Here is a 57,671-nt window from a genome sequence, read left to right on the forward strand (position 1 = left end):
TGGAGGAAGCAATCAGCGGAATCGCCTCAACAGTGCTGGTGACATCACGCAGGGCATAGAGCTTCTTATCGGCAGGAGCAAGACCATCACCAGCAGCGCAAATAACCGCACCGGTAGTCCCCAAAATTTCAATGACACGCTCGTTGCTGAGCTTCGCCTGCCACCCCGGTATAGCTTCCAGCTTATCCAGGGTGCCACCGGTATGACCCAGTCCGCGCCCTGAGAGCTGAGGTACGGCAACCCCAAAAGCTGCCACCAGAGGAGCCAAAGGCAGGGTAATCTTATCGCCTACACCACCGGTGGAGTGCTTATCAGAGGTCGCGATCTTCTTACCCTCACCGACAATTGATTCAAAGTTGAGACGTTCGCCCGAATCAATCATCGCCTGAGTCCAACGAACAATTTCACGGCGTTCCATACCGTTCAGGAAAATCGCCATCGCCAGGGCACTCATCTGTTCGTCCGCGACAGCCCCACGGGTATATGCGTCAATGACCCAGTCGATCTGGGCGTCGCTGAGGGCTCCCCGGTCGCGTTTGGTACGAATAACATCAACAGCATCAAAAAGTTCGCTCATCATTTCTTCCTTGAATTGATTGGTCAATCTACAGATTCTTACAAACGCTCCGGACCAAAAGCGTCCGGCAGCATTTGTTCAATAGTCATCACGCCGCCGGCAGATTTCAGGAGCATCCCCGGAGCTGCATGCTCATAGAGCAACTGGCGGCAGCGACCACACGGCATCAGCGCCTTACCCTCTTTATCGACGCAGGCGAAAGCCACCAGTTTGCCGCCACCGGTGCGGAAAAGATCAGAAACCAGAGAACACTCGGCGCACAGGGTAATACCAAAAGAGGCATTCTCAATATTGCAGCCAGTAACTACACGCCCATCATCAGTCAGTGCAGCAACCCCCACCGGATAGTGGGAGTAGGGCGAATAAGAAGTTCTCATTGCCTCAGTAGCTTTTTCGGTCAGCATCGACCAGTCAATATCTGTGCTCTGGGCGCTTGTATGCTTCATGAGATCTCCTTCGCTCTGGAACATCCAGTTTACTCTTTTGAAGCACAGCGCGCAGGTTAGTGCATCAAAACCACCAGCGAACGCATAAAGCTCTCACGCATTCCTCTCGATAGCAAAAACTCCCCGTCTAGTAATGTTCACAGAACACCGCTGAACGGGGAGTCCGAAACCCTCCACAAGGTTTATAGGCTTATCCCTTGATGTAGGGCTTGCCCGCAGCCGCCGGACCGCGTGAGGCACCCACCAAACCTGCAACCGCGAAGATTGTCACCAGGTAGGGCAGCATTGCCAGCAACTCGGTCGGCACTGAGGTTCCCAGCAGAGATAGCACAAAGTTAAGCTGCAAAGTAAAGCCAAAGAGCAAGGAGGCAAAGAGAGCGCCAAAGGGCTTCCAACGTCCGAAAATAAGCGCCGCAAGAGCGATATAACCCTGGCCCGCGGTCATGTTCGCATTGAAGGACGAAACCGACACCAAAGTGAAGAAAGCACCACCCATACCTGCAACAACGCCAGCAAGCAGGACGTTCGTAAAACGCAGACGATTCACATTCACACCCAAGGTATCAGCTGCTTTGGGGTGTTCACCCACTGCACGGGTACGCAGACCCCACTTGGTTTTGTTCAGCGCAAACCAAATCAGACCCACCGTCAGATACATGAGATACACCAGCACAGACTGGTTGAACAGCACCGGTCCCACCACGGGAATCTGTGAAAGCACGGGAATCTCAAAAGTGGGTAGCTTCGGTGCTGAGTTGAGGTTCGCCTGATCAGCTTGTAGGACGCGCGAGTAGAGAAAACCGGTAAGACCCGATACCAGCACGTTTACCACGACGCCAACAATGGTCTGATCTACCAGATACTTGATAGAGAACACCGCAAGAATCAAAGAAACCAGCACACCGCCAACCATCGCAGCAACCAGACCAACCCAGGGGTTACCAGTGATCGAAGCTGCTAGCACAGCGGTGAAAGCACCCAGCAGCAGCTGAGCTTCAATCGCGATGTTAATAATGCCGGAGCGCTCGCACAAAAGACCGCCGAGCGAACCGAAAATCATGGGGATTGACAGGGTGAGCGCACCGGTCAGCAAGGTAACGAGCGAAAGATCTGAGGAACGTGCCGAACCGATAATCCACACCAGCATTCCGGTAATGAAGAAGAACCAGAAAGCAATTTGCAAGGCACGGTGAATTTCGTGACCTTTATTCATCTGCACGAACGCGAAAGCAGCAATAGCTGCCATCGTGATGGAGGCGATCCAGCCGTAAACGGTGGGGTCAATCGCTAGGTCGGGAACAGTATAGCTTTTAAGCCCGTCGGAGAGACGGAAATTAACTGTATTGCTCGGTGCCTTGAGACCCACCAGTAGAAGCGAGGTCAGGGCAAGCACCGCGTAAATGATGGGGTTGCGCCAGTGCCGGACGATATTTTTTTCTTCTCGTGCTAAGGCGGGGGTAGCTGCTATAGACATTACTTAGCCTCCTGAAGTGAGATCTTCGATGAAGCCTTCTTAGGGTTTTCGGGGTCAGGAAGGCGGAAGATGGTGCGTACCAGCGGAGGTGCCGCAATAAAGAGAACAATCAGCGCCTGAACGACCAGCACGATATCAATGTTGGTGCCGGTTTCAACCTGCATTGTAACGCCACCGGCACGGAATGCACCGTAGAGCAGGGCTGCGAAGAAGGTTCCCCAGGGCTTGGCACGTCCGAGCAGTGCCACGGTGATAGCGTCAAAACCAAAGGTCGCTGCGATGCCCGTGGTCAAGACCTTTTCTGTACCTGCAACCTGGGCAGCGCCAGCGAGACCAGCCAGGGCACCAGCAATAGCCATGACCACGATGTAGCCGTTTGAAACATTGATACCGGCGGTGCGGGCGGCGTGGGGGTTAGCACCCACTGCGCGCAGACGGAAGCCCACGGTGGAGCGGTTAATCAACCAGGCAGCAAAGATAACTGCGACAATAGCCAGTATAAAGCCCCAGTGCAGGCGGAATCCCTTGCCCAGAAGAAGAGGGAAGAGCGCCCCCTCGGGCAGAATCGGCGAAATAGGGTTCGAGCTGCCTTCGCGCTGAAAGCCGGGGGTTTTGAGAAGCAAGAGAATAAGGTTTGCCGCAATGTAGTTGAGCATGATCGAAAGAATCACCTCGTGGGCACCAGTCTTAGCCTTGAGCAGACCGACCAGACCACCCCAGAGCGCACCACCGACCATACCACCAAGAACAACCATCAGAATCAGGACGGGGGCGGGCAGGTCATAGGTGAAACCCACGTAACCTGACACCAGAGCGCCCAAAATAATCTGCCCCTGTGCACCAATGTTGAACATACCCGCGCGGAAGGGCAGAGCTACAGCAAGACCTGCAAAGATCAGGGGTGTTGCCACGGTGAGGGTTTCCGTCAGCGGACGAATGCTGGCGGTGAAGCTCTTCGCGTTGGGGTTGTAAATTGAGCCGTGGAACATGGCGATGTAAGCATTGGTCGCTGATTTCCAAGCGGCGGCAAGGGTGTCGAGCGGACGCGCGAAGAAGTAACTTGATGCCTTTTGAGTTGCCGGGTCAGTGAGGGCAATAAGCACACCGCCCAGGAACAGGGCGGCAATAAGCGCGCCGAGTGAGAGACCGAAGCTGCCGCCGAGCAAGCGAGTTGCCAGTGAGGGCTTTTCGCTGGTGCTCATCTGCGGGTTAGCAGCCGCAGGTGCGGCTACTGCCGCGGGCTTATTTTCTGCGCTCATGCGCGCTCTCCTTCACTGGTCGATGGGGTGTTTTCTGCCCAGGGCACTTGCGTGGTTTGCTGTGCTACCGGAGGAACAGAATCAGTCTCGGGAAGGCTCCCGGTAGCCTCCTGCTGGCTAGCCTTTGCTTCTTCGTAGGAAGCTCCCGCCATCATTTGACCGAGCACAGAACGAGGGGTGTCTTTGGGTGCAATACCCATGAGTTCACCGTGGAAGAAAACAGCGATGCGATCAGCAAGTGCGTAGACTTCATCGAGTTCAGTGGAAACAATCATAACGGGTACGCCCTTGTCGCGCTCAGCAACAATGCGTTTGTGGATGAATTCGATGGAGCCAACGTCCACACCGCGGGTAGGTTGTGAAGCAACGAAGAGTTCAAGGTCGCGCGAGAGTTCACGCGCCACCACGATTTTCTGCTGGTTACCGCCTGAGAGAGTGGACGCCGCGTCCGCAGTTGACCCCATACGGATATCGAACTCGCTACCGGCGCGAGCTGCGTTCGATGAGACCGCTGAGCGCTTGAGGGTGCCCGCCGATGAGTAATCTGAGGTGTCAAAGAGATCGAGAATGAGGTTCTCAGCAATGGAGAATGAACCGACAAGCCCGTCTTTGCTACGGTCCTCGGGTACAAAGCCAACACCGGAATGCAGTACCTGCTTGGTGGTTTTGCCCAGCAGTTCTTGACCGTTGAGCTTCAGAGAGCCGGTAGCTTTGGAGTGTAGACCGATGATGGATTCAGCAAGCTCAGTCTGCCCGTTACCCTGCACGCCGGCAACTGCCAGAATCTCGCCGCCGCGCACCTCAAAGCTGACATTCTTAAGCAGGGGAACGCCGTTATCAGCGATTAAGGTCAGGTTGGAGACCTCAAAAATATTATTGTTGAGCTTCGGCTCATCTTTATCAACGGTGAGCTGAACGGCTTTACCCACCATCAAGGACGCCAGTTCATTGGTTGACGCGCTGGGATCAGCAGTGCCGACGACCTTGCCGCGTCGAATCACCGTGATATCGTCAGAAACCTGACGGACTTCACGCAGTTTATGGGAGATAAAGAGTAGAGATTTGCCGTCACGACGCAACTGGTCCATGATTTCCAGCAACTGGTCAGTCTCAGCGGGGGTAAGGACCGCGGTCGGCTCATCCAGAATCAGAATCTCAGCATCGCGTACCAATGCCTTAATGATTTCAACGCGCTGCTGAACGCCCACCGGCAGGTTCTCAACGATGGCATCGGGGTCAACGTTGAACCCGTAACGGTCTGAAATCTCACGAATCTTCACCCGTGTTTCTTCGAGGTTGAGAGTAACGCCGTTGGTGCTCTCAGCACCCAGAGCGATGTTCTCAGCAACGGTAAAGACCGGAACCAGCATAAAGTGCTGGTGAACCATGCCAATACCTGCCGCCATCGCGTCCCCGGGCCCCTTAAAAGTAACCGGCTGGTCGTCAATGAGAATCTGACCTGACGTTGGTCTGTACAGACCGTAAATCACGTTCATGAGGGTTGACTTACCCGCACCGTTTTCGCCCAAAAGGCAGTGAACAGTGCCTGGGCGAACCACCAGGTCAATGCTGTCATTAGCGGTAAAATCACCAAATTTTTTGGTCACTTCTCGCAGTTCGAGTTTCATCGATGCGCTTTCTGTGAACGATGTTCGAGTAGTCGTTGGTACTCGCCGCGATTCTTATACCCAGAAGAATAAAAAATCAGCGGCAAATAAAGTTATATTGCGCGTGCTATTTTACCGGTAGCGCAACACTTTTGGGTACTGCCAGTAGCCCCAAGAGCTAGCAGAACGATTAATACAGCATAAAACCCGCAGCTAAGGTGAGATTTCTTAGCTGCGGGCTCAAAAAGCTACCTGTTGGCAGCAACTGCCTTAGGCAGAGGGTGAACCTGCGGTCTCAACCTTGATGTCACCGCTGATGATCTTAGCCTTGATGTCATCGAGAGCTGCCTTGGTCTCAGCGCTGACTTCGTCTTCGAAGTTGTGGAAGGGAGCTAGTGCTACGCCACCGTTCTCCAGGGTACCGACGTAGGCTTCGCTGGTGAAGTTGCCTTCAACGTCCTGTTTAAAGGTCTCCAGCACAGCTTCCTTCATCAGCTTCTGCACTGAGGTCAGAATGATATCTCGGTATTCGGGGTTGGTTTCGAAACCGTCTGAGTCAACCCAAATCACGGACGCGGGTGAGTCAGCGTTGCTAGCGTTGTGCTCCTTGACAGCTTCGAGGGTGCCGCCACCTACGGGGCCTGCTACGGGCATGATTACGTCAGCGCCTTCTGAGAGGAAGTTCTGGGTGTTGGTTTTGCCCTTGCCCTGGTCGGTGAAGTCACCGGTGAAGGTACCGTTCTGCGCCTCGGTATCCCAGCCCAGAACCTCAACGTTCTTGTCGTTCTGCTCATTGTAGTACTTCACGCCCTGCGCAAAGCCGTCCATGAAGATGGTAACGGTCGGGAAGTTCAAGCCGCCGTAGGTTGCTACCTTGCCGGTCTTGGACTGAGCCGCTGCCAAGTAACCTGCCTGGAACGCTGCCTGAGCGGTGTCATAGACGAGAGGGCGAACGTTGTCGAGTTCGATAGAACCATCATCAACAATTGCAAAGTGCAGGTCAGGGTTAGCTTCTGCAACTTCCTTGGTCGCATCTGCCAAACCGAAACCAACGGTGACGGTCATGTTACAGCCTGACTGAACCATCTGGTTGAGGTTGGGACCGTACTCGGTTTCGCTGGTTGACTGAGCTTCGCCCTTTTCAATGCCCAACTCTTCAACAGCGGCGGTTAGACCCGCGTAAGTGTTTTCGTTGAAGGACTTATCATCGAAACCACCGAAGTCTGATACCATGCAGCCCCTGTAATCGGCGTTATCGCCTGATGCGGTTGATGATTCTTCGGGTGCTGCACCACAAGCTGAAAGCAAAAGTGCTGAAATGCCCAGGAGTGAACCTGCGCCTGCCATGTTCTTACGTGAGAGTGCCATGGGGATCCCTTCAATCAGGATCTGATGAGGTCAGAAAAAGTGTGGGTTTCTGGTCATCAGTTTTTGAGCAATACAGAACACATTCTAATGCTTTTAAAGCCCACAGCTAAATTATTTTTCACTTTAAATTCATCTTGTTATCAATCAGCAGCAAGACAAAGGCTATTACACCAGGATTCAGGCGGTCTCTAGGGCAATGCTACGTAAAGCAGCAGCAACCATAACGCGCACGCCGTTACCAATTGCTTCTTCCTGCGGGTTGTAATCTCCCTGGTGCAGGTCAAAGGTTTCTCCTCCCTGCGCTCGAGTTCCCAGACGAACCATCGTGCCAGGAACCTCCTGCAACATCCACGAGAAATCTTCACCGCCCATGGACTGCTCAACAAGAATCACGCTATCCTCGCCCAGCTCCGCGCGTGCGGCATTTTCAATGAGAGTGGTCTCCGCCTCAGTATTGACCACCGGTGGAACTCCGCGTTCGTGCTCAAGACTCACACTCAAACCGTAGGGGGCAGCAACCTGCTCTACGACCTCGTCCAGCATCTGCCCCGCCTTGTACCAGGCATCCGCGTCCAAGCAGCGCATAGTGCCCGCCATGAAGCCTGTCGCCGGAATAGCGTTGGGGGCAACACCCGCCTCAATCTGCCCCCACACCACCAACACACCGGAGCGTACATCAGTGCGGCGTGAAAGAACAGCGGGAACATTCACAGCAATCTGGCTCATCGCAAAAATCAGATCTTCGGTCAGGTGCGGACGCGATGTGTGCCCGCCGTGCCCATCAAGGCGAATGCGCACAGTGTCAGAGGCTGAAGTGATAGCGCCAATACGCGTACCAATCTTTCCTACATCCACCTTGGGATCACAGTGCAGGGCAAAAGCACGCGGAACATCTTTAAGCCAGCCCGCCCTAATCACCTCTAGTGCGCCCCCAGGCTGTTGCTCTTCCGAAGGCTGGAAGATCACGCGAATAGTGGCGCCCAGTGGCTTTGTTTTATTCATCGCGTCCAAAAGAAGCGCAACGCCCAGCATAACGGTCAGGTGAATATCGTGACCGCACGCATGCATAACCCCCGGGGTCTGCGATGAGTAAGCAAGACCGGTTTGCTCCTGCACCGGTAGGGCATCAATATCAGCCCTGAAAGCCGCTGCGATTGGACCTTCACCAATATCAACGCGCACACCGGTATAACCGGGCAAATAAACAGGTCTCAGCCCCGCATCGCGCAGACGGTGAGCAATTTTCTCTGTGGTCTGAAACTCCTGAAAAGAGAGCTCCGGGTTACGGTGAATATCCCGGCGAAACTCAATGAGCTCCTCCAAAAAATCATGCAGATACCCCCCCATCAGTGTGGAGGTCAAAGACGCCGAAGATTTCTGAGATGCAACCATAGTTTTTAGGATAGTAGCCACAAGCCCTACGGGGTAATTTTTACGGACGCGGTAACCCATCAGGCTTTTATGACGTTTTATGACGCACCCTAGCAGCCGGATTCACTCGCTACCTCTGACACAGCAAACGGCGCCCGTCTGTGCTGTACAAGACGGGCGCCGTTTGCTGCTATACCGGTGATTCTTTCACAAGAATCTTTACGCGGAGTTTAGAGGGAGCGGGCGATAATAGCCTGCTTGACCTCAGCAATAGCCTTAGTGATCTGAATGCCACGGGGGCATGCTTCGGTGCAGTTGAAGGTGGTACGGCAACGCCATACGCCCTCTTTGTCGTTGAGAATCTCCAAACGCATATCGCCAGCATCATCACGAGAATCGAAGATGAAACGGTGAGCATTGACAATTGCTGCCGGACCAAAGTACTGACCGTCTGTCCAGAAAACGGGACATGACGAGGTACACGCAGCACACAGGATGCACTTGGTGGTGTCATCAAAACGCGCACGATCAGCCTGAGACTGAATGCGCTCACGCTCGGGCTCATGCTCGTCATTCATCAAGAAGGGCATAATCTCACGGTATGCCTGGAAGAAAGGCTCCATATCAACGATAAGATCTTTCTCGCAGGGCAGACCTTTGATAGCCTCAACAGTAATCGGCTTGGAAAGGTCAAGATCCTTCAGCAGAGTCTTGCACGCCAGACGGTTGCGACCGTTGATACGCATCGCGTCCGAACCGCAAATACCGTGAGCGCAGGAGCGGCGGAAAGACAGCGAACCATCGATTTCCCACTTCGCCTTGTGCAAAGCATCCAGCACACGGTCAGTGCCATACATGGTCAGCTTAAACTCGTCCCAGTGTGATTCCTCTGAAATCTCAGGGTTGTAGCGACGCACCTGCAGGGTGATGTCGTAGGTAGGAATAGCGCCAGCGCCACCGGTCTCCGACTTCAGTTCTACCCGTGACTCGGGTTCTTTTGCTTCAAAATCAGCCATTTTAGTACTTACGCTCCATCGGCTCGTAACGGGTGAAGACTACGGGCTTGGTATCGAAACGCAAACCTGCAATGCCCTCAAACTCAGCGTTTTCATCTTTGTAAACCATTGAGTGCTTCATGAACTTCTCATCATTACGATTGGGGAAGTCCTCGCGGAAGTGACCGCCACGTGATTCCTCACGGTTCAGCGCAGCAACGGACATTACCTTTGCCAGTTCCAGCAAGAAGCCCAGCTCAACTGCCTCCAGCAAATCAAGGTTGAAGCGCTTGCCCTTATCCTGAACAGAAATGTTCTTGTAGCGCTCTTCAAGCTCATTGATCTTGTTGATGGCGTTGTGGATGGTGTCAGCAGTACGGAATACCTGCATGTCGGCGTCCATAACGTCCTGCAGTTCCTTGCGCAACACGCCCACCTTTTCGGTGCCGTTACCCTCGCGCAGGGTGTTCAGCAGCTCCAGGGTGTCGTTGGCTGCGTCCTCGGGAATCGGCAGGAAGTCAGCGGTAGCAGCGTACTCAGCAGCAGAGATGCCGGCGCGCTTACCAAAGACGTTGATATCCAGCAGTGAGTTAGTGCCCAAACGGTTTGAGCCGTGCACCGAAACGCAAGCAACCTCACCAGCTGCATAGAGACCGGGAATAGTCTCTTCTGAGTTTGCGTACACCTCAGCCTCAATGTTGGTGGGAATACCCCCCATTGCGTAGTGTGCGGTGGGGAACACTGGGACGGGCTCAGTGTAGGGCTCAACGCCCAGGTAGGTACGAGCGAACTCGGTAATATCGGGTAGCTTCTCATCAATGTGAGCGGGCTCAAGGTGGGTGAGATCCAGCAGAACGTAGTCCTTGTTGGGACCGCAACCGCGTCCTTCACGAACCTCATTCGCCATCGAGCGAGCAACAATATCGCGAGGAGCTAGATCCTTAATGGTCGGTGCGTAGCGCTCCATGAAACGCTCACCGTCAGAATTACGCAGGATACCGCCCTCACCGCGAGCAGCTTCAGACACCAGAATGCCCAACCCTGCAAGACCGGTCGGGTGGAACTGCACGAACTCCATGTCTTCCAAAGGAATGCCGTTGCGCAGGGCAATAGCCATACCGTCACCGGTAAGGGTGTGAGCGTTTGAGGTGGTCTTGAAGATTTTGCCACAGCCACCTGATGCAAACACGATTGACTTAGCCTGGAAAACGTGAACGTCGCCGGTTGCCAGATCGTAAGAAACGACGCCAGCAGGACGCTTGTTGCCGTTTTCGTCATCGACCATCACCAAATCAAGCACGTAGTACTCGTTGAAGAACTCAACGTTGTGCTTGACACAGTTCTGGTAGAGGGTCTGCAAAATCATGTGACCGGTACGGTCTGCTGCGTAGCATGCGCGGCGAACGGGTGCCTTACCGTGATCGCGGGTGTGACCGCCAAAACGACGCTGGTCAATACGCCCCTCGGGGGTGCGGTTGAAGGGTAGACCCATCTTTTCCAAATCGAGTACTGCGTCAATAGCTTCTTTCGCCATGACCTCAGCCGCGTCCTGGTCTACCAGGTAGTCGCCGCCCTTGACGGTATCAAAGGTATGCCATTCCCAGTTATCGTCTTCAACGTTCGCTAGAGCAGCACACATGCCGCCCTGCGCTGCGCCGGTGTGGGAACGAGTGGGGTAAAGCTTAGTCAGTACAGCAGTGCGTGAACGCTGACCTGCTTCAATAGCCGCACGCATACCGGCACCGCCGGCACCAATAATAACTACGTCGTACTTATGTACCTGCATGGTGAGAATGCTTCTTTCTCTGTTTCAAAAAATTATGGTGTTCTACGGTGCTGTGCAGAAGGAAGGCAACAGCTCAGCCGATGCACCAACGGGGCACGGATCAAAGGTGAAAATCACCAAAGTGCCCACCAGAATGACGAACGCGGATGCCAGGAAGAGGATGACCTTCAAGAAGGTACGAACGCCGTCTTTCTGAGCATAGTCATCAATGATGGTGCGAATACCGTTGGTGCCGTGCAACATTGCAAGCCACAGCAACAGCAGATCCCATACCTGCCAGAAGGGGTTAGCGAGCTTACCGCCCACGAAGCCGAAGTCGATGCGATGTACGCCTTCGCCCATCATGAGGTTCACAAAAAGGTGACCAAAAATCAGCACGACCAGCATGACGCCCGAAAGGCGCATGAAGAGCCAGGCGTACATCTCAAAGTTGTTGCGCTTTGAGGATGAGCGGTTGTACTTTACACCATTGACGGTGATATCACGGCTACGAGGTGCAGCTACCTTAGCTTTCAAAGGAGTAGGCATGTCTTAGTGACCTCCAAAGACGATGGGAAGGTGGCGGAAGAGGAAGCCAGCCATGAAGATTGCCCAGAGGATCAAAACGCCCCAGAGCAGAGCTTTGTGATTCTTGGTGCCGCCACTCCAAAAATCAACCAGAATAATGCGGATACCGTTGAAAGCGTGGTAGAGAATAGCCGCTACCAGACCGGCCTCGCCAAGACCCATGATAGGGTTCTTGTAGATATGCATGATTGCATTGTAGGTTTCAGGTGAAACGCGCACCATTGCGGTATCGAGCACGTGAACCAACAAGAAGAAAAAAATCGCAATACCTGAGATGCGATGAGCTACCCATGACCACATACCTTCGCGGCCGCGGTAGAGGGTGCCCTTGGATGTATTCGGCACTGAATAGCCTCCTGCACGTGAGAGTCGTAAAGCGCTGACCTCCACCGCAGTATTTCACAGCTGGCTCAACGCAATACATAATTTTAGACTTGTTCTGCTATCAAAGATTACCAGCACCACGCAGACTTAAGTGACAATATGTCATAAAAAAATCCCCCTCAATTAGCCTACATTTTCATAGTCTTAATCAGTACGAGGGCGTATTTACAGGGCAAACGAAAGACTAAGCAGAACCGAGCCGGTATATCTTTTGGTCAAAATTACTTCTCGGGAGCGTTCATTGTGACAAAAATGCAGGTATTCTTTAGACGATGAAAACTCCAATTGAACGTTTTTACCCGTTGATTCCCGCCGGTGGTGTCGGTTCACGCCTCTGGCCGCTATCACGTGCCACTGTGCCCAAGTTTCTGCTCAACCTCACCGGTGGTGAGTCTTCGCTGTTGCGCTCAACCTACGACCGTTTGGTTGATGTGAGCAATGGTTCTGTCATGGTCGTCACCGGTGTTGCCCATGCAAACCGTGTCACTCAACAAATTGATGAGCTACGCGCATCCGATCTAGTGCTAGAACCCTCACCGCGCGATTCCGCAGCGGCAATTGGGTTGGCGTGCGCTATTATCTACCAGCGTCAGCCCGACGCGATTATTGGTTCTTTCGCCGCTGACCACGTCATCGAACCGGTGGACGAGTTCCAGAAGGTCGTTACCGAAGCGGTGAATACTGCTGCTACCGGCAAAATTGTGACCATTGGTATTACCCCCACCGAGCCCTCCACCGCTTTTGGTTATATTCGTGCCACCCATTCTCTAGAGCTCGCTGAAGCACCACACGCTATGGCAGTAGCAGAGTTCGTGGAGAAGCCCGACGCGCCGACCGCCGCTGAGTACATCTCCACCGGGGATTACACCTGGAACGCTGGCATGTTCGTAGCGCCTGCCGAACTCATGCTCAAGCACCTAGAGCAAAATGAGCCGGAGCTGCACGCCGGGGTCACCCGTATTGCGCGCGCTTGGGATACCCCTGACCGCGATGATGTCATGAACGATGTGTGGGAAACCCTACCCAAGATTGCTATCGACTACGCGGTGGCAGAACCCGCTGCAGCTGCAGGCGATGTCGCGATGGTGCCCGGTTCTTTCAGCTGGGACGATATCGGTGACTTTGACGCTGTTGCCCGTCTCAACCTTGAAAAGACCGATAAAGAACTCTTCACCATTGGTGACGAAGTTCAGGTCTTCAACCAGAAATCAACCGGCATCATTGTTGCAGGTACCCACCGTAAGATCGCTGTCATCGGTATTGAAGATGTTGTCATCGTTGACACCCCTGATGCCCTGCTGGTAACCACCCGTAAGGACGCGCAGGATGTAAAGAATACTGTTAATGAGCTCAAGAGCCAGGGCTTAGAGCGTCACCTCTAAGCTACTGCTAACTACGCTAAAAGCTGCACCCCCGGAGTTTTTGTGAGGGTGCAGCTTTTATTTATACCCGGCGAAAAGATTTAGGCTGCCCGAAACTAGTTCGCTCATTCGGTGAAACGGTCTGAGAGTACAAAAAAGCGAACTCACCATTGTCGGCGGATCCGCTGTATGAGTTATCGTTCAATGAGAGTTGCAAACGATGCCCGGCGGGTTTCATCGCGCACCGTAGCGCGGCGGGTGAAGTCGGAGGCACCCCAAAGAGACGCCCCAAACATGACTGCGTCTTTAAGTACTAGTTCTCCGGCACCTGCAAAGGTAGGGAAACCCGTAGTTATCACCACCCAAATCAGGAACCCACGCATGGGGGGGGGTGATCAAAAATAACAGGGCCACAAAGCTCATGCCCGCAAGCAGCAAAGCACGGATACGCAGAAGCTGATGCACTGAATACAATCAAGATTTACCATCGCCATAAACCACAGTTCGATGACCTTAATGACCTTAAAAATATCAACTTCAACAACCCTAGCTGACCATGAAAAAAAATTGGTGAGCCCCTCTCCCAATGGGCGGAGTCTGATAACTTTTTCGAGGCCCTAGACACAGCAACTATCCTGCTTAGAGCTCTTGAAGGTGTTGCCCGCGCTGAAAGAATCTCGCGACTACCACCCGAGGACGCCCAGCTCTTGATGAAACTATCAACGGTCACACTCCCCCAGCATCAATGCCTAAGTAACCCCTGACATCAAAGACCGCCTTACCAGCGACATCCAAGAGCAAAGCATGAACACGCCTGAGGTTATCCGAGAAGCACTTGACACATTCCCATCCCAAGCAGCTTAGAAAGCCACAACCAGGGCGCTGATCTTAGGTGCGATGCAGAACATCTTATCTTTTGTGTTCAAAGCTCATCGGTTAGATAGAATCCCCTCCAACCTCGGGTAGAAAGCCCGAACGGGGTGAGAGGCCGCGAGCCGAAGATGCCATGACTACTTTGGGAAGATTAGCATGAAAATGTGTATATTTTCAGTCTAGAAAAGTACCCGGTGGCTCACGACTGTCAGCGTATCTGTGACGTTTAATAACTATTGACTCAAAGAGAAAGTGGCTTCGGTGGCTTGAGGTATGTTCTAACCTTATGCCGATGCCGTTACGCCTAGGTCAGCTCAATCGTGCCGACCCAGTGCCACTCTTCTTTCTCATAGCGGTACACGCAAAGCCGCTGAATCTCGAACCGCTTAAGCGCGTCAGGGAGGCACTTGAAGTCCCTGAGGGAACGGTCAATCACTTCGTGAGGTACATGCTGAGCAAGAGTCAGATGCGGGCGATACTCAAACGGCGAAGCGCTGCTTTCTACCGCGCGCTCAGCAACCCGATTGAGACCTATTAACTCGGCACCCCCCTCTATCAACGGCAAATAACTCACCGTGGTAACAGGCGCAAAACTGGCAGGCTCCCCCAGACCGACAAACACGCGTCTGCGCCCCATGAGAGCCTTTTGCAAAGCTGCGAGGGTCTGGCTGGCAGGCACCGTCTCAGGTGCCACCATCACCGTAATGTGGACGCTACCGGGATTAAGAATCTCAGGTTGGGCCACCCGCCAACGCTCAATACGCGCAGCTAGCTCATCGGGTACCCGTGCAACGAGACTCACATAACGCTCGTTGGCACGCAGAGTAGGCGAACCGCTTGAATCTGCACTACTCCTCCGGACCCACTGCTTCACCACTGCGTGTACTACTTCTGAGCGGGCAAAAACCCAATACGATCGTAGACGTTCTCAACGGTGACGGACGCGATTTCACGTGCCCTAGTAGCACCGATAGCCAGCAGACGGTCAAGTTCTGCGGGGTCATCCATCAGCTCTAAGGTGCGTTCGCGCATGGGGGCGAAAGTCTCAGCGGCAATTTCAGCCAAATCAACCTTCAGGTGCCCGTACATTTTGCCTTCGTACTCCGCGACAATGGTGTCGATGCTCTTACCGGTGAGTGCCGAGTAGATGCTCAAGAGGTTAGAAATGCCCGCCTTATTCTCGCGGTCAAAACTGATTTCACTACCGGCATCGGTCACCGCAGACTTAATTTTCTTGGCAGTTTTCTTAGGATCATCCATCAACCAGATAATGCCTTTATCAGTTTCCGCTGACTTCGACATCTTAGAGGTCGGGTTCTGCAAATCATAAATCTTAGCGGTCTCTTTAAGGATGCGTCCCTCAGGAACGATAAAGGTATCACCAAAACGTGAATTGAAACGCTCAGCGAGGTTACGGGTGAGCTCCAGGTGCTGGCGCTGATCTTCACCCACAGGAACCTCATCAGCCTGGTAAAGCAAAATATCTGCTGCCATCAGCACCGGGTAAGTAAACAACCCCACCGACGCTGAATCGGTACCCTGCTTTGCGGATTTGTCTTTGAACTGAGTCATGCGCGACGCTTCGCCAAAGCCCGTGATGCAATTGAGAACCCACGCCAGCTGAGCGTGCTCGGGCACCTGCGACTGCACAAAAAGAGGGGTACGCTCAGGATCAATACCGGCAGCAATGTACTGGGCAGCAGTCATGCGGGTACGCTGCGTCATGATGGCGGGGTCCTGAGGCACAGTAATAGCGTGCATATCAGGAATGAAGAACAGACATTCGGTGCCCGGTTCGTCCTGCAAAGCAACCCAATTACGTACCGCACCCACGTAGTTGCCCAAATGCAGGGAATCTGCAGAAGGCTGCGCCCCCGAGTAAATACGGGTGGCACTCTGCGCCGCATTAGGAATAACTGACTTGAGGTTCTTCTTTTCGCTCATAATCTGTCTCTAAAACTTTTCTCGTCCATCAGGTATACACCCGTTTTGTTTAAAAGCTGTGGGCTGAACCCGGTACGTGCTTACGCTTTTCCAGCGGCTTCTTTGACCATGCTCATGCCATTTTGAGCGGTCACATCAATGGTATCGAGCGCACGAGCAATCATTGCCGGTGACTCATCATCGTTCTTCTTAAGTTCATCTTTAATAACTTTGGACTGCACCAGCACAATCTGGAAGCTGTGCGCCAGTTTGTCATCAAGCATCGCGTCCTCTTCTTCTAAGAACTGACGCATACGTGCAGCGTTTTGATTCTGCTGGATGTTCAACGAGCGTGTAACAGTCACAGCGAGGTAAACAGCTACGCCCAGCCAGCCCGCAATGACGGCGGTGAGAATCCACCCGAGAACCGAGGCCTCGTTGGCGGACGTCATGATTGCCCAGATCAGCAGTACGACGAGAAGTGCCATACCGATGCCAGCACCGATTAGGGCTTTCTGGGTACCGGGATTATTTTCAGGAGCCTTGCGCTGAGGAATAGACATGGTTTCTATTATGTCAAAGAAGCACCCCAGCATAAAACGCCCCTCGTCTGATAAAAAGAGGCGGGCAGAAAAACCCCGGGTTCGCACCTAAAAAGTTAGAGTACGGACGCGGGGTCATTCAGTTGTTAGTTTTTATGAAGTGGCGGCGCGCTCCGCGGTTTCAACCACGTTAACCAGCAGCATAGCGCGGGTCATGGGACCAACGCCGCCGGGGTTAGGTGAAACCCAGGATGCTTTAGCTGCTGCCTCAGGGCTAATATCGCCGGTCAGTTTCTTCTTGCCGGTTTCGGGATCTTCGACGCGGGAGACTCCCACGTCGAGCAAGATTGCACCGTCCCTCACCATGTCGGCAGTAACAATATGTGGCTGACCAACTGCCGCCACGATAACGTCTGCTGCGCGCAGGGCATCAGCTACGTCCTGGGTGCCGGTGTGTACCAGGGTGGGGGTGGCGTTGACGTTCTTGCGGGTGAGTAGCAACCCCAGGGGGCGCCCCACGGTGACGCCGCGACCAAAGACAGCAACAGTTTTGCCGTTGAGGTCTAGCCCGTGACGTTCTATGAGTTCGATGACACCGTTAGGGGTGCAGGGCAGGGGCGAGTCAATCTCTCCCCCCGCGTTGAGCACCAGGCGCCCCAGGTTGGTGGGGTGCAAACCGTCGGCGTCCTTATCGGGGTCGATCAGCTCAAGAATATGGTTAGTGTCGATATGCTTGGGCAGTGGCAGCTGCACAATATACCCAGTACATGCAGGGTCATTGTTCAGCTTCTCAATCTCAGCTTCAAGCTCCTCCTGCGTAGTTGATTCGGGTAGGTCAACGCGAATCGAAGCGACGCCGATTTCTGCGCAGTCCTTGTGTTTGCCACCAACATAAGAGTGGGAGGCCGGGTCATCGCCCACGAGCACGGTGCCCAGACCGGGGGTGGTTCCCTTAGCTTTAAGAGCCTCAACGCGCTCTTTCAGCTCAGCTTTAATCGCTGCGGCGGTTGCCTTACCGTCAAGAATTTCAGCCATGTTTACCACTCCTCGATGCCTGAGTAGAGGGGGAACTTCTCGCACAAGGCAGTAACGCGAGCGCGCTGAGCGGTGACGTCTGCACCGGGCTTGAGGGTCTCAGCGATAATGTCTGCAACCTCAGCGAACGCTTCAGCGTCAAAGCCGCGGGTTGCCAGCGCGGGGGTACCGATACGCAGACCAGAGGTAACCATAGGCGGACGCGGGTCGTTGGGGATCGCGTTGCGGTTGACGGTAATGCCAGCTTCGTGCAGCAGATCTTCCGCTTCTTTGCCGTTCAGTTCAGCGTTTGCCAGTGATACCAGTACTAGGTGAACGTCGGTGCCACCGGAGATCAGTTCAACGCCGGCGTCCTTGAGATCCTGCTGTCCCAAACGCTCAGCCAAAATCTGTGCGCCTTCGAGGGTGCGTTTCTGGCGGTCCTTGAATTCTTCGGTACCAGCGATCTTGAAGGCGGTAGCCTTACCCGCGATAGCGTGCATGAGGGGACCGCCCTGTTGACCGGGGAATACCGCTGAGTCAATCTTCTTCTTCAGCTCTTCGGTGCAGAGAATGAAACCTGAGCGGGGGCCACCGATGGTCTTGTGGACGGTGGAGGAAACCACGTGAGCGTGGGGTACGGGGTTGAGGTGCAGACCTGCTGCCACCAGACCCGCGAAGTGTGCCATATCAACCCACAGGTAAGCACCGACCTCATCAGCGATTTCGCGGAAAGCCGCGAAATCGAGCTGGCGGGTGTAGGCTGACCAACCGGCGATAATGACCTTGGGCTTCTCGGCGCGAGCGAGTTCACGGACTTCGTCCATGTTCACGCGACCGGTTTCTTCGTCTACTCCGTAGGCAGCAACTTCATACAGCTTGCCTGAAACGTTGAGCTTCATGCCGTGAGTCAGGTGACCGCCGTGAGCCAAAGACAGACCCATGATTTTATCGCCGGGGGTCAGTAGCGCATGCATCACAGCGTTGTTCGCCTGAGCGCCTGCGTGGGGTTGCACATTCGCGTGCTCCGCACCGAAAAGCGCTTTTGCGCGTTCAATCGCTAGGGTTTCAACAACATCAACGTACTCGCAACCGCCGTAGTAGCGACGTCCTGGGTAACCTTCTGCGTACTTATTGGTCAGAACTGAGCCCTGAGCCTCCAACACCGCACGCGGTGCGAAGTTCTCAGAAGCAATCATCTCAAGGGTGTTCTGCTGGCGCTCCTGCTCAAGTTTAATGGCTTCAGCAACTTCAGGATCAACTTCTGCCAAGGGAAGATTTACAACAGAGGAGGTGGTCATGCAACGTCCTTTTTCTAGTGTCAAGGTTGCGAGCCTGCTCTTATATGAGGCTCACGACGTATTCGTACAGACCCTTCTCATTTTAGGTGAGTCCCCGGTCTTATGCGAAGAGGCGCACAGCGCTAACCCAGAGATAGAGTCTGAAGAAGCAAAGAGAAGCCCCTGCAACTTATCCCCCGCTCTCACCAGAAACCCTGTGGCGATTGGTAAAGTTAATACCAGAGCACACCACCGGTAGAAGAAAGAGCACCCTCACCATGTCAAAAACCCAGTCCCGCCGTGAAGCCCTAGAGCAGCGCCGCAAAAAAGATATCCGTAAGTGGGTTGCCGCAGGTGGAGCTGCTGTGGTGTTACTTGGCGGTGGTGCCCTTGCTTTTAATTTGCTGGACGATAGTTCTAGAAATTCTGCCCTCAAGGCGGCTACCGAGATTCCGGCAGAGTGCAGCACCACCCAGCGCATTAATGTAGCAGCGTCAGAGAAACTTGCAGCGATTATTGAGATGATTCCGGTAAGCGCCGAGGATTGTATCTCCCTTGAAGTTGATAGCAGCGCCTCCCCCACAGAAGTCGCGTCCAATATTATCGGCGGCGCTAACGTACCCCACATCTGGATTCCAGACTCATCGGTGCGTGCAATGCTAGAGCTACAGGGTAAGGCGGGGGTCACCACCATTACCGATTCGCTCGCTAGCACCCCAGCGGTTCTTATTTCTGACGAGAACATTAATTACAGTACTTGGTCTGACGCTGTGAAGGATGCTGATAATGTTTCGATGAGCGACCCCAAGGTGGACGGTGGCGCTTTTGCTTCTCTGATTTCTGTGGCGTCTGAGGTGGGCAACCAGAAAGCTTCGACAGAAGATCTTAAAGCCGGTTCGGGCTTGCGTGCGCAGACCATTGGTGTCGAAGCTCCGGTGAAGAGCGCTTCAGATCTACTCAGCGATGTCGATGCGGGCACCATTCCAGCTGCGGTTGTCACTGAAGCTGACTATGCCCAGTACGCCCTCGATGCTAAAAATCCCTCGATTTTGGTGTCGATTCCTTCTTCAGGCACCACTGTTTTGGATTACCCGCTGATGGTGCCCGATGTGAACGCTAGCAACTCAACGGTGACTACCGCCGCCCAGAAGATCGCCGATTTTGTTGCTTCCGAAGAGGGCAAGGATGCGTTGGCTGAGGCGGGTCTGCGTACTTCCTCCGGTGACATTTTGAGTGAAGAAACGTCGGTGGGTGAACCTACCCAGCTAGAAGTCGCTGACAAGGAGACCCTAACGAATCTGTGGACTGCCTACTCTTTGCAGTCAGCACCCTTGAACGGTTTGATTGTTATTGATTCCTCGGGTTCTATGGAAGAGCCTGTTGCTGGCACTGATAAGAACCGTATGCAGGTAACCACGGAGGCTGCTCTTGCCGGTTCGCAACTATTCCCGGCACGCGATTCATTGGGTGTTTGGGCTTTTGCGCGTGAAATCGGTGAGGACGCGCAGGGTGCCCCGACTGATTACAAGCAGCTCGCTCCGATTCGCGGTATTGAAGAGGAGGTTGAGGGTCGTACCCACCGCGAGGTCATTCAGCAGGTTGTCTCTGAGATGAGTTTCTACCCGAAGGCTCAGACCGGTCTGTACGATTCTTTGTTGGCTTCTTTCCGGGAGATGAAGGCTAATTACAAGCCCGGTGCCGCTAACGTGGTGGTGTTCATGACGGACGGCGCGAACTTCGATGAGGGTTCTATTAGCCGTGAAGATATGATTGCCGCTATTCAGGCGGAGCAAGATCCGAATAATCCGGTCTTGTTTGTGCTGATTGGTATTTCTGAGGACGCTGATCTGGAGGATCTCAAGACCATCGCACCGCAGATTGGTGGTCAGGTATTTGAGGCTGATAACGCTTCAGATATTCAGCGTGTGTTCCAGCAGGCGTTCTCTGCTGACGCGCCCGCAGCAACTGAGGAACAGCAGCAGGAGGCTGCGGCAGCTACCGAATAGATGTGTACTGCTAAGAATATTGGAACTGCCCCGGCTCTTTGGTGAGAGCCGGGGCAGTTTTGTGGTGTTGGCGAGGTGGAGATTTTCCGAACTCGTAAAGAAAGAAAAATCTTCGCCTAGATCCACGCGTTAGCGCGGAAGGTTATTTTTAGTGGAAGAAATGACGGCTTCCAGTGAAGTACATGGTCACTCCTGCTGCTTTAGCTGCTTCGATGACTTCTTCGTCGCGGATAGAGCCGCCGGGTTGCACGACGGCGCGGATACCTGCGTCCAGGAGTACCTGGAGACCATCTGCGAAGGGGAAGAAGGCGTCGGATGCTGCGACGGAGCCGCGGGCGCGTTCTGCGCCGTCTGCTAGGGTGTTGGCTCGTTCGACGGAGAGTTTGCAGGAATCGACGCGGTTGACTTGACCCATGCCGATGCCGACTGCTGCGCCGTCTTCTGCGAGCAGGATGGCGTTGGATTTCGCTGAGCGCAAGGCGCGCCAGGCGAAGGAGAGGTCGGCGAGGGTTTTGTCGTCTGCAGCCTCGCCTGCTACGAGTTGCCAGTTTTCAGGGTTGTCGCCTTCGGCGTGGAGGCGGTCGGCGTCCTGGATGAGTGCGCCGCCTGAGATGGGGCGGTGTTCGAGGGTGTCGCGGGCGAAGCCTTCGGGTAGCTGTAGGATGCGCAGGTTCTTCTTGAATTGCAAAATTTCAAGTGCTTCTGCGGTGTAGCCGGGGGCGATGATGACCTCGGTGAAGATGCCCTTGACGGTTTCTGCCATGGGGGCGGTGACTTCGCGGTTGGCAGCGATGACGCCACCGTAGGCTGAGAGGGGGTCGCAGGCGTGGGCTTTGGCGTGGGCGTCCGCAATAACGTCTACTGCATCTGCTGATCCGACGGCGATGCCGCAGGGGTTGTTGTGCTTGATGATGGCAACAGCGGGCTCGTCAAAGTCGTAGGCAGCGCGCAGGGCGGCATCACCGTCAACGTAGTTGTTGTAGCTCATTGCCTTGCCGCCGAGCAGGGTTGCCTGGGCGATGCCGGGGGCTGCTACGGCGTCGGTGTAGAGGGCACCTGCCTGGTGGGGGTTTTCACCGTAGCGCAGTGATTCAGCCAGCTCGTAGGAGTGACCAGCGAAGGGTGCCCAGGTGTGTTCGTCATCGGTTTCGAACTGGGTGGCAGTCCAGGTAGCAACCGCGGTGTCGTAGGCTGCGGTGTGGGCGAAAGCGGCGGATGCCAGGCGGCGGCGCTGCTTCAGATCAAAACCGCCGTTCTTGGCAGCTTCTACGACCTCGCCGTACTTGGCGGGATCTACGACGATTGCTACAGCGTCGTGGTTTTTAGCGGCTGCGCGTACCATGGAGGGACCACCGATGTCGATTTTTTCGATGATGGCGTCCTGGTCGGCACCCGATGCTACGGTGTCGACGAAGGGGTAAAGGTTTACAACGACCAGGTCGAAGGCTTCGATGTCCATCTCGGCGAGGGTGTCGATATGCTCCTGCTTGCGGCGGTCAGCCAGAATACCGGCGTGTACGCGCGGGTGCAGGGTTTTGACGCGACCTTCGAGGCATTCGGGAAAGCCGGTGATTTCTGAAACTTCAGTCACGGGGACGCCAGCACCTGCGATGGTGGAGGCAGTTGAGCCTGTTGAGACGATGGTGACGCCGGCTTCGTGCAGCCCCTGGGCTAGTTCTTCGAGACCGGTTTTGTCATAGACAGAGATAAGTGCGCGCTTTAGTGGTACGCGGTCTAGCTCAATGAGACTCACTGATACTCCAATGCTTATGCCCCTTTTTTCTTTGGGTTGGTGGGGCAGGTGGATGGGTTGTCGTGAGCCGGTTTTAGCCCCGGCCCGTGGCTGACCGTAACAGTCAAACTGTGGGGCATTTCAGGGGCTAGGCGGTAGCGAGCGTATTGATGGTCTCTACCAGTAGCTTGCGCTCTTGAACTTTGATGCGTTCGTGCAGGGTTTCTTCGGTGTCATCGTTATGCACAGCAACGGCGGCTTGGGCGAGAATCGACCCGGTATCAACACCAGAATCAACGAAGTGCACGGTGAGACCGGTAATTTTCACTCCGTGGGCTAGCGCATCACGCACGCCGTGTGCGCCAGGGAAGGAAGGTAGAAGCGCCGGGTGGGTGTTGATGATGCGCTGTTCAAAGTGCTGCACCAGTTGGGCATCTACGATGCGCATGAACCCTGCAAAGACGATGTAGTCGGGGGCGTAGGAGGCGATTTGCTCTTCGAGTGCGCGGTTCCATTGCTCACGGGTCTCGTACTGTGAAGGCTCCACGAGGAACGTTTCGATGCCGCTGTTAGCAGCACGATCAATGCCGGTACAGGGTTTATCTGCCCCCACCGCAACGATTTCAACGTTCAGTGTGCCTGCTTGTACTGCGTCCATCATGGACTGCAGGTTGGTGCCGGAGCCTGAAACCATAACAACTATGCGCATATATAGAAGAATACATGAGTGTTTTCACTCTGGCTGACTAACATTCTGGTGTGTGAGCGCCACAACGGGAGCCGGTTCTAGGCAACTAGGGCTTAGCGGTAAAGTAAGGGTATGTCTTACCCAACGCAGACTCCCCCGTTTGATGCCAAGCGGCAGGCTGAAAAGGTCACTGTGTGGCGTCGAGCCACGATTTTGCTGACTTTGCTTGCCCTGATGATTTTGCTGAATGCTGCGCAGTGGGCGTGGGTGAGCAGTGTGCTGTTTGTGCTGGCTATTGTGACTATTTCGATGACAATTGCCCGTTTGGCGCCGCTCAAGCCCCCGGTGTTTAGCTACATACTGTACTCGTGCATGATTTTATTCTGCGTGCTTTTGGCTTTTTCTTCAGCGGTCACCGCTCTCTTTTCGGGTGTTAGCGGCGAATATGCCCAGTGTACGCAGCAGGCAACCACTATTGCCCGCGCTCAGCAGTGCTCCACCGATATGGAAAACAGTCTGATGGACGCCCTGACCGGCAAATAGTTACTCTGCCGATTGACGGTATTTTTTAGCTTTAGGACGCCTGATAATCGGACGTTTTTTCTCGGCTGGTTCTGTTTCAGTTACCGGTTTTTGCGCTGCATTATCTTTTTGATCAGCGGCTGTTACTGATTCTGCGGGGCTCTCTACGACAGTCTCTACTGCTGCTACCTGCTGTTGGTCAGGATCCTCAGCATTATCTGCCGTCTTTTCTGAGCTCTCGTGTTCTTCTGCTCGTACAGAACCGGGCAGTTCCTCATCGGCAAATAAACGCGCAAACGGGTTATCCACCTTGTCAGGTGTATCTTGGGTGCCCGCTTCAACGACTTCGCCCTCAATCACGGGAGTTTCAAGAGAGTTGGCTGTGGAGCGGCGGGATCCCTTCTTCCAGAAAGTACCACTGCGCTGGTGATCGGAGCTTTTGCGGTTTGTGGCGGTACTCGCGAAGCGGTCTAGTTCAGAGGAGTTATCAAGTTCCGCAAAGGGCGCAACGATAGATCCCAGAAAAACACCGATTGCCATCAGGACGGCGGTATGTGCCGCAAAAAGCAGGGGGTCAGCACCGATATCGGTCAAGCGCCCCAAGCCCAAGGAGCCGTGTGCTAAAGCGCCAGTGATGAACGCCAGCACCCCGCTGAGTGCGCCCACGAGGATTGCTAGAAACAGGTGAGACAGTGGCCAAGAAAGCCAGCGGTAAGACAGTTTGAGAGAAAGCCACTCATCGAAGTGGTTTTCACCCTCCCTAAAGAACCACCAACCGGCGGCAAGACCCGCGATCACGGGCACCGACAGGACAAAAAGGCTCCACGGTTCAACCGGTTGCGGAAGGGCTGAAAGCAACGGCAAAGCCGGCATCAAACCCACATCGGTTGTTTGTAAATTGATCGTGGTTCCCTCACCGAGAGCAAACCCAGCGCCGGTTGACCATGACATCGCGTACACCACGAAGTTAGGCACAAAGCCCATCTGCAACAGGGTTATAGCGGTATCGCCCACCACCCCGGCGTGCAAGCTCTGGTAGGTGGCGATGACATCGTTCCAGTTGTAGATAAGCGCAACAGCAGCTAGTACCGCACCACCCACCACGAAGGCGAGGAACCCCACGACTACAGAACGCACCAATGCCCACACGTAAGATCCAGTCCACCGCGAATACTGGCTAAAACGCCGCACCCAGGTAGCAGCGTTTACACCGATCATGCGTGCCAAAGACCGTGACTCGTAGTAGCCACCTGCCACCGCACCGCATAGACCCACGGCAACAGTCATCAGCACTGATGTACTAAGAGGTGTGCTGATAAACGGGGTTGCACCCAAGAAACTTGCGGCAGCGGCAACCGCTGCGTAAAAAAACAAGCCAGAAACAATCGGCACCCAAAACTGCCCCTCGTAGGACGCCTGCGCCAACCGGCGTCCTGACCTGAAAGTCAGCGCCAGCGGAAGAAGCGTCAGACCCAGCGGAGCTAAACTCACCGTGCCTGCGATGGCCGCAAAAACCCCGTTCACCGGAATGTTCAGGTTTAAAGGGGCACCGTGCATCAGCAACCAAATATTTGATGCCACCTGCCCCGCGGTCACCAGACTTGAGCCATGAGCCAGATCGTTGGTGAGGGCAACTGCACCCACCAACAAAAACACAGCACACAAAGAACTGAAAGCAGCAACAAAAAACTCCACTATCCCTTGAAGCCACAAAGGCATAGGAATCGTGCGAGCTGGCGCGGTCTGGGGTGAGGAGGCAGGGGTTTTCATCCCTAACATCTTGTCATGAACTCCCCCACCGTGTGAGCTTCGAGCCACTATTTGAGGCGAAATACCCCCGTTTTTGTGCAAGTTCACACCGAACAGTTACTGTATGGCAGATAGAGTTGAACCACTATGACACTTTCTTCTGAACCTTTTGTACTGATTACCGGAGCCTCTGCTGGCATTGGCCGTGAGTTTGCCCGGCAATATGCCCAGCGTGGCTACCATCTGGTGATTCACGGTCGCAACCGTTCTGCGCTGGAGTCTTTAGCTCAACAGCTGACCCACCGCTACGGGGTGGAGGTTGAAATTCTTACCGCTGATCTAGCGGTGCCCCACGAGGTTGAACAGGTGACGGAACGCTTGAGTGACGCCGCCAAACCTGTAGAAATTCTTATTAACAATGCAGGGTTCGGCTTGGGTAAGGCTTTTGAGAACGCGAGTGTACACGAGCATGCGCAGCAGGTTGAGGTACTGGCGAAAGTTCCCTTGCAGCTCATGCACGTTGCCTGCCAGCAGATGCTCACCCGCGGTCGGGGCAGGGTTATTAATGTGGCATCGGTGGCGGCGTTCATGCCCAACGGCACCTACTCTGCGGTGAAGCGTTTTTTGGTGACGCTCAGCGAGTCAGCGCACCTGCAGTATGCACCCCGTGGCATTTCTGTCACCGCAGTGTGCCCCGGTCTCACCCGCACCGGGTTCCACGGAGCTATGGGGGTTGATGAACCCATGTTACCGGGCATTTTCTGGCTCACCCCCGAACAGATCGTACGCGAGGCTATCGACGCTAATCTGAAGGGTAAAGCAGTATGTGTTCCGTCACTGCCCTACAAGGTGTTGGTAGCGGTGCAAAAGATAATGCCCGCAGCTCTTGCCACCGAGCTGGTAGCGAGAACTCGCAATTACTAATGCACGGAAGGCTCTGTAGCTTTAGACCTCGAGGAAAGGGTTGCGAGCCTCCACACCCCACTGACGGTAAACCTCAGCTTTAGAACTTGCAATCTCTAGATGGTGGACGGTGGCAGTCGCCGCCATCAGCCCCTCTAGAGCAGCAGTGGGTAGAGGCGTTGCCGTTGCAGAACCTACAGCGTGCAACTTCACTTCAGCGTGACGTCCTGCCCATTCCAAAGCAACCGCAGCGTCAATATCAAGAACGTGTTTGCCGAACCTATCTACCAGTTCAGCGATCCACCGCTCGGTCTCGGCATACGGGTAAAGTCCCTTCAACTCGCCCAAGCTCAACACCGAAATGTAAAGCACCTTATACGAGTTGCGCCGTAAGAAAGCTACAACCTGCGGGTTGGGTTCTGCCTTGCGAATCTCGGCAAGAACATCAGAATCAAGCAGTAAACCGGCTGCGCTCATGCTGCTTTCAGTACACCGTAGTCAGTGGAGGGAATACCGGCAGGGTTAGGGGCGAGCAAGAAATTCAGGAACTCCCCACGAGCATTTGAGATGCGGGTGTAATCCTGAATGCTAATCGCAGAGTAACCCCCACGTGCAGGAACAGAAGCAGATACCAAATCCCGTGCAAAAGATTCGGTAGGGCGGATTGTTGTTGTAGGCATTGCCATGTTGCGCAGAAGATACCGCGCATTCCTTTCGAAACGCTGCTCTTGCCTGTACCAATCGTGACGCATGTATGCGTGAATACAGACCGCTTCGTCATCCGAGCCACCCGTGAACATGGGGTTGGCGTTCAACTAAAGTCGGAGCTTGTCAGTTGAAACTCTTGAAGCTGTTTCAATCATGGCAAGGCGCACAGAAATTTGCAAGTGTTTTTGTCAAAAAATCTTCGCAGAGCCTGCGATGCAGCTTCGATGGTTGCGCTCAAGACTTGACCGCCGTGCGTACACCTTACCCGTTATATACGCCCATCATCCGCTTGATACGGGCATTTTTTCGGTTGCCAGCTACCTACGCCACAGAAACACGCCTAAAGATACGCATGTCTAATTTCACAAACAGGGCACATTGTAGTTATCTAGAAATTGTTCCTACACTTGTAAGATATTCTTTATTCTTTTACCGAAGGTGGATTTTCACATGAAAACACTCATGCACCGCGCCTTAGCAACAGCTGGCGTACTCTCAGTGGGTGTTTTATCAGCGTGCGGAAACATGAACGCTGAGGCGGACGCGCCTGCGTCCCTGAATACCGCAGGAATAGCCCAAGCAGATGCCAATGAAATTGCGGGCATTATTCCTACCCAATCGCAAATTTCAGATAAAGAAACTTTTAGCTATTTAATTGCTAATCCCATTATTGAAAAATTTGAACCTCAGTCATGGTTCAAATCCTCCCCCCGCAATGCCCTGTGGAACGCCGATCAGCTCACTGACAACGCAACAGCTATTCAAGAAAGCATTGACCGTTGTGCAGCCTACGAGCAAGTAGCGCCCGGTCTGATCGCCACGCCCTCAGAAGACTGGCTCGTGTCTTCCATTGACCGTCGAGAAATCCTGATCGGTCAAAGCGACGTTAACCAGATCGCCGGGTACAGCCAAGTGGTTGCTACCCCCTCAGCAAGCGATGCTGCCAACCTTTTTGCCGAAATCAAAAACCAAACCAATTCCTGTTCTAACGCTCTCAAAGCTGTTTACCCTCAAGCTGCTGACCAGTACTCCTTGCGGTCGCCTTCTATTGACCCACAGAGCGGCACAGTAACACTCGCTGGCACCTACCGCGGGCAGAAATTCCAACTCTCAGTGACCCACCGAGACCGCTACCTGATTTCCACCTGGTTCAAGACCCAGGTCTCCCCCGAATCTGATGTACGAAAGCCCACCGGAACTATTCACTCCCTGGCAGTGAGTAACGCAGAGGCAATACCCGCCAAAGCAGAATCAAAATAAACCGCACGAAACGCCCACGCTACCGCGCTTATCACTGAGCGTAGTAGCGTGGTGTTCTGTTAAGACCCTTACTTTGAAAGGATGCTCGTGGAGTCCTCGCAGCCCTTCCCCGATATTCCGGTGACAGCACCAACCATCTTGAGGCAGGTAGGGCACGGGGCGTACACCCGCGGGCAGGGCTACATGCGGCAAGGGCAAGTGCAGCGTTACAGCTTCGACTCCACCCCCCGCGTCCTTGCAGGGAAAGTTAGTGGCAGCGGCGCTCAAACCTATGAAACGAGCGTTACCTTTCCAGCAACCGCGATCCCCGGTTCTTTGGCTTTTTCTAGCTACTGCTCCTGCCCGGTAGGGTACGACTGCAAACATGCTGTTGCGCTCATGCTGACCGCTATTGATCGCTCCACCAAAGCAAAAAAGGCGATGACCACCTCATCCCCCACCTGGAACACCGGTGCGCTAACAGAAACTGTGCAAGGGGCTGATGCCGAAAAAACTACCGCCGGAGACATCTCTACCCTTCTTCACCGCGCTTCAGACCTACCGGCAGCTGACTCAGCCCTGCCCACGTGGCGTCGTGCCCTCTCCCACACTCTAGCGGCGCGTCCGCACTCGGGTCTGCGCGAAACATCGCAGGTAGCGGGTGCTCTCGAACTCAAAATTAATGTTCCCGGACGCTTTGCCACCGGTGTCACGAGCGCCACAGCCGCCCCCGCCCAGCTCTTTGCGCGCCCCATGATGAAAGGCTCCAGCGGCAAATGGATCAAGGGCGGTCTCAGTTGGGAAACCTTCATGCAACGCGGCCTTCAGGGCTTCGCGCAGACCTCGCTCTACACTGAACACGAACAGTGGTTCACCGATTTCTACGCGGTCGTGCGCCCCGCGCAATCCGCTTACACCTCGCACAGGGACTGGGTGAATCTCTCCCACACCAGCTCTACCCTGCTCTGGCAGTTGCTCTCCCAAGTAGCCGAGATAGGGTTGGTCTGTGTGCTCGACGGGCAAGAAATCACCCTTGCTGTTGCCGATACCCCAACGGTGTACCTTGACGCCCACTTCACCGACGACCAAAACACTCTAGTGCTGACGCCCATACTGAGCTGGCACAATTTCTCTCTGTCTGCCGCGCACTTCCATAAACTAGGCGAACCGCGTCAAGGTTTTCTGGCACTGGGGGACGCGGCACAGACCGTCTACTCCCGCGAAGCCGCCCACGCTCAACTCGAGAGACTGGTCCCAGCAGCACTCACCAGCGAGAACCTACCAGGTGAGCTAGAGAGCGAGGACGCACCTGCCGCCTTTACCTCGTCCGCTGACCTCGTCTTTGTGCCCCTCGACGAACCCCTCACCTCAGTTGCCGAATCACTCATCGCCACCGAGCCACTAGAGATTCCCGCCAGCGAGATTGATGCCTTCTACCGAGACTTCTACCCTGAACTGGCCCGTTCAGTACCGCTGATCTCCCACGATGAACGCCTCACTCTGCCAGCGCTCGCTCACCCCGAACTGGTGCTTTTTGTAGATTTTGCTGAACAAGCTACCCCCGCAGCACGCACCGTGTGGCAGTGGGCGTACCCCAAAGACCCACTACAGACGGTTCCTGCTGATAACAGCGGTTCCGCTGAAGACACCCACATTTTCCTGCCCGCGCTGGGCTACCCCGGTGAAAACCACGCCAGCGTGCGAGACACCGCCTTTGAAGCCCGCGTCCTGAAAAAAGTAAAGACAGTTCGCCCGGCGGTACCCTTCACTAAACACCGTTGGGAGGGGTGGAATACGCGCGTCCTCGTCGATGAAGCACTGCCCGCTCTAGCTGAGATTGACGGGGTACACATCGAAGTCACCGGTGAGATCCCCACCTTCAAAGAGCTAGATACTGAACCAGAAATTACCATTCGCGTGGACGATACCGGCAGGCGCGACTGGTTTGGTCTGGGTATCGCCGTGAAAGCGGGCAACTGGTACGTAGGTTTCTCTGAAATCTTTGCTGCCCTGGCACAGGGGCAGACCCACATGCTCTTGGGAGATGGCACCTATTTTGCTCTCAATCGCCCCGAGTTTTTGAAACTACAAGAACTAATTATTGAAGCAAGCACCCTCAACGAACGCGGCGGCAACAAAGAACTCACCATCACCCGCCATCAGGCAGGGCTCTGGGAAGATCTCGAAGAACTCGCCTCCACCGTAGAAACCACCCGTGCGTGGGAAGAGCACATCAGCGCCCTGCTTACCAAGGAGCAGACGGACGCACCCTCAGTACCCCCGCAGCTACAGGCAACCCTGCGCCCCTACCAGTTAGAGGGTTTCCACTGGCTGAGTTTTCTATGGCAGGCACAGCTCGGCGGTATTCTTGCCGATGACATGGGTCTGGGTAAAACCCTGCAAACAATCGCGCTCATCGCCCACGCTAAGCACTGGTGGCAGCAGGACGCCGCAGACGCCGAAGGTGAGCAACAGGATTTCGCTCCCTTCTTGGTGGTTGCGCCGACCTCGGTAGTGCCCAACTGGATCAGCGAGGTAGAGCGGTTCGCACCGCATCTGAAGGTCGTGGGCATCAGTGCCTCCCAAGCAAAATCTAAGACCCCCCTAGCGCACACTATTACCGGGGCTGACGTTGTCATTACCTCCTACGCCCTGTTCCGTATTGACGAGCAGGCGTACGCAGATGTGGGCACGCCAGTTCCCTGGAACGGGCTCATTCTCGATGAGGCGCAGTTCGTCAAAAACGCAAAAACCAAAGCGCACCGCATCGCCCGCGAACTCCCCGCCCGCTTCAAGCTAGCGGTCACCGGCACTCCCCTAGAGAATAACCTCATGGAACTCTGGTCAATGTTCTCTATTACTGCCCCAGGGCTCTTTCCCTCAGCACGAGCCTTCAAAGACTACTACGCCACCCCGATTGAGTCGGGCGAAGAAACCGCTGCCCTGGGCAAACTGCGCTCACGGGTGCGTCCGCTCATGCTACGCCGCACCAAAGAACTCGTAGCAGCCGATCTACCCGAGAAAAACGACCAGCGCGTCAATGTTCCACTCGCAGCAGCTCACCGTAAAACCTATGACACCCATTTGCAGCGCGAACGTAAAAAGATTCTGGGCTTGGTCGAAGACTTCGATAAGAACCGCTTCACCATCTTCAACTCGCTGACCGCCCTGCGCCGACTGGCACTGGATGCCTCACTCATTGATGCCGAAAAGTACGCTGAGGTGCCCTCATCGAAGCTGGATTATCTAGAAGAGAACCTGCCCGAAATCGTTGCCGAGGGGCACAAGGCACTGATTTTTAGCCAGTTCACCAGCTACCTGAAGCTCATTGCTACCCGGTTGGAGACCCTGGGCATCGATTATCTCTACCTTGACGGTACTACGCGCGATCGCGCGTCCGCACTTGAGGCGTGGAAAGAAGGACGCGCGCCGGTTTTCTTGATTTCGCTCAAGGCAGGTGGTTTTGGGCTCAACCTCACCCAGGCTGATTATGTGTTCATCATGGACCCTTGGTGGAACCCTGCCGCCGAAGATCAGGCGGTCGACCGCGCTCACCGCATCGGGCAAACCAAGAACGTGATGGTCTACCGGTTAGTGTCAGCGGGCACCATTGAAGAGAAGGTCATGGAACTCAAAGAGTCTAAGGCTGCACTCTTTGACGCGGTGGTGGATGACGGGCAGTTCTTCAGCTCCCGGTTGGATGCCGCCCAGGTACGCCAGCTGCTAATGGGCGGGGAGTAAAGCAGCAACGCGCATCCTGTTTAAAAGGTTTACCCCGCCCCAAAGTGCCACTGCAGGGATCAAAAAACGCCCTCTCATGACATGTTGAGGCGGAGTAAAGAATAAGCCGGGTTAGAGTTGCCCCGCAAACTTCTCTTCAAACTCAGACGCGGTAGCGTAAGAGGTCTGGGTGCCGTACTTGGTCACGGAATCACCGGCATACAGGTTGGCAATGCGCAAAGACTCGGCAACATCACCAGTTTTTGCCCAGTAGTGACTGAAGCAACCAATAAAGGCATCACCCGCACCGGTGGTATCAAGGGCATCGACAGCATTACCTTCGATGATCTGCTCGCCATGCTCGCTTATCCACAGCACGCCGCGAGCGCCCAGCGTCACAATAACGTTAGCAATACCAACATCGCGCAGCACATGGGCGGCGTTCTTAATGTCTTCGATTGATTCCACGGGCATACCGGAGAGAAGCTCAAGTTCGGTTTCATTCGGCATGATGAAGTCAACCGTGCGGACGCGTTCAAGCGACAGTTCAGGAGCGGCGGGAGCAGGGTTAAGCAGTACGGGAATGCCTAGCTCTTTGCCAAGGTCGATAGCGGCGTAGACGGTTTCGAGAGAGATCTCTAGCTGCAGTACGATGAGCTGGCAGGTTGCGATGTCATCGCGCGCGTTGTCAAGATCGGCAGGTGAGAGTAGGGCGTTAGCGCCTTTGATAATAATGATGGAGTTGTTTGACTTCTCATCCACAAAAATAGGCGCTACACCGCTGGAGCCTTCGGTGCGAAGAATATATTTATCGTCAATCCCGTTCTCTTTGAAGTTAGCGACGGTGTTCTCGGCGAAAAGATCGTTACCAACGCGCGTCACCATCAGCACCTCAGAGCCAAGACGCGAGGCAGCAACTGCTTGATTGGCGCCTTTACCGCCGCATCCCAAACGAAAATCCGGGGCTTCAATGGTCTCCCCTACTGCGGGCATCCGGTGAATGTAACTAATCAGATCAACGTTGTTTGAACCGATAACTGCAATTTTCATAGGGTGATTCTCTGTGCTTCCTCTTCGTTCAGCAAACCGGTAGTAACTGTAAAGTGACGAGTTTCTCCGGGGTCTAATTCTATGAGTGTTCCTGCTTTTTGCGCAGCGAGATACCCCTCGGGACGTGAGGTGCCGGGTAGGGCGAAAGCAGCAACAGACTGGTCTGGGTTATGCAAGATCCAGCGAGTGGCTACCGGGAATTCTTCGGTTGCGAAGCTGGTATAGAAGGCAGTTCCATCGGGTCGAGTAAGAGTGAACTGTGCGTCTTTGACCTTCTCGGTGAGGTGATCTGCGAAATAGACAATTTCGGGATCAAAGGCTTCTGCGCCCTCCAGCGAATCTGCCTTGTATTCTCCTGCCAGAATTTTTCGGTTGATTTCTTCCCACTGCGGAGTTGGAGTGACATGTGCTGGTACGCTCTCACGCAGTTTGAAGGCATTCGCATCCAAGTTATCGTGCATGGTGCCGCCGGGCACGAAAGCGTAGTTCATGTGACACATGTACTGTAGCGGCATCCGTTGATAAGTAGAACGGTTCGTCACGGCCAGCCCGATATCAAACCTACCGCTATCAGGGGTGAACGTTACAGAAGAAACAGCGGTGTAATGATAACCAAACCCTTGAACATATTCATACTGAGATTCAACGCTCAGTGTGCCGTTTTCATGAATCACCAGCTGTGCACGGTTCATAGGCGCGCACGGAAACTCACCGTGTAAAGGATGCTTATCTTCGGGAGACGGGCAACCGTTAGCCAGTAGACCAGAATGGAAAGCAAAGCAACCGTAAGTATCTTGAATCGTAGCTACCGGGTGGGGCTGAGTAAACATGTTCTTCATGCGTAGGCTCACCCCGTCCGCCTCAGCGTCCCACAGCATACCGCCTAAGTAAGGCAGAATCTCAACGCGCAGACGGGAGCTTTGCACGGTTAAAGATTCAACACCCGAGGGGTACTTCTTAGCCCAAACCTGCCAGTGAGAGCTATTGAAAACATCACGAGGGGCATCCCCAAAGGTTTCACGATGAATAGCAATACGAGAAATCATGCCGCAGTCTCCTTCGAAGCTACAGGGGTTTTGCTGTGACGGTAGATATCCCAGAAATACAGTGCCATAGTGCCGAAGCAGAAAATGTTGATAATAAAGCTAAACTGCATGGAACCGCTGAGATCAGAAATAAGACCCTGCAACACAGGAATAACGGCGCCACCTATAATAGCCATCACAATGATTGCTCCCGCCGTTTCCGTGAAGCGCTTGTCTTCAACGGTGTCAAGGGTGCGAGCGTAGATAGTTGCCCAGCCCGGTCCCAGCATGGCAGAGGCAAATACTGCCGCCCATACCGCGCTGAAGTTGGGAACACTAATAACGTAGACCAAAGCCAACATACCCAATACCGAGTAAGCAATAAGGATCAGATCTTGGTTCACTCGGGTCATCAAGAAGTTGGCGAACATCTTGCCAATGAAGAAAACAATGAAAGCATAAATCATGTAGTTAGATGCGCTGCGTTCATTAATGCTTGAATCCATCTGCAGAGCCAAACGGATGGTAAAAGACCACAGTGCTGTCTGCACACCCACGTACATGAACTGAGTAATAATGCCCTTGATGAAAGCTGGGCGCTGTGACAGGTAAGCAAGAGTTTCAGCCACGCTCGAAGGTTTCTCTTGATTCGCCTCATTGAGCGGCTTGCAGTGGGGATACTGGGTGATAGCCACCAGAAGCACAAGTACTACAAGCACCATAATCATCAGACGGTACGGTTCAAGGGTGCGTTGCAAGGCCTCCGTTGCGAGCGCCTGACGTGCGGACGCATCCAGCCCCTCCAGCTGCTTGTGGAGGGCATCGCCGTCAGTAAAGATCAGGTACTTACCTAATAAAGCGCCTGCCAAAAACCCCACGGGGGTGAATGTCTGTGAAATGTTCAGACGAAGAGTTGCACTTTCTTTGGGACCAATCATCGACGAGTAGGTGTTGGCTGATGTTTCAAGGAATGAGAGCCCCACAGCTACAGAGAAAATTGCGGCTAGAAAAACAGTGTAAGTAGCAACGTGAGAAGCAGGGAAGAAAAGCATGCAGCCAACGATGTATATGCTCGACCCCAGTAGAAGACCTACTTTGTAGCTGTATTTTCGGATAACTCGAGAAGCTGGAATGGCAATAACAAAGTAACCGCCGTAAAACGCTGACTGCACAAACGCCGATGCTACATCTGAGAGAGTAAAGAGGGCTTTGAACTGGGTAATGAGGATATCGTTGAGACTTGCTGCTGCTCCCCACATAGGAAAACAAATAGAGAGCAGAATGAACTGAAAAAGCGGAATCTTGCTCAGGTAACCATCTTTTAGCTGCAAGCTACGGTCTTTGATGAGACCAAACCTTGTATTAGGAACACCACCGTCTACAGATAAATGCGCCTTTGCACTTTCGCTCATAAGTAGTCCTTATCAATAAATTCAAGCTGAGAACCACCCCTGATGTGACCCAGAGAGCGCTTCTTGCTAATTGTCGGTAACTGTAAGAACAGAACCTGAGACTCGTCTAAAAATTGATAAGAAGAGACTCCATTGTCTGACCTATGACAACGATAGTAGAACTCCCTTGAGGCGCATCACAGCGTTTTTGGGCACATATGTTCCAATAATGCCCCTTCTCTTCAGAGAGCAAGAACCTATGAAGACTTTTTAAGTAAGAGCTGAGCTGTATGAATATCAGTGACAAGTTTATTGGCATAGCCCCAAGTCAGTGCCGCGTGCAAGACATCTACGCTGGACTCCCCACCAGCAACAGCTATCTTTTGTTCTATTTTGCGCAGCTTAGGCAGGGTAATCCCCATAGTTCTCGCGTTGAGATCGGGAACGCAGACGCGAGCTCGACTATCAATAAATCTCAAGCAAAGATCGCCCACCGCTTTTGTCTGCAAACGCTGTTGCTCATCAGGAGCCAGGTTTTCAGACTGCAGGAGAGCGACGCTATCGACATACCCTCGGGGCGAATAAATCATCACCCGGCACTGCTCACTCTCACGCGCTAACTCCTTGATCTCAGCGCTAGCAACAGCACGCAGCTTCTCATCACACGAATCGAAAATTGCTGGGTAGTCAGTGCTATACCACCTAGCGTTCAATGCTTGAGCCAACTGTTTGTAGCAGTGTTCCTTGCGAACTGACCCCACTCGTCCTGCATCGCCACCTAATTGAATGAGCTTTATACCTTCGACATCGCACTCCGGCATAGCATTGGCAACTTCTGCGATGGTTTCAGACCACACGACACCGATAGAATCACCCGAAGTTACCGTCTCTTGAATCATCAACACGGCTGCTCGTCCCAAAGCTTTTCGCAAGTCGGTAGGCCCGTTCCCGCTAGCCACCACTATACGAACATCTAACAGGTGGTAGCGCTCCTGCAGGGTTTTGATGATCCTACGGTTGTTTTCTCTCGGATCGTTAACGTGTACGCGCACAAAACCGCGCTCGCGAGCATGGGTGAGGAGTTTAGAAACTGCTGGACGCCCGATGTGTAACAGCGGAGCGATCTCGGCTTGCGTCATTCCCGAGTAATACATTTTCGCGGCATCAATAGCTTGCTCGTCCCGCCGGGTTAATCCAAATTCATTGCGTTTCATAACCTTAAATAGTTTACTCCGCCCTAAAGTGCCACTGCAGGGGTCAAAAACACCCTCTCATGACATGTTGAGGCGGAGTAAAGGCTCATCTGTATTTAGGCTCGTACCGAGGACGCGCAGCCCTCCTCATGTTTGCCTTCTTCAACTGCCGTGGCAGCCGGGATGCCCGCCTCATGCTTGCCATGGGCACCGTCATGATGCTCGTCATGGGTTCCATGACCGCCGCCGTGACCCCAGGGGGTGAAGTGTAAGATACCCACGATAGTTGCGCCCACGACCAGACCGAAGACCAATGATAGACCGGTGTTTGCAAACCAGGCCAGTACCGAGCCGATGGCACCGTGAACAGCGTGAGAGACACTGTGCTCTACGCCATGCACGAAGTCATAGGGTGCGGGTAGCCCCAGCTTGTGCATACCGTCCAGCAGAATATGACCGCCCACCCAAAGCATCGCCAGCATACCGATGAACGAAATAACCTTCATGACAATGGGCATAGCTTTAACTAGCCCACGGCCGAAGGACTGAACACCGCTACTTTTGCCCTTGCGCACCAAGTAGAGGCCAAAGTCGTCCATTTTCACAAGCAGAGCCACCGCACCGTAGACAGCAATAGTGATGCCGATACCGACCACTATCAGAATAAGGGCGCGGTTAATCAGAGATTCCGAAGCGACCTCATTCAGCGAAATCACCATGATTTCAGCACTCAAAATGAAGTCGGTACGAATGGCACCGGCAATCACCTTGTTCTCGGCTTCTTCGCCCTCAACCACTACAGGCACATCGGATTCGTGCTTGTCTTTGGAGACCAGCTCGATGACCTTCTCAGCGCCCTCATAACAAAGGAAAGCGCCACCCAGCATCAGCAGTGGGGTCAGCAACCAGGGTATGAACTGGCTCAGCAGCAGAGCAAAAACAAGAATAATCGCCTTGTTCTTCAGTGAGCCAATAGCAATTTTTTTGATGATGGGGAACTCACGTTTAGGCTCAACGCCCTGAACGTACTGGGGTGTTACTGCGGCATCGTCCACCACCACACCAGCGGCTTTAGCGGACGCGCGTCCGGCAGCAAGTGCTACATCGTCCAGGTTTGCTGCGGTTAGTTTTACTAGGGCTGCTACGTCATCAAGTAGCGCCGCCAAACCACCGGCCATACACATCACTTCTTTTCTTTATGTAAAAGCCCGTTACGGGGCAAACAGAAAGTACTGTTACTGAAATTATCGTAGTTCAAGGTGTCGAGTGTTATCAGTAGCAAGGGGGTGTGAACTCTGCCGAGCTACACGGGCGCGTCGATGGTGCCTGCGATATGTCTTCGTGTGACATGCTACCGGTAGCGCTCTTGCACAGCGTTGGGTGAAAGTGGTTGAGTGGGTAGTGGTTCATCTCAACGTATTACATAAGGAGACTGTTCATGGCTGTTTCGCCTACCGTAAAGTTTAATGACGGCAACACTATTCCCCAGCTGGGTTACGGTGTGTGGCAGGTTGAAGACGATGTTGCTGAGAAGGTCGTTGGTTTGGCGCTGGATGCTGGTTTCCGCCACATCGACACCGCCCGTATCTACGGCAACGAAGCAGGCGTCGGACGCGCGCTGGCGGCATCATCTGTCAACCGCGACGATGTTTTTGTAACCACCAAGGTCTGGAACGAAGACCAGGGCTACGAATCAACCTTGGCTGCTTTCGATGCGTCCATGGAACGCCTCGGCATTGAGACCCTCGATTTGCTGCTGATTCACTGGGCAAGTGTTCATCGCGGTCTCTACCTTGAGACCTGGAAGGCTTTCATCGAGCTGCAGAAGTCAGGTCGTGTGAAGTCTATTGGTGTTTCAAACTTCCCCGAGGAGCAGCTACGCGAGATCGTCGCTGAAACCGGTGTGACCCCCGCGATTCACCAGATTGAGTTGCACCCCTTCTTCAACCAAGAGCAATTGCGCAAGGTTAATAACGAGCTGGGTATTGTGACTCAAGCGTGGTCACCCCTGGGTCAAGGTGGCGATATTCTGACCCACGAGACCATCACCAAGATCGCTGAAAAGCACGATGCTACCCCCGCTCAGGTTGTTATCGCATGGCACCTGGCTATCGGCAACGTGGTTATTCCCAAGTCAGTAACCCCTGAACGCATTGTTGAGAACTTTGAAGCTCTCAACATCACTTTGGAGGCTAAGGACGTTGACGTTATCAACGCTCTGAGCCATGAAGACGGCCGTATCGGACCCGACCCGGCTAAAGCAGAATTCTAAAAAATACGCAGATTAGCGTAGAGCGGCGGCAGAGTCAGACGGCTCTGCCGCCACTGTGCATCACTGTGTTTAGGGGTTCTCCCTCCTTATTTTTAAACCCACTATTGGCTGAAAATTTACGGCACAGCTACCCGCTCTTTACTTTGCATGATTGATTTCACCCTGCCACCTGCCCGTGTTTCTTTGGGGGCAGGTGGTATTTTTTATACATCGAGCACTCACCGTCAGTGTGGGTGCTTTTGCCTTATGTAGATAAGGAACCACCGTTAGTCGAAAGGGCTGAAGGGCACATGAAAAGGTATCTAGCAGACCCCAAAGTAAGATTTTTATTAGTGGGCGGGTTCTGTTTTGTGCTCACTATGGCTATTAACTACGGGCTAAAATACACTGTACTGACTCACAAGCCAACGTCCGCTCTGATTATCGCTACCGCTGCGGCGTCCTTCGTCAGCTACATTCTTTCTTCTCGCTGGACTTGGGAGCACAGCTCAGGCAAAGCACGTCCGCGCGAATTCGTGGGCTTTATAGTTGTGACCGTGCTCGGCATCATCGTTAATGCCTTCCCCCAGTGGGTTTCACGCTACGTTTTTCATATTGAACAGCCCCACGTCAGCTTTTTGATACAAGAAGCAGCAGACTTTATTGCCGGCCCTATTTTGGGCACCATCTTGGCAATGTTCTTTAGGTACTGGGCACTTGACCGTTTTGTCTTTCACGGCAAGAAGGCACGCCAAGAGGCCCAAATCACTGAAACACTGCCCGCTAATACCGGCACGTTTGAGCGAGTCTAAGCTACTGCCCTAGCGCTTACGTTTACCGCCCCGATGCGAGCTGGGACGCACGTCCGCCTTCTCATCGACTAAAAGGGTGAGTGAGATGCGCTTGCGCTGCGGATCAACTTCAAGCACCCGCACGGTGACCACGTCGCCGGAGCGAACGATGTCGTGGGGGTCTTTCACGTAATCGCGGCTCATTGCCGAAAGGTGAATCAGCCCGTCTTGATGTACACCGATATCAACGAAAGCGCCGAAAGCGGCAACGTTCGAGACGGTGCCCTCTAAGAGCATGCCGGGTCGCACGTCGCTAATGTTCTCAACCCCGTCGGCATATTTTGCTGTTTTGAAAGCAGGACGCGGGTCGCGACCAGGCTGGGCAAGTTCAGCGAAAATATCGCGTACGGTGGGCAGACCAAAGCGGTCAGTGACGTAATCAGCTGGTTCTAGTTCAAGTAAACGGGTAGCAGGCACGGCTGTCCCCTGCAATCCACCGGCGTCCTTCACGATGTCGCGGGCGAGGTCGTAGGCTTCTGGGTGAACGGCAGAGGCATCGAGCGGTTCATCTCCATCTGCGATACGAATGAAACCAGCTGCCTGTTCGAAGGCTTTTACGCCCAGACGGGGAACATCCAGAAGCTGCTCGCGGCGGGAAAAAGGACCGTGCTCATGACGGTAGGCGACGATATTTTCGGCAGTGGTTTTATTCAGCCCTGCAACCCGCGCCAGCAAAGCGGCAGACGCCGAATTAACCCATACCCCCACCGCGTTCACGCAATCTTCAACCACGTGGGTCAGGGCTTGTTCAAGCAGGGTTTCGGGAACATCGTGCTGGTACTGCCCCACACCAATTGACTTGGGGTCAATCTTCACCAGCTCCGCCAGAGGGTCTTGCAGACGGCGGGCAATAGACACTGCCCCGCGCACGGTCACATCGAGGTCCGCGAGTTCATCGCTGGCTCGCTCTGACGCAGAATATACCGATGCACCAGCCTCAGACACCACCACTTTTTGTAGACGCAGGTTCTGCGCAGCACAGCGGCTGATTAAAGTGGCAACCATACGGTCAGTTTCACGCGACGCAGTGCCATTGCCAATAGCAATCAGCTCCACGGCATGACGCTGGCACAGGCTCTGCAAGGTGATCAGAGCTTCTTCAAGTTTATGGTGAGGTGCATGCGGGTAAATCGCACCGGTTTCTAGCACCTTACCGGTACCATCAACCACCGCAAGTTTCACTCCGGTACGCAACCCCGGATCAAGCCCGAGCACCGTACGGGTTCCTGCCGGAGCTGCCAACAAAACGTCCCGCAGGTTGGAGGCAAAGACGGCAATCGCGTCCTGCTGGGCTTTTTCAAATAATTCAGTACGAATATCGCTTGCCAGACGTGGTAGAAGACGCTGACGCCAGGTTGTGCGTACCGTGGTAGCAAGCCATGAAAGCACCCTGTCGTCATCATCAGAGACAATATTGAGCACCTGCACCGGGATGCCCAGATCGATAGCTACCTGAGCTTCAAAGCTGGCGCGGGCGTGCTCGTAGGCATCTGCCTGACGCTGGGCTTTAGTACGGGCTTCACCGCTGAGCTTACTCAGAGCTGGGGCGGGCTGCGCCACGTCGATACTCACCTTCACGGCTCCCGCTTTTTCGGCGCGTAGCAGGGCGAGGACGCGGTGCGAGGGTATACGGCGAATGTGCTCGGAGAAAGCGAAGTAATCAGAGAATTTAGCGCCAGCCTCTTCTTGCCCCGGAACCAGGCGAGCGCTGATGATACCGGTGTTCCAGAGTTTTTCATGTAGCGTGCTCATGAGGTCGTGGTCGTGAGCGGCACGGTCCATGATGATGGCGCGAGCTCCTGCTAGGGCGCTGGCGGCATCTGGAACACCGGTATCTGGTGCTGCTTCTTCTTCAGGTTCGTGGATATAAGCTGAGGCGATATCGTTCAGACCTGCTAGCGGTACCTGCAAAAGGTCTTCAACAAGGTCTTCAAGACCGGCTTCGTAAGCGATTTGGGCGTGGGTACGGCGGGCACTTTTGTAGGGTGCGTAGAGCGCGTTAAGTTCGCTTTTGGTGGCGGCTGCAAGCACTGCCGCCCGTAGAGATTCACCCAGCGCCTTCTTGCGGGTGAGAGAGTCGAGGACGGACGCGCGTTTGGCTTCAAGGTCGCGCAGGTACAGCAGACGCTCTTGAATGGTGCGCAGCTGGGCGTCATCGAGTGAGCCGGTGCGTTCTTTGCGGTAGCGGGCAATAAAGGGAACGGTGGCACCGGCGTCCAAAAACTCGCAGGCAGCTTTGACCTGCCCCTCGCGTACGCCAAGCTGCTCGGTGATAGAGCGAATAATTTGCGGGTCTGCGAAGGTGGTGCCGGTCATCATAATCACTAGTGTCTCATGTGCCTGTGCAAGGCTAGAAATTAGACGCGGTACGTAATCTTTGTCTTTGTTCGGGGTGTTCTTTGAAGCGCTGTGGTACAGACCCTAGAGTTAGACATACGTTATGTGTTCACCTGGTTTTATACTTGGTCTGTAGTCGCCCCCAGCTGTTGTTTTTGACGAGGAGTTTTTGCCCATGTCTGTTACCCTCACGATGAGCTATGACGAGTTTTTGGCACAGTACTCTGCGGTGCTCGGGGATATGGCAGATACAGGTATCACGCCCTCTGAGGCTGTGGTGCGTTTTCGCACTGTTTACCCGGACGCACCCGCCCATTATTTAGACAAGGCAATGGTGTCGGGGCAGTGGTTTTTTGTGGGACGACGTGAGAGCCCCATCAACAATGTGATGATAGCTGCCGCCCTATGGTATGCGGTGGCTGAGACCCTGGAGCTTGAGCCTGATCCCCACTACGCTGCGGTGCGTATTGACCCGATCATCATGCAGGATGTTCCGCGTATGTTAGAGATGGCACAGGTGAGTGCACAGAATATTTCGCTGGTGATGTCAAAAATCGGCGCGACGCTCAACTACCTCACCAAGCACCCCTACGCTTCGTTGGACGAGTCTGAGTACGTGGAGTTGTTAGAGAACCCCACCGCTGAAATGCGCGAGGTCGACACTGATGCTGTTCAGTGGCCACCCACCGCTGAAGTTATCTCAGACCGTTTGGGGAATGGTTCATGGGCTACTGCTTTGTTGCGTACCAGCATCTGCCCACCCGATATTGATGAGATGGGTTTCTCTGTTGATCCGAACTCCATCTCAGATAGGGAGTTCCGTAACGCTCTTTCTGATTTCTTGAGCTATTGCGTACGCTACGACCGTAAACCTTCCGTTCTGCTCTACGGTGCCTGGTCTACCGACCGTGATCATCTGGGCAAGGTGCCTCTTTTGGGCGCTATTCGCGGACGCTACGGTTCATGGCACATCGCCCTGCAAAAAGGACGCAAGCTCATCAATGACGCGGTGGCTATGGGTAGCGCAAAGGCTATTCCGGTTTCAGCACAACGCAACGGTGCTGCCATGACCATTGAAGAACTCAACGCTGAGGGCATTGGTGTGGTCACCACGTCCGCCCTTCCCTTCAAAATACCGGATGAAGCCTCAGGGTGGATCAGTCTTAATGCGGTAACTACCTCCCGCCTTGAAGAGCTACCTGTCAACCAGACCCTGCGCATCTTCTACCTCAGCCCCGATATGGTGGCGGCCGAAGAATTTACCCCCTTTGTCTCTGTTCTGCGTTCGTCTACCGGGTACCGCTGCGAGCTCACCCCCACTACTGGTTTCGAGAACATTACCGTCACCCTTGACCCGCACTATTTGCTGGCACACGGCTGGTTTGCGCCCAGCGAGGTGAGCCCCGTGTGGAGCCACAGCTTCTTAGACGTTCAAGAGACAGCCACCGCCGTTCTCAACGCCATGCAATTCGGCGCAGGGTGTTCCCGCGTTGACTATTTTCAGTCGGACGCCCCCAGCAACGCCTCCGGAGCCGATGCAGTCCACCCTCATACCGGCTCCGTTCCCATGGTCACAGTAGCTCAATTAAGCACTGTAGAACTGCGCAGCGAATAAAAAGAGACCCCTGCATCTTCTCCAGATAAGCCAGGTATAGTCTTGTACTCTGCCCATTTGAGAGGAGATTTCCTGCTATGTCGCGTCCACCCCGCCTTGACCCCTCGTACGTGCCTCGATTTTCTCCGCGCAAGCCCAAGGGCAAGCTCCCCTTAGCGCTAGCTGTACTCGTACTGGTGGCGGTGCTTGTCATGGGATTCAACTGGTTGCGGGCATCCAACTGGTCAGTTGAGGAAGCCCTACAAAAGATTCCCGATGACCTGTGGAACACCGTAGTTCTGGGGCAAGAACCCAGCAAAACCGTTGATAACACCGGGTTTGAGCTCTCGCGTCCACAAGAATATTCAACCGCTCTTGCAGTGCTAGATACCCTGCCCGTTCACGAGAAGGGCAGTTCTGCCGGGTACTCCCGCGAAGAATTTGGTAATGCGTGGCGTGATACCGACCGTAACGGCTGCGACCAGCGCAACGACATTCTGGCCCGAGACCTCAACAACACCACCGTTGATTCGAAGTGCAGAGTACTTTCGGGGGTTCTCGATGATCCCTATACCCTTGATACGGTAGATTTTCAACGCGGGGATCAAACCTCATCGCTGGTACCCGTTGATCACGTTGTTGCGCTCTCGAACGCCTGGGTGACAGGAGCGTCCAAACTTAACGATGTGCGACGCGTGCAAATCGCCACCGACCCGCTCAATCTTCAAGCAACTACCCGTTCAGCGAACACTGAAAAATCTGATAGGGACGCCTCAGACTGGCTGCCCCAGCCGGGTTACCGCTGCGAGTATGTGGCACGGCAGGTGTCAGTTAAAGCAGCCTACGGTCTGTGGGTTACCCCCGCCGAGAAAACAGCGATACACCGTGTGCTCAGCGATTGCCCAGAACAGCCTGCCTACCGTTCGCGCTTCGTAGGCTAATAGCCTTCGGTACATCTCAAGGAGGCGGCGGTGAATCAGTTAGCCCGGTACTCACCGGGTAGCGCCGAGTATCGGCGGCTACTCATTGCTATGTTCTGCGCGGGGCTTGCCACCTTCGCCCAGCTTTATGCTCCCCAGTCGGTGTTGCCGGCTATAGCCGCGGGCATCAACGTCAGCGTGGATACTGCTGTCCTCACGATCTCTGCGGCAACCGCCGGTTTGGCTCTTTCAGCCCTCGGCTGGGCCTGGTTAGCCGATAGGTTCGGACGCGCCAGAATCATGCTCTGGGCATTACCCTGCGCCACGGTACTGGGGCTGCTCAGCCCCCATCTCAAGCCCTACTCACTACTGCTTGTTGTGCGTTTTATCGAGGGGTGTTTTCTCGCCGGGGTCGCCGCAGTTGCGGTCTCTTACATTGTCAGCATCACCACCGTCACCGCCCGCTCAGCGGCAGCCGGAATCTTCATCTCAGGCACATCTCTTGGAGGTCTTGCAGGTCGGTTAGTCAGTGGCTTTGTTGCTCAGTTCTTTTCATGGCAAGCAGCCCTCACCAGTGTCTCGGTGCTGGCGATGGCGGCAACTCTGACCTTCTACCTCTTGCTGCCCAGGGTGCAGGAGCATCCGCGCAATGCCTCCGCCCATGCTAGTCAGTTCATGCGCCAGCATCTAAGAAACCCCGTACTGATGGGGTTGTACCTTGCTGTCTTTTTACTGATGGGGGCTTTCGTCAGTATCTACAACTACCTGACCTTCAGGCTCGAAGCGCAGCCCTTCGCTCTGCCCGTAGCTCTTGTTTCCCTGCTTTTTTGTGCCTACCTGCTGGGCACTTTCTCATCGACCTACGCCACTTCTTTAGTTAAAAAGTATCGCTTCGGGCAGGTTTTTGGCACAGCGGTAGGGCTGACAGTGCTGGGCATCCTGCTCACGCTCAGCAGTTCCTTAGTGGTCATCATCGCAGGTTTGGCAACGCTGACCACGGGGTTCTTCGCTGCCCACGCTCTCGCCTCAGCGCAGGTGGGAATTATCGCCGCAACAGGGCGCACCCAGGCAACTGCCCTCTACAACGTCTTCTATTACGCAGGATCAGCCGTCGTGGGCTGGCTCATGGGTCTGCTCTACGTTCAGGCAGGCTGGTTAGCTGTTGCCCTCGCCTGCGCCGCCTGCGTGTTAGCCGCCGGACTTCTGGTAGCTAACACGTGGCGTCCACCCACGAAAAATCCCGCCCCACCGGCTACACCCACTAGCTAGTGAATGTAACCGTCGGAGCGGGATCTCTGTGAAGGTCAGTCTCAGCAGTGCTTACAGGTTTACTTCGCGCTGCATATCTTCTTTGAAACGCTTGTAGCCGGCAATACGAGTGGGTGAGTTGCGTACTGCAAACCAGCCGATACCCAAAATGATGAACCATAGGGGCATCGCAAACAGGGCGTTGCGGGTGTCCTCGAAGGACGCCAGTAGCACCAGCATTGCCGCGAAGAAAACGAGCACCAGGTACATGGACGCCACCCCACCGGGCACTTTGTAGAGAGATGCCGCGTGACGCTCCGGGAACTTCTTGCGGTACACCAGGTAAGCAATCACCATCATTGACCAGTTGAAAATTGCCAAAACAGCTGCGACAGTGGTGACAAGCTCGAAGGCTGCCATCGCGCTTTCACCGGAGTAGAGCAGTACCAAGCCGAAGAGCATGAGCACGGCGGTCAAGAACAGAGCGTTGCGGGGAACACCTGCTGATGACAGCTTGCCGAAGGACTTAGGCGCGCTGCCCTCTTCTGCCAGACCGTACAGCATGCGGGAGGTTGAGAAAACACCGGAGTTTGCGGACGAGGTGGCGCTAGTGAGCACCACGAAGTTCACAACAGAAGCGGCAACGCCCAAGCCAGCGAGAGTGAACATTTCAACGAAGGGGCTCTGATCGGAGGGGATCGAACGCCAGGGGGTCACCATCAGAATAACGGCGATGGTGAGAACGTAGAAGAGAATAATACGAATGGGAACAGCGTTGATCGCGCGGGGCAGGGTCTTGGTGGGGTCTTTAGTTTCCGCTGCTGCGGTACCAACAAGCTCAGCGCCCAAGAAAGCGAAGAGAGCAAGCTGGAAACCAGCGAGGAAGCCGGTGACACCGAAGGGGAAGAGACCGCCGTCGTTCCAAATATTTGAAACCTGCGCCTGGTGACCCTCCGGTGAGGTAAAGCCAACCACGACCATACCGATACCAACAATAATGAGGGCGATGATGGCAACAATCTTAATCATCGCGAACCAGAACTCGATTTCGCCAAAGTTCTTGACGCTGGGCAGGTTAAGGAGCAAAAGAGCAACAATGAGAGCGATCGCTGGAATCCACGCCGGCAAATCTGGCCACCAGAAATGCACGTAGTTGGTAATAGCAATAACGTCTGCAACACCGATAACTACCCAGGTAAACCAGTAGGACCAGCCCACAAAAAAACCTGCCATGGGACCTAGCAGGTCGGTTGCGAAGTCAGCGAATGACTTGTAGTTAAGGTTTGAGAGCAGCAGCTCTCCCATGGCACGCAGCACAAAGAAAATCATGAAGCCGATGATGGCGTACACAAACAAAATTGAGGGGCCTGCCAAAGAGATAGTTTTGCCAGAACCCATAAACAGGCCGGTGCCAATAGCACCGCCAATAGCAATCAGCTGAATATGTCGGTTGCTCAAACCGCGCTGTAGCTCACCCTGGGGTGCGGGTGTATGCGAGGGGATTGCCATCGCGACCTCCTAATAATCCTGCTCTGCGTTAGGTGGTTGACCCAGCAACAGCCAGAGAGGTTTCTATAAGTACCTATTACTATGTAATGCACCTATCTTAGTAGGCATTGGCATCCACAACTTACCCATGGTGCAGGTATATCCTAAAAAAGTACGAGAAAAAGAAAGTTTTTTCTGTAAAAACACTTGATAATACTTTCTATGTAAAGTAATATTTTTGTATAAACCGCCAGCAAGGTACAAACTCGCACAAGGAGAAACTCATGGGAATCCTTTCAAACGCCGCCCTTCGCACCGCAGCAGGCGCCTTCATTCTTAACTCAGGCATCAACAAGTGGAACATGGACGAGGAAACCTACGGTTACCTCAAGAGCATGGGCTCAGCAGCAACCCCCGCTGTCAATAAGCTCTCCAATAAGCAATTCGGCAAGGGTCTCTCAGCAGCAGAAATTACCCTCGGAGCTGCCCTGCTGTGCCCCCTGGTACCGGCTAAACTCGCAGGTCTTAGTCTGACTGCTTTCGGCGCAGGTCTGGTAGCTATGTACCTCAACACCGATGAGTACACCGAAGCAGACGGCATTCGCCCCACTCAGGAAGGTATTCCCTTCGCTAAGGACATCTTCCTCGTCTCATCAGGTCTGGCACTGCTGACTTCAAAGAAGAAGTAACTTCTCTTTTAGGGCTTGAACCCAAAAACGCCGGCGACACAGCTTTACAGCTTGTACCACCGGCGTTTTTTATGCGTCCGCTTCTATGGTTCTACCAGTCACTGTTACCAGCCTTGTAGTCTTCACTCATTTGAGCAGTAATTTTCTTGAGCTTGGTCGTATCGGGGTGCTCAAGCTCGGGCTTAGGCATAGTGAGGTCAACCTCGTGGTCAATCTGAGCATCAAGAGCGCCGGGGTGCTGACCCATGAAGTACTCAATATCTTCAACTGATGCCTCAAAGTCGGGGTCATGCTCAAGATAGAGCTTGGTTTCACGCACTACCAGACCAGAAAGAATGACCAAACCGATAAGGTTGGGAATAGCCATCAGACCGTTCATAACATCCGAGAAGGTGAACACTAGACTTAGCGGGGCAACAGCACCTAAACCACAGGCAATAGCAAAGACCATGCGGTAGGTCATCAGGGCTTTCTTGCCTCCACCCAAGGACGCGAGCGCGCGTTCACCGTAGTACGACCAGCCGAGCACGGTGGAGTAACCGAGCAGTACCAGACAGAAGGTAACAATATAGCCGCCCCACTCACCGGGCAGGCCGGTAGCGAACGCTGCGGAGGTCATGGTTGCGGGGTCGTCGTAGCGCCAGGTGCCGGTAGTGATGATGATAAAGCCTGTCATGGAGATAACCACGAGAGTGTCTACGAAGGTCTGGGTCATGGAGGCAAGACCTTGACGGACGGGGTGGGAGGTGGCTGCTACGGAAGCGGGAATAGCTGCGGTACCCATGCCAGATTCGTTAGAGAAGAGTGAACGCTGAGCGCCAATCTGTAAGGCAATGAGAAAACCTGAGCCAACAGCACCGCCGGCAATGCCCGCGCCGGTGAAAGCACCGGTGAAAATCAGGGAGAATGCTTCGGGAATGTTCTGGTAGTTGAGCGCCACGATGTAGGCACCAAAGCCTAAGTAGATCACGATCATCAGGGGCACGCAGAAACCGGTGACCTTTGAGATGGTCTTGATACCGCCGAGCAGGGCAATGGCGGTAAGAATAGCGATGGTGATTGCGGTGGTCATCGGCGGAACGCTGAAGGAGTTTTCCAGGTTAGCGGCAATCGCGTTGGACTGGGTCATGTTGCCAATACCAAAGCAGGCAATCACGCAGCAGACCGCGAACATGATAGAAAGCCCGTACCCGAACTTATTGGGGATGCCGCGGCGCAGGTAGGACTGCGGGCCGCCGGTCATCTCACCCAGCTGGTCGTGGTGGCGAAAGCGTACGCCCAAGAAACACTCAGCGTATTTGGATGCCATACCGATTAGCGCGGTAATCCACATCCAGAACAAGGCACCCGGACCACCCAAGCTGATGGAGAGAGCGACACCGACGATATTGCCGGTACCCACGGTAGCGCCCAGTGCCGTTGCCATCGCCTGAAAAGAGCTAATTTCGCCCTTGAGACCGGACTGCTTGGCGCGGCGACCGAACTGAATACTCATTGCTTTAGCAAACAGCCGAAACTGAATACCGCGCAACCGCACCGTCAGAAAAAGACCGGTGCCCAAGAGCAGAGGAAGCAAAAGCCAAGGCCCCCACACAAAACTAGATACTGCTTCTAAGGTAGATTCGAGCGCTTGCACGATTGCCTTGCCGCCTTTGTATAAAATGTTTAAACCGTCATAGGTGGTTACCATTCTAACCAGTATCTGTGGGGTACCGAACTGTTACACCCGTTAGTGAGTTATCAACCACTATCATTGAACAGTTACTATTGTGCCCACGTTCTTAGAGTTTCCGTACGAGGGCTTTACATCAACTCAAGGAGAGTTATGGAAACTAACAAGATGAAAGAAGATTTGGCTGCTAAAGAGGAGATGCGCGCGGCAGGCATTGAGCCTATGGAGCAGGAGGTTCCTGAGAAGTTCCACCGCCAGCCCTACTCGTTTGTGCGCCGCGGTGATCGCCTGACCGCCCGTCGCCAAAAGGCGTGGGATACCTACGCACCCACCCACATCCTAGATTTGCCCCGCACCATCGCTGACACTTCGGTAGCGCCCGGGGCAACGTTTGATGAGCAAGCACTCTACGGGCGTACCGCTCCCCTCGTCGTCGAAATTGGCTCCGGTTTGGGCGAGGCTATTGTACACCGCGCGTCCGAAGTACCCGAAAACAATTTTCTTGCTGTTGAGGTCTATACCCCCGGTATCGCTGATTTGCTGCTAAAGATGGGTCAGGCTGGCGTTGAAAACGTGCGCGTGGCACAAGCGAATGCGCCCGAGCTGCTCGATAACTTGCTCGAAGAAGATTCTGTGGACGAGCTGTGGGTTTTTTTCCCCGACCCCTGGCATAAATCCCGCCACCACAAGCGCCGTCTGGTCTCCCCCGATTTTGCCTCCAAGGTAGCGCGCGTACTCAAGCCCGGCGGAATCTGGCGTCTTGCTACCGACTGGGAAGAATACGCCCTGGTCATGCGCGAGGTACTGGAGGCTCACCCTGACTTTGAGAACGTGTACGCCGGTGAGAACACCAGCGAAGAAGACCCCATCGGTGGTTGGGCACCGCGCTGGGAAGGTCGCACGCTGACTTCCTTTGAGCGTAAGGCAGGCGAGGCAGGACGCCGCGCCCACGATCTGACCTACCGCCGCAAGTAAAGCACATAGGCTGGGTCATCAGTGATCGCTTTTTCTCTGGCTCTGTGCAGTCTAGGAATCCCCTGCCAGCGGTCTTTTCCCAAGAATCTGCGATATAGTATCTAAAAAATATGGGTGACCCTACTTTTATTTTTTTCTCATCTCTCGTAGCAATTATGAGTAGAGTGAGAACTGATAGCTAGAGGTGAGGGAAACCAATAGACCTCCGAGCATCAACCGCTTAAGCCCACAGTCTCTGTGGGCTTTTGTCGTTAATAACTGATATTCCTGTAAAACCTTCTTCATGTTTCTTGCCTATATCGATGAAATTGGTGAACCAGGCGCTTTCGTTTTCTAAAGACCATGCACGGCACAAAACATCCTCTGCATTTAGCTAGGCTGGCTTCGTAATACCAGAGGAAAGTGTGCGGCAGTTCGGTGCCAAGGTGATTCCTATGGTGCGCGAGCTCGTGGCACAGGAGAAGGACTGTGCGCGTCCACCCAGTAGATCGGGCAGGGGCAGGGGGTGCCGATTAAACAGTGAAAGGTACCGCTTGTGTAAGCGGTACCTTTCACTGTTTATCGATACTTATCCCCAAAACATCTAGGGGTTACTGACCGGTCTTCTCATAGGAGTCGATCGCGCCGGGATTGCCCTCCATGAAAGCATCAATCTGAGCTTTGTCGGCGCGCAGCTGAGGATCGTTCTTCAGATAGTGCTTGGTCTCGCGGGCAATCAGACCCGAAAGAATCAGCAGACCAATCAGGTTGGGAATAGCCATCAGACCGTTGGCGATATCTGAGAAGGTCCAGACGGTAGTGAGTTCGGTGGTGCAGCCAACGAAGACGATACCCGCAAAGAACATGCGATAGACCATCACACCACCGCGTCCAACCAGACGCTCGACGTTGCGCTCACCGTAGTACGCCCAGCCCAAGATAGTGGAGTAGGCGAACATCACCAGACCGATAGTCACAATCCAGCCACCGATCGGGCCGATTTCCCCACTAAAAGCAAGGTTAGTCATGGTAGAGGCTGGAACCAGTTCACCGTCAGTACCGGTTGCATGCCAAGCGCCGGTAACGATCAGAACCATACCGGTGCAGGTCACCACGATGATGGTGTCGATGAAGGTCTGGGTCATTGACACCATACCCTGACGCACCGGGTGGGTGGTCTGCGCAGCCGCAGCGGCAATAGCGGCAGAACCCATACCTGATTCGTTCGAGAAGATACCGCGGGCAACACCGTACTGAATCGCGTAGATCATTGCGGAGCCGGCAAAGCCACCAACAGCGCTGGTGCCGGTGAAAGCATCCGAGAACACCTCACCAAAAGCGGCGGGAATCTGAGCGAAGTTCACACCGATAATGTACAGCGCACCACCAACATAGAAAACAATCATCACGGGTACAAAACCAGCGGTAACCTTAGCGATGGACTTGATACCACCTAACAGAACCATCAGCGTCAGTAGCGCCAGCAGAGTACCGGTGAATGCAGCGGGAATATCGAATGTTTCCTTCAGGTTGCCCGCAATGGAGTTACCCTGGGTCATGTTGCCGATGCCGAAGGACGCCAGTACAGCAGCAATAGCGAAGAAAAGCCCCAGGAACTTACCCAAGCCACCTTTAATGCCACGCTCTAGATAGTACTGCGGACCGCCAGAAACTTCACCTTTAGAGTCCTTGGAACGGTAGCGAACCCCCAAGAAAGCCTCTGAGTACTTGGATGCCATACCGAAAATCGCGGTCACCCACATCCAGAAAAGAGCGCCGGGGCCACCGATGGAAATCGCTGTCGCGACACCGACGATGTTACCGGTACCCACAGTTGCCGCCAGCGCGGTGGTCAGCGACTGAAACTGGGAGATGTCGCCGCCCTCAGCGCCTTCGTCCTTGCGGTCAAAGAAAGCAAGACGAAGGGCAGGGATCAGCTTCACGAGCTGCAAAACGCCCAGGCGAATGGTGAGATAAATACCCGTGCCCAGCAGCAAGGGAATCAAAACAAAGGGGCCCCAGATGATGCTGGAGATATTGCCCAAGATTTCATCGATCATCGACGGTTTTCTCTCTTGAAAAAGTGTGAAAGGTATGTGCAAGAACACGGGTTCTTGTGTGATGTGAGATGAGTCTAATACAGCTCGGGTTACATTTGTGTAACAGCTCTTATTTATGACGTGGTTTTGGGCATAAAAATACCGCCTAACGGCTTCTCCACACTGCCGTTGAAGGCAGTACGTTCGCTGTCAAGCGGTATTTCTTGTGTCAGTGTCAAGTTATTCGCTACTTCACGGGCGGTAGAGCACCACAGCCTGCGATCGGGTGCGTGCAGCCGGACGCTTGCCGCGAGGCAGATTCACCACGTCCCCTGAGAGACCCGCAGCAAAAATACGGGAGTTCTCTTGCAGTCTCAGGCGCACAGCCTCAAGTTCCGCCTGCAGTTCTTTATTGCGAGCGCGCAGCGCCTCCACCTGGTTTTCCAGCTGCATGATGCGCTTAATGCCTTCGAGAGAAACCCCGTCGTGCGAGAGGTTCTGGATTTCCTGCAATTTCTCAACATCGCGCTGGGAGTAGCGGCGGGCGCGTCCGGGTGCGCGCGAGGGCTGAACCAGACCCATGCGGTCATACTGACGCAGGGTCTGCGGGTGCATACCAGCAAGTTCTGCCGCTACCGAAATCACAAAGAGCGGTCGGTCTGATTCATATACCACGGTTTACGCCTTTCTCAGCAGCTCTTCACGCACGTCGCCCTGAGGTGCCAGCTCAACAAAACGCGCGAAGGCTTCTTGTGCTTCATCGCTCAGGTCAGTGGGCAGCTGCACCTCGGGAATGACCAAAAGGTTACCCTTAACCCCGTTCTTACCGGGAAAGCCGCGTTCTTTGGCGCGCAATTTCTGACCGGCACGAGCACCGGGGGCAAGGCGCAGTTTCACGGTGGAACCATCGAGAGTTGGTGCCTGAATGACCCCGCCATTAACAGCTTCTTCAAGTGAAACGGGCACGCGCACCAGCACATCGTCTCCGTCTCGTTCAAAGATGGACGAGGGCTGTACACGCACTTCAATAATCAGATCGCCTGCGCCACCGGGACCGGGCTGACCCTTACCGCGTTTGCGGACCTTCTGACCGTCTTTAATACCGGCAGGAATCTTCACCTCGGTACCCGCACCGTTGCCACCGCGCACATGCACGGTGTGACCGGTAAAAGACTCTTTAAGGGTGATAGTTGCCTGGGCGGTGAGGTTAGCGCCCTTGGCAGGAGCCTGCTGGAAGCCACCGCCACCAAAACCACCGCCTCCGAACATACCACCCAGTAGGTCGTCGATATTAATGTTCTGACCGCCGCCAGCTGAGAAACCGCCGGGGAATCCTCCACCAAAACCACCAGCGCCACCGGGGAACCCGCCCCCACCAAAGCCAGCTGCGCCGTACTTACGAATCTGATCGTATTCCTGACGTTGCTTAGCATCAGAAAGCACATCGTAAGCCTCAGAGACTTCCTTGAACTTTTTCTCAGCCGCGGCATCGCCAGAGTTCTGGTCTGGGTGATACTTGCGCGCCAGTTTACGGTAGGCCTTCTTGATATCGGCATCCGCAGCGTCATCAGAGACGCCCAGAACCTTATAAAAGTCTTGATTCAACCAGTTTTCACTAGCCATGAGTATGAACGCCCCTTTTCTTTACTCGTGCGTCAATCTTGTAGATATAGATATTTGAAGTTTGATTTTTGTCAAAGCACTGAGACCGTAGTATGCGACTTGCGACTTTTGCGAAGCGTAGCGAGCAGTGTTTGAGCTGGAGCGTACTACGGCGTAGTGCTTAGTATTGGTGTGAAAACAGCGGGCAGATCGATTGCTCGTACCTGCCCGCTGCCTCATATTGCTTTATGCGCTAATGCTATTCAGCTGCCGCTACAGCAACCTGCGCGGTGCGAACGACGCGGTCTTTGACCTTGTAGCCGTTACGCAGAACCATTGATACGTGATCTGGTTCGACCTCGCTAGTGGGCTGCTGCAAGACTGCCTCGTGAATCTGGGGGTCGAAAGCATCCCCTACAGTACCGAAGCGTTCCAGTCCCTGCTTTTCCAAAGTTTCAGTCAGCTTCTTAGCAATCGCAGCGAAAGGGCCTTCTTCAAGATCTCCGTGGTTGCGTGCCGCATCAATATCATCGATAACGGGTAGCAGGTTGGTGACCAGGTCAGCAATGACGAATTCACGCAGCTGCTCTTTTTCTTTCGCCGAACGATTCTTGAAGTTGGTAAACTCTGCCTGAAGGCGACGCAAGTCTTCCAAGCGCTCCGCAGCAAGTGCTGCATCCGCGCTGGTCTCTGCGTCAGTATCCGCGCCGGATGCGTCAGCTTCAGCTGATGCTAACGCATCTGACTCGGTGACACCTTCGGGCTCGGGGTGACCCTCAGCCGCCGGAGCCTTGAACGCCTCTTCCAGAGGGTCAGTGCTTTCGGGCTGCACGTCTGCGGGCTCGTTGGTGTTTTCTTCAGCCATGATTAGTTCTTCTTCTCGTCTTCTTCGTCGATTACTTCAGCATCTACTACATCGTCTTCAGGTGCCTGCGCGCCCTCAGCGGTTGCGCCTTCAGCCTGAGCCTGAGCGTAGAGTGCCTCACCGAGCTTGGTCTGAGATTCCTGCAGCTTCTCGTAAGCTGCCTTGACAGCCTCATCGTCATCACCTTCAAGGGCGGTCTTGAGAGCATCAACGTCGCCCTGAACCTCGGTCTTGACGTCCTCAGGCAACTTCTCGCCGTTTTCCTTGATGAGCTTCTCAATGGAGTAAGCAGCGTTCTCAGCCTGGTTGCGGGTCTCAGCAGCTTCACGGCGTGCCTTGTCCTGCTCAGCGTGAGCCTCTGCGTCCTTAACCATGCGATCGATATCGTCCTTAGACAGTGAGGTACCGCCGGTGATAGTCATGGACTGCTCGGTGCCGGTGCCCTTGTCCTTCGCTGATACGTGAACGATACCGTTCGCGTCGATATCGAAGGTCACTTCAATCTGGGGTACACCGCGGGGAGCAGGCGCAATACCGGTCAGCTCGAAGGTGCCCAGGTTCTTGTTGTCGCGAGTGAACTCACGCTCACCCTGGAAAACCTGAATTGATACTGAAGGCTGGTTGTCTTCAGCGGTGGTGAAGGTCTCTGAGCGCTTGGTCGGAATAGCAGTGTTACGCTCAATCAGCTTAGTCATGACGCCGCCCTTGGTCTCGATACCAAGTGAAAGCGGGGTAACGTCAATCAGCAGAACGTCCTTGCGCTCACCCTTTAGAACGCCTGCCTGAAGAGCTGCGCCCATAGCAACAACCTCATCGGGGTTTACGCCCTTGTTGGGTTCGCGACCACCGGAGAGTTCCTTGACAACCTCGGTCACAGCGGGCATACGGGTTGAGCCACCAACCAGAACGATGTGGGCGATATCTGATACCTTCACATCTGCTTCAGCAATAACGTCGTTGAAGGGCTTCTTGGTGCGGTCAATCAGATCTGCGGTCATGTCCTGGAACTTCGCGCGGGTCAGCTTCTCATCCAGGTGGATGGGCCCCTCGGGGGTTACTGAGAGGTACTGCAGTGAGATGTTGGTTGAGGTAGCTGAAGACAGTTCCTTCTTAGCCTGCTCAGCTGCTTCACGCAGACGCTGCAGAGCAATCTTGTCCTTTGATAGGTCAGCACCGGTCTTTGACTTGACCTGTTCGAGCAGGAAGTCAACAATGCGCTGATCCCAGTCGTCACCACCGAGGCGGTTATCGCCTGAGGTTGCGCGTACCTGAATGGTGGAGAAGCCGTCTTCGTCCTTGCCTACTTCAAGCAGGGAAACGTCGAAGGTACCGCCACCGAGGTCGAATACGAGAATCAGTTCGTCTTCGTTGCCCTTGTCCAGACCGTAAGCCAGTGCTGCTGCGGTGGGCTCGTTGACGATACGCAACACGTTCAGACCTGCGATTTCACCAGCTTCTTTGGTTGCCTGACGCTCAGCGTCGTTGAAGTAAGCAGGAACGGTAATAACCGCGTCGGTAACTTTGTCATTCAGGTAGGCTTCGGCGTCGCCCTTGAGCTTCATGAGGGTACGAGCTGAGATTTCCTGAGCGGTGTAGGGCTTGCCGTCGATGTCCTGGGTCCAGGTGGTACCCATGTGACGCTTGACAGATGCGATGGTGCGGTCAACGTTGGTGACTGCCTGACGCTTTGCAACATCACCGACCAGAACTTCGCCGTCCTTTGAGAAGGCTACGACTGAGGGGGTGGTGCGAGCGCCTTCAGCATTCGCGATAACGGTGGGCTCGCCACCTTCGAGCACTGATACAACTGAGTTGGTAGTACCGAGGTCAATGCCTACTGCACGTGACATAAGGGTTTTCTCCTTAGTGAGTTTGTATTCTCTGTTAGGTCTTGTCGAACGCCTTGCATGCCCTAGCCAGAAACTTGAGCCATAAGCACTCAAGGCGTTCGTCTTGGTTAACATCTTGCCACGTTTTTGAACTTTGTCAACAGAGTTGAGTCTTATGCACTCAATTTTTTGCACAAAACCACTAGCAGGTAGGGAATTTACTACCCTCAGAGCCCCTTAAAAGCCCGTGTTTTCCGCGCATTTAAGGGGGCGGACGCGCGCCCATCCCCCCTTCCTTTCGCCCTCAGCGAATTTGAGCGAGAAACCGCCGGGCAGTAACAGCAGAAGAATCTTTACTCCGCCTGATAGTGCCATACGAAGGCTTATATAACCCCTGTGATGGCGCGTTGAGGCGGAGCGAGCACTATCACGAAACAAACACAGTGACTAAACTGAAGAGCATGACCTATAAAGTAATGACCGTATGCACCGGCAATATCTGCCGCTCCCCCACCGGCGAGTACCTGCTCAAGCAAGCCGTGAAAGAGGCGGGGCTTGATGTAGAGGTTGATTCATCGG

Annotated in this window: 49 protein-coding genes and 1 riboswitch (2 of these 50 running past the window's edge); of the genes, 14 read left to right on the forward strand and 35 right to left on the reverse strand. The window is 54.2% G+C overall.

Annotated elements, in window-relative coordinates; all coding sequences use genetic code 11:
* From JTP09_RS05440 to sdhC, 11 genes are all read right to left on the reverse strand, one after another.
* A protein-coding gene (locus JTP09_RS05440; protein WP_204877435.1) for a thymidine phosphorylase crosses the window boundary here: on the reverse strand, positions 1-577 show its 5' portion. It extends 731 nt beyond the left edge of the window; only the first 577 of its 1,308 coding nucleotides appear in the window; the start codon lies at positions 575-577; its stop codon lies beyond the left edge, outside the window.
* 38 nt (positions 578-615) lie between these two features.
* Positions 616-1,023, reverse strand: a complete 408-nt coding sequence (locus JTP09_RS05445) for a cytidine deaminase (protein ID WP_204877436.1) — start codon at positions 1,021-1,023, stop codon at positions 616-618.
* Between the two features lie 190 nt (positions 1,024-1,213).
* Positions 1,214-2,497: an ABC transporter permease gene (locus tag JTP09_RS05450; protein ID WP_204877437.1), complete on the reverse strand. Its 1,284-nt coding sequence runs from the start codon at positions 2,495-2,497 to the stop codon at positions 1,214-1,216.
* A complete protein-coding gene (locus JTP09_RS05455) occupies positions 2,497-3,756 on the reverse strand; it encodes an ABC transporter permease (protein WP_204877438.1) in 1,260 nt (419 codons plus the stop codon). Before JTP09_RS05455 ends, JTP09_RS05450 begins: the two co-directional genes overlap by 1 nt.
* Positions 3,753-5,384, reverse strand: coding sequence for an ABC transporter ATP-binding protein (locus JTP09_RS05460; protein WP_204877439.1), 1,632 nt, complete (start codon positions 5,382-5,384; stop codon positions 3,753-3,755). The genes JTP09_RS05455 and JTP09_RS05460 overlap by 4 nt, the downstream gene beginning before the upstream one ends.
* 249 nt (positions 5,385-5,633) lie before the next feature.
* The gene (locus tag JTP09_RS05465; protein ID WP_239478819.1) at positions 5,634-6,731 is read right to left on the reverse strand and encodes a BMP family protein; all 1,098 of its coding nucleotides are present in this window, start codon (positions 6,729-6,731) and stop codon (positions 5,634-5,636) included.
* Between the two features lie 177 nt (positions 6,732-6,908).
* Entirely contained in the window at positions 6,909-8,078 is a 1,170-nt protein-coding gene (locus JTP09_RS05470) for an amidohydrolase (RefSeq protein WP_239478915.1), read from the reverse strand.
* 254 nt (positions 8,079-8,332) lie between these two features.
* Positions 8,333-9,118 carry a succinate dehydrogenase iron-sulfur subunit gene (locus JTP09_RS05475; RefSeq protein WP_204877440.1) on the reverse strand — a complete coding sequence of 262 codons (786 nt, stop codon included), beginning with the start codon at positions 9,116-9,118 and terminating at the stop codon, positions 8,333-8,335.
* A gap of 1 nt (position 9,119) precedes the next feature.
* Positions 9,120-10,883 (reverse strand): succinate dehydrogenase flavoprotein subunit, encoded by a 1,764-nt coding sequence (gene sdhA / locus JTP09_RS05480; protein ID WP_204877441.1) that lies wholly within the window; start codon positions 10,881-10,883, stop codon positions 9,120-9,122.
* 42 nt (positions 10,884-10,925) lie between these two features.
* The gene (locus JTP09_RS05485) at positions 10,926-11,411 is read right to left on the reverse strand and encodes a succinate dehydrogenase hydrophobic membrane anchor subunit (protein ID WP_204877442.1); all 486 of its coding nucleotides are present in this window, start codon (positions 11,409-11,411) and stop codon (positions 10,926-10,928) included.
* Positions 11,412-11,414: 3 nt separating this feature from the next.
* Positions 11,415-11,795, reverse strand: a complete 381-nt coding sequence (sdhC, locus tag JTP09_RS05490) for a succinate dehydrogenase, cytochrome b556 subunit (RefSeq protein ID WP_204877443.1) — start codon at positions 11,793-11,795, stop codon at positions 11,415-11,417.
* A gap of 311 nt (positions 11,796-12,106) precedes the next feature.
* Between sdhC and JTP09_RS05495 the strand changes: the two genes are divergently transcribed.
* Complete coding sequence (locus JTP09_RS05495) at positions 12,107-13,216, forward strand: mannose-1-phosphate guanylyltransferase (RefSeq protein ID WP_204877444.1); 1,110 nt, start codon at positions 12,107-12,109, stop codon at positions 13,214-13,216.
* Positions 13,217-13,501: 285 nt separating this feature from the next.
* On the opposite strand, the gene JTP09_RS10330 is transcribed toward JTP09_RS05495, so the two are convergent.
* The 6 genes from JTP09_RS10330 to glyA all read right to left on the reverse strand — a co-directional run bounded on the left by JTP09_RS10330 (position 13,502) and on the right by glyA (position 18,848).
* The gene (locus JTP09_RS10330) at positions 13,502-13,660 is read right to left on the reverse strand and encodes a DUF417 family protein (protein WP_370592509.1); all 159 of its coding nucleotides are present in this window, start codon (positions 13,658-13,660) and stop codon (positions 13,502-13,504) included.
* Between the two features lie 712 nt (positions 13,661-14,372).
* The gene (locus JTP09_RS05505) at positions 14,373-14,870 is read right to left on the reverse strand and encodes a 2'-5' RNA ligase family protein (protein WP_204877445.1); all 498 of its coding nucleotides are present in this window, start codon (positions 14,868-14,870) and stop codon (positions 14,373-14,375) included.
* Positions 14,871-14,953: 83 nt separating this feature from the next.
* Positions 14,954-16,012, reverse strand: a complete 1,059-nt coding sequence (gene trpS, locus JTP09_RS05510) for a tryptophan--tRNA ligase (RefSeq protein WP_204877446.1) — start codon at positions 16,010-16,012, stop codon at positions 14,954-14,956.
* 80 nt (positions 16,013-16,092) lie between these two features.
* Positions 16,093-16,554 (reverse strand): hypothetical protein, encoded by a 462-nt coding sequence (locus JTP09_RS05515; protein ID WP_204877447.1) that lies wholly within the window; start codon positions 16,552-16,554, stop codon positions 16,093-16,095.
* Between the two features lie 132 nt (positions 16,555-16,686).
* Positions 16,687-17,568: a bifunctional methylenetetrahydrofolate dehydrogenase/methenyltetrahydrofolate cyclohydrolase gene (locus JTP09_RS05520; protein WP_204877448.1), complete on the reverse strand. Its 882-nt coding sequence runs from the start codon at positions 17,566-17,568 to the stop codon at positions 16,687-16,689.
* A gap of 2 nt (positions 17,569-17,570) precedes the next feature.
* Positions 17,571-18,848, reverse strand: a complete 1,278-nt coding sequence (gene glyA, locus JTP09_RS05525; protein ID WP_204877449.1) for a serine hydroxymethyltransferase — start codon at positions 18,846-18,848, stop codon at positions 17,571-17,573.
* A 257-nt stretch (positions 18,849-19,105) separates the two neighbouring features.
* Between glyA and JTP09_RS05530 the strand changes: the two genes are divergently transcribed.
* Entirely contained in the window at positions 19,106-20,833 is a 1,728-nt protein-coding gene (locus tag JTP09_RS05530) for a substrate-binding domain-containing protein (protein ID WP_204877450.1), read from the forward strand.
* Between the two features lie 148 nt (positions 20,834-20,981).
* Here JTP09_RS05530 and purH read toward each other — a convergent pair whose 3' ends face one another.
* Both purH and purN read right to left on the reverse strand, forming a co-directional pair.
* Positions 20,982-22,586, reverse strand: coding sequence for a bifunctional phosphoribosylaminoimidazolecarboxamide formyltransferase/IMP cyclohydrolase (gene purH / locus JTP09_RS05535; protein WP_204877451.1), 1,605 nt, complete (start codon positions 22,584-22,586; stop codon positions 20,982-20,984).
* 127 nt (positions 22,587-22,713) lie between these two features.
* A complete protein-coding gene (gene purN, locus JTP09_RS05540) occupies positions 22,714-23,274 on the reverse strand; it encodes a phosphoribosylglycinamide formyltransferase (protein ID WP_204877452.1) in 561 nt (186 codons plus the stop codon).
* Positions 23,275-23,385: 111 nt separating this feature from the next.
* Here purN and JTP09_RS05545 point away from each other — a divergent pair, with 111 nt between their 5' ends.
* Positions 23,386-23,796, forward strand: coding sequence for a hypothetical protein (locus JTP09_RS05545; protein ID WP_204877453.1), 411 nt, complete (start codon positions 23,386-23,388; stop codon positions 23,794-23,796).
* Here the strand turns inward: JTP09_RS05545 and JTP09_RS05550 are convergent, their stop codons facing one another.
* Positions 23,797-25,545: a DUF6350 family protein gene (locus JTP09_RS05550; protein WP_204877454.1), complete on the reverse strand. Its 1,749-nt coding sequence runs from the start codon at positions 25,543-25,545 to the stop codon at positions 23,797-23,799. It lies immediately after the preceding gene.
* Positions 25,546-25,671: 126 nt separating this feature from the next.
* Between JTP09_RS05550 and JTP09_RS05555 the strand changes: the two genes are divergently transcribed.
* Positions 25,672-26,448 carry an SDR family oxidoreductase gene (locus tag JTP09_RS05555; RefSeq protein WP_204877455.1) on the forward strand — a complete coding sequence of 259 codons (777 nt, stop codon included), beginning with the start codon at positions 25,672-25,674 and terminating at the stop codon, positions 26,446-26,448.
* A 21-nt stretch (positions 26,449-26,469) separates the two neighbouring features.
* Here JTP09_RS05555 and JTP09_RS05560 read toward each other — a convergent pair whose 3' ends face one another.
* Complete coding sequence (locus tag JTP09_RS05560) at positions 26,470-26,904, reverse strand: plasmid stabilization protein (RefSeq protein ID WP_204877456.1); 435 nt, start codon at positions 26,902-26,904, stop codon at positions 26,470-26,472.
* Complete coding sequence (locus tag JTP09_RS05565; protein ID WP_239478825.1) at positions 26,901-27,107, reverse strand: nuclease PIN; 207 nt, start codon at positions 27,105-27,107, stop codon at positions 26,901-26,903. Before JTP09_RS05565 ends, JTP09_RS05560 begins: the two co-directional genes overlap by 4 nt.
* Positions 27,108-27,146: 39 nt before the next feature.
* Positions 27,147-27,277: riboswitch (SAM riboswitch) on the reverse strand.
* A gap of 308 nt (positions 27,278-27,585) precedes the next feature.
* On the opposite strand from JTP09_RS05565, the gene JTP09_RS05570 reads away from it, so the two are divergent.
* On the forward strand, positions 27,586-28,395 hold the full coding sequence (locus JTP09_RS05570) for a hypothetical protein (protein WP_204877458.1): 810 nt from the start codon (positions 27,586-27,588) through the stop codon (positions 28,393-28,395).
* An 87-nt stretch (positions 28,396-28,482) separates the two neighbouring features.
* Entirely contained in the window at positions 28,483-32,115 is a 3,633-nt protein-coding gene (locus tag JTP09_RS05575; RefSeq protein ID WP_204877459.1) for a DEAD/DEAH box helicase, read from the forward strand.
* 111 nt (positions 32,116-32,226) lie between these two features.
* On the opposite strand, the gene rbsK is transcribed toward JTP09_RS05575, so the two are convergent.
* From rbsK to JTP09_RS05600, 5 genes are all read right to left on the reverse strand, one after another.
* Positions 32,227-33,144 (reverse strand): ribokinase, encoded by a 918-nt coding sequence (gene rbsK / locus JTP09_RS05580; protein WP_204877460.1) that lies wholly within the window; start codon positions 33,142-33,144, stop codon positions 32,227-32,229.
* Positions 33,141-34,190: an aldose 1-epimerase family protein gene (locus JTP09_RS05585; protein ID WP_204877461.1), complete on the reverse strand. Its 1,050-nt coding sequence runs from the start codon at positions 34,188-34,190 to the stop codon at positions 33,141-33,143. The genes rbsK and JTP09_RS05585 overlap by 4 nt, the downstream gene beginning before the upstream one ends.
* Positions 34,187-35,581, reverse strand: a complete 1,395-nt coding sequence (gene fucP, locus JTP09_RS05590; RefSeq protein WP_204877462.1) for an L-fucose:H+ symporter permease — start codon at positions 35,579-35,581, stop codon at positions 34,187-34,189. Before fucP ends, JTP09_RS05585 begins: the two co-directional genes overlap by 4 nt.
* A gap of 236 nt (positions 35,582-35,817) precedes the next feature.
* Positions 35,818-36,774: a sugar-binding transcriptional regulator gene (locus JTP09_RS05595; RefSeq protein WP_204877463.1), complete on the reverse strand. Its 957-nt coding sequence runs from the start codon at positions 36,772-36,774 to the stop codon at positions 35,818-35,820.
* A 95-nt stretch (positions 36,775-36,869) separates the two neighbouring features.
* A complete protein-coding gene (locus JTP09_RS05600) occupies positions 36,870-37,931 on the reverse strand; it encodes a DUF808 domain-containing protein (protein ID WP_204877464.1) in 1,062 nt (353 codons plus the stop codon).
* Positions 37,932-38,191: 260 nt separating this feature from the next.
* On the opposite strand from JTP09_RS05600, the gene JTP09_RS05605 reads away from it, so the two are divergent.
* Both JTP09_RS05605 and JTP09_RS05610 read left to right on the forward strand, forming a co-directional pair.
* On the forward strand, positions 38,192-39,025 hold the full coding sequence (locus JTP09_RS05605; protein ID WP_204877465.1) for an aldo/keto reductase: 834 nt from the start codon (positions 38,192-38,194) through the stop codon (positions 39,023-39,025).
* Between the two features lie 290 nt (positions 39,026-39,315).
* Positions 39,316-39,816, forward strand: coding sequence for a GtrA family protein (locus JTP09_RS05610; protein WP_255521038.1), 501 nt, complete (start codon positions 39,316-39,318; stop codon positions 39,814-39,816).
* A gap of 9 nt (positions 39,817-39,825) precedes the next feature.
* Here JTP09_RS05610 and JTP09_RS05615 read toward each other — a convergent pair whose 3' ends face one another.
* Complete coding sequence (locus JTP09_RS05615) at positions 39,826-42,174, reverse strand: Tex family protein (protein WP_204877528.1); 2,349 nt, start codon at positions 42,172-42,174, stop codon at positions 39,826-39,828.
* A 193-nt stretch (positions 42,175-42,367) separates the two neighbouring features.
* Between JTP09_RS05615 and JTP09_RS05620 the strand changes: the two genes are divergently transcribed.
* The 3 genes from JTP09_RS05620 (at position 42,368) to JTP09_RS05630 (ending at position 45,975) form a co-directional block, all read left to right on the forward strand.
* Complete coding sequence (locus JTP09_RS05620) at positions 42,368-43,807, forward strand: hypothetical protein (RefSeq protein ID WP_204877467.1); 1,440 nt, start codon at positions 42,368-42,370, stop codon at positions 43,805-43,807.
* A 77-nt stretch (positions 43,808-43,884) separates the two neighbouring features.
* Positions 43,885-44,727 (forward strand): HNH endonuclease family protein, encoded by an 843-nt coding sequence (locus tag JTP09_RS05625; protein ID WP_239478829.1) that lies wholly within the window; start codon positions 43,885-43,887, stop codon positions 44,725-44,727.
* 30 nt (positions 44,728-44,757) lie between these two features.
* Positions 44,758-45,975, forward strand: a complete 1,218-nt coding sequence (locus JTP09_RS05630) for an MFS transporter (RefSeq protein ID WP_204877468.1) — start codon at positions 44,758-44,760, stop codon at positions 45,973-45,975.
* Positions 45,976-46,026: 51 nt separating this feature from the next.
* Here JTP09_RS05630 and JTP09_RS05635 read toward each other — a convergent pair whose 3' ends face one another.
* Positions 46,027-47,463 carry an amino acid permease gene (locus JTP09_RS05635; RefSeq protein WP_204877469.1) on the reverse strand — a complete coding sequence of 479 codons (1,437 nt, stop codon included), beginning with the start codon at positions 47,461-47,463 and terminating at the stop codon, positions 46,027-46,029.
* A gap of 263 nt (positions 47,464-47,726) precedes the next feature.
* Between JTP09_RS05635 and JTP09_RS05640 the strand changes: the two genes are divergently transcribed.
* Positions 47,727-48,131: a hypothetical protein gene (locus JTP09_RS05640; protein WP_204877470.1), complete on the forward strand. Its 405-nt coding sequence runs from the start codon at positions 47,727-47,729 to the stop codon at positions 48,129-48,131.
* Between the two features lie 91 nt (positions 48,132-48,222).
* Here the strand turns inward: JTP09_RS05640 and JTP09_RS05645 are convergent, their stop codons facing one another.
* Positions 48,223-49,767, reverse strand: coding sequence for a sodium:alanine symporter family protein (locus tag JTP09_RS05645; protein ID WP_204877471.1), 1,545 nt, complete (start codon positions 49,765-49,767; stop codon positions 48,223-48,225).
* Positions 49,768-50,001: 234 nt separating this feature from the next.
* On the opposite strand from JTP09_RS05645, the gene trmB reads away from it, so the two are divergent.
* A complete protein-coding gene (gene trmB / locus JTP09_RS05650) occupies positions 50,002-50,778 on the forward strand; it encodes a tRNA (guanosine(46)-N7)-methyltransferase TrmB (RefSeq protein ID WP_239478927.1) in 777 nt (258 codons plus the stop codon).
* 590 nt (positions 50,779-51,368) lie between these two features.
* Here the strand turns inward: trmB and JTP09_RS05655 are convergent.
* The 5 genes from JTP09_RS05655 to dnaK form a co-directional block, all read right to left on the reverse strand.
* Positions 51,369-52,817 carry a sodium:alanine symporter family protein gene (locus JTP09_RS05655; RefSeq protein WP_204877472.1) on the reverse strand — a complete coding sequence of 483 codons (1,449 nt, stop codon included), beginning with the start codon at positions 52,815-52,817 and terminating at the stop codon, positions 51,369-51,371.
* 231 nt (positions 52,818-53,048) lie between these two features.
* Positions 53,049-53,411: a heat shock protein transcriptional repressor HspR gene (locus JTP09_RS05660; protein ID WP_239478928.1), complete on the reverse strand. Its 363-nt coding sequence runs from the start codon at positions 53,409-53,411 to the stop codon at positions 53,049-53,051.
* Between the two features lie 63 nt (positions 53,412-53,474).
* Complete coding sequence (locus JTP09_RS05665; RefSeq protein WP_204877474.1) at positions 53,475-54,419, reverse strand: DnaJ C-terminal domain-containing protein; 945 nt, start codon at positions 54,417-54,419, stop codon at positions 53,475-53,477.
* 238 nt (positions 54,420-54,657) lie between these two features.
* Positions 54,658-55,263: a nucleotide exchange factor GrpE gene (locus JTP09_RS05670; protein WP_204877475.1), complete on the reverse strand. Its 606-nt coding sequence runs from the start codon at positions 55,261-55,263 to the stop codon at positions 54,658-54,660.
* Between the two features lie 2 nt (positions 55,264-55,265).
* The gene (gene dnaK / locus JTP09_RS05675; protein WP_204877476.1) at positions 55,266-57,113 is read right to left on the reverse strand and encodes a molecular chaperone DnaK; all 1,848 of its coding nucleotides are present in this window, start codon (positions 57,111-57,113) and stop codon (positions 55,266-55,268) included.
* 440 nt (positions 57,114-57,553) lie between these two features.
* Between dnaK and JTP09_RS05680 the strand changes: the two genes are divergently transcribed.
* Positions 57,554-57,671, forward strand: the 5' end (the start) of a protein-coding gene (locus JTP09_RS05680; RefSeq protein ID WP_239478831.1) for a low molecular weight protein-tyrosine-phosphatase. The gene runs 374 nt beyond the window's last position; only the first 118 of its 492 coding nucleotides appear in the window; it begins with the start codon at positions 57,554-57,556; its stop codon lies off the right edge, out of view.

Origin of the sequence: Rothia sp. ZJ1223, assembly GCF_016900985.1 — a bacterium.
Lineage (GTDB): Bacteria > Actinomycetota > Actinomycetes > Actinomycetales > Micrococcaceae > Rothia.

Bases quoted from the DNA above. Each gene is read 5' to 3' on its own strand.
- trmB (WP_239478927.1), top strand. From the start codon at position 50,002: ATGCGCGCGGCAGGCATTGAGCCTATGGAGCAGGAGGTTCCTGAGAAG.
- JTP09_RS05445 (WP_204877436.1), bottom strand. From the start codon at position 1,023: ATGAAGCATACAAGCGCCCAGAGCACAGATATTGACTGGTCGATGCTG.
- JTP09_RS05520 (WP_204877448.1), bottom strand. From the start codon at position 17,568: ATGGCTGAAATTCTTGACGGTAAGGCAACCGCCGCAGCGATTAAAGCT.
- JTP09_RS05515 (WP_204877447.1), bottom strand. From the start codon at position 16,554: ATGTCTATTCCTCAGCGCAAGGCTCCTGAAAATAATCCCGGTACCCAG.
- JTP09_RS05610 (WP_255521038.1), top strand. From the start codon at position 39,316: ATGAAAAGGTATCTAGCAGACCCCAAAGTAAGATTTTTATTAGTGGGC.
- JTP09_RS05570 (WP_204877458.1), top strand. From the start codon at position 27,586: ATGAAAACACTCATGCACCGCGCCTTAGCAACAGCTGGCGTACTCTCA.
- JTP09_RS05460 (WP_204877439.1), bottom strand. From the start codon at position 5,384: ATGAAACTCGAACTGCGAGAAGTGACCAAAAAATTTGGTGATTTTACC.
- JTP09_RS05600 (WP_204877464.1), bottom strand. From the start codon at position 37,931: ATGGCCGGTGGTTTGGCGGCGCTACTTGATGACGTAGCAGCCCTAGTA.
- JTP09_RS05605 (WP_204877465.1), top strand. From the start codon at position 38,192: ATGGCTGTTTCGCCTACCGTAAAGTTTAATGACGGCAACACTATTCCC.
- JTP09_RS05465 (WP_239478819.1), bottom strand. From the start codon at position 6,731: ATGGCACTCTCACGTAAGAACATGGCAGGCGCAGGTTCACTCCTGGGC.
- sdhA (WP_204877441.1), bottom strand. From the start codon at position 10,883: ATGCAGGTACATAAGTACGACGTAGTTATTATTGGTGCCGGCGGTGCC.
- JTP09_RS05660 (WP_239478928.1), bottom strand. From the start codon at position 53,411: ATGCACCCGCAGACCCTGCGTCAGTATGACCGCATGGGTCTGGTTCAG.
- rbsK (WP_204877460.1), bottom strand. From the start codon at position 33,144: ATGAAAATTGCAGTTATCGGTTCAAACAACGTTGATCTGATTAGTTAC.
- trpS (WP_204877446.1), bottom strand. From the start codon at position 16,012: ATGAGCGAAAAGAAGAACCTCAAGTCAGTTATTCCTAATGCGGCGCAG.
- purN (WP_204877452.1), bottom strand. From the start codon at position 23,274: ATGCGCATAGTTGTTATGGTTTCAGGCTCCGGCACCAACCTGCAGTCC.
- JTP09_RS05545 (WP_204877453.1), top strand. From the start codon at position 23,386: ATGTCTTACCCAACGCAGACTCCCCCGTTTGATGCCAAGCGGCAGGCT.
- JTP09_RS05450 (WP_204877437.1), bottom strand. From the start codon at position 2,497: ATGTCTATAGCAGCTACCCCCGCCTTAGCACGAGAAGAAAAAAATATC.
- JTP09_RS05455 (WP_204877438.1), bottom strand. From the start codon at position 3,756: ATGAGCGCAGAAAATAAGCCCGCGGCAGTAGCCGCACCTGCGGCTGCT.
- JTP09_RS05635 (WP_204877469.1), bottom strand. From the start codon at position 47,463: ATGGCAATCCCCTCGCATACACCCGCACCCCAGGGTGAGCTACAGCGC.
- JTP09_RS05595 (WP_204877463.1), bottom strand. From the start codon at position 36,774: ATGAAACGCAATGAATTTGGATTAACCCGGCGGGACGAGCAAGCTATT.
- JTP09_RS05485 (WP_204877442.1), bottom strand. From the start codon at position 11,411: ATGCCTACTCCTTTGAAAGCTAAGGTAGCTGCACCTCGTAGCCGTGAT.
- dnaK (WP_204877476.1), bottom strand. From the start codon at position 57,113: ATGTCACGTGCAGTAGGCATTGACCTCGGTACTACCAACTCAGTTGTA.
- JTP09_RS05640 (WP_204877470.1), top strand. From the start codon at position 47,727: ATGGGAATCCTTTCAAACGCCGCCCTTCGCACCGCAGCAGGCGCCTTC.
- JTP09_RS05565 (WP_239478825.1), bottom strand. From the start codon at position 27,107: ATGCCTACAACAACAATCCGCCCTACCGAATCTTTTGCACGGGATTTG.
- JTP09_RS05615 (WP_204877528.1), bottom strand. From the start codon at position 42,174: ATGATGACCGGCACCACCTTCGCAGACCCGCAAATTATTCGCTCTATC.
- JTP09_RS05670 (WP_204877475.1), bottom strand. From the start codon at position 55,263: ATGGCTGAAGAAAACACCAACGAGCCCGCAGACGTGCAGCCCGAAAGC.
- glyA (WP_204877449.1), bottom strand. From the start codon at position 18,848: ATGACCACCTCCTCTGTTGTAAATCTTCCCTTGGCAGAAGTTGATCCT.
- JTP09_RS05470 (WP_239478915.1), bottom strand. From the start codon at position 8,078: ATGGGGGGGTATCTGCATGATTTTTTGGAGGAGCTCATTGAGTTTCGC.
- JTP09_RS05550 (WP_204877454.1), bottom strand. From the start codon at position 25,545: ATGAAAACCCCTGCCTCCTCACCCCAGACCGCGCCAGCTCGCACGATT.
- JTP09_RS05620 (WP_204877467.1), top strand. From the start codon at position 42,368: ATGTCTGTTACCCTCACGATGAGCTATGACGAGTTTTTGGCACAGTAC.
- JTP09_RS05560 (WP_204877456.1), bottom strand. From the start codon at position 26,904: ATGAGCGCAGCCGGTTTACTGCTTGATTCTGATGTTCTTGCCGAGATT.
- JTP09_RS05655 (WP_204877472.1), bottom strand. From the start codon at position 52,817: ATGATCGATGAAATCTTGGGCAATATCTCCAGCATCATCTGGGGCCCC.
- JTP09_RS05585 (WP_204877461.1), bottom strand. From the start codon at position 34,190: ATGATTTCTCGTATTGCTATTCATCGTGAAACCTTTGGGGATGCCCCT.
- JTP09_RS05530 (WP_204877450.1), top strand. From the start codon at position 19,106: ATGTCAAAAACCCAGTCCCGCCGTGAAGCCCTAGAGCAGCGCCGCAAA.
- JTP09_RS05625 (WP_239478829.1), top strand. From the start codon at position 43,885: ATGTCGCGTCCACCCCGCCTTGACCCCTCGTACGTGCCTCGATTTTCT.
- JTP09_RS05475 (WP_204877440.1), bottom strand. From the start codon at position 9,118: ATGGCTGATTTTGAAGCAAAAGAACCCGAGTCACGGGTAGAACTGAAG.
- fucP (WP_204877462.1), bottom strand. From the start codon at position 35,581: ATGAGCGAAAGTGCAAAGGCGCATTTATCTGTAGACGGTGGTGTTCCT.
- JTP09_RS05665 (WP_204877474.1), bottom strand. From the start codon at position 54,419: ATGGCTAGTGAAAACTGGTTGAATCAAGACTTTTATAAGGTTCTGGGC.
- JTP09_RS05555 (WP_204877455.1), top strand. From the start codon at position 25,672: ATGACACTTTCTTCTGAACCTTTTGTACTGATTACCGGAGCCTCTGCT.
- JTP09_RS05495 (WP_204877444.1), top strand. From the start codon at position 12,107: ATGAAAACTCCAATTGAACGTTTTTACCCGTTGATTCCCGCCGGTGGT.